Consider the following 57,470-nt stretch of genomic DNA (forward strand, 5'->3'; position numbering starts at 1 on the left):
AATGGCATTGAAGATTAAATGGTAAGTTCCGGAAAAGATGGCGGGCTGAAGCGGCCCGACCTACAAAACTACGCTGGCAAAAGCACGCTGGCGGAGGTCGGGCCGCTTCAGCCCGACATCTAGCGCTCCTGACCGGTCATTGTTTAATGCTGTCGGAACAGGTTCTATCGAGTGGCAAAAGGTAGAAAAACCGCACTTCGGGATAATTATGTTTCTACCTTTAAAGGAAAATGATTTTGGCTTTTTCATCATTGATGATGAAACTGGATTGGGATGGTTGGTAAACGTCCCGGTTGCTCGATGTTCCGAAACGGATCGGGAAATCTCGGTAGTATCGTATCTACAGCCTATGATGAATCGATCTTCCGATATGTGGGAGTTTTCCTTCGCCATACTCGTTGCATCGAACAACGGTTCCGAAGAGTCATTCGAAACTCAAGATCGAGACATCGTGAAACGCTATTTACCGGAAGCAGCAAGAAGTTCGGTATTGGAAATTGTGCGTCGATCCTGCGTGCTGCTGCTCGATCATCAAAAGCCAGCCATGGTCTATCGGGTGACGAAGGGGCGCTGGTTGACGGCGAAAGCGCTTGCCAAGCATCATCTGTTGACCGAAGCCTGTGAGGCCTGCGGGTATATGGTGGAGCAGCAAGGAATGGATCGGGCGAAGCGACTGTTCTGGCTGATGAGCAGAAAGACGGCTTGACCAGGGCGAAGCGCACGGTGATCATAGGTTCGGTGAAAAGGGGGCAGCCATGTTTGCCGCAAGGAAAGTGACTGGCAATATCGACACGACCGGGTACTTGAGCGAGAGAGTGTACGATGGAAAGCGCACTCTGGACGCAGGCGAGATTGCGCGTCGTAAGGATCGCATCAAGAATGCCGCCGATGCCGTCAAGCAGACGGGCGAAGCTGGAGACACGATCGAAAGTCCGTTGAAGCGCACCTTGTAAGCGCTGGTCCACGGGACCCTTCGCCACAATGCCGGTGCTCTGCTTGGCATAAAGAAGCGCCCATGTGACATGGAGCATCCAATCCGGCCTCTGTGTGGCGAATAATACCTTTGAGTTAGCCAATACGGTGCCATATCCTCCGGGCGCGGTTGCAAGACCGACTTCCGCCCGAGGAATCCATGACGCTCGTCCCGCCGCACCGCACCAAGCTCTTCATCAGCTACAGCCACCAGGACCAAGTTTGGCTGGACAGGCTGAAGCGTCACCTGAAGCCGTCGATCCGCAATGGAAACCTCGACGCCTGGGACGATACCCGTATACGGCCGGGCCAACAATGGAAGCAGGAAATCCGCGACGCCCTCGATGCTGCCCGCGTTGCAGTGCTCCTTATCAGCGTTGACTTCTTCGACTCGGATTTCATCGCCACGAACGAGTTGCCGCCGCTTCTGGCCGCTGCCAGGGAACAAGGCGTCGTCATACTGCCGCTCATCGTCACCGTGTCCCGGTTCACGCGGGAACCGGAGTTGTGCTGCTTTCAGGCGGTCAACTCGCCCGATCGCCCTTTAGACAAGATGGACGGCCCCGATCAGGAAACACTCTTGAACCGACTTGCCGAGCAAATCGAGACCTTATGCAGCCCTTGATAGCCTCTCCGCAATCATCCGGCACACCGCCGGAGAGGCTTTTATCTGTGCCCCGGTTACCTCCCGCACCGCGCCTGTTCGGCCGCGATGCTATGGTCGAGGATATCGTAAAGAGCCTGCTTGCTGACCCGCCGGCGCCTATCCCGATCCTGGGCGATCCCGGCATCGGCAAGACGACGGTCAGTCTTGCCGCATTCCATGATCCGCGCGTCGCCAACATGTTTGGCGCCCGCCGCTACTTCGTCCGCTGCGACCCGGCGACGACAGCCGAAGCGCTGACCGGCGAGATCGCGCGGACCATCAGTGTCGAACTCGTACCTAATCTGGAAGCCCGCGTATTCGCTTGGCTGACTGAAGTGCCTGCGGTCTTGATGCTCGACAATGCCGAAACCCCGTGGGAGGCCGATACCGAAGCGACCGAGCACCTGCTTACCGGCCTGTCTTGCATTCCCGGTGTTGCCCTGCTCGCCAGTATCCGGAGCGGCCAGCCGCCGCTCGGCCCGGCATGGCGGGAAACCGTCATGGTCGATCCGCTGAAGCTCGTCGATGCGAAGCTGGCTTTCCTCGCCATCGCCGGTGCCAAGCATTCAGCCGATAAGCTGCTCGACACTCTGGTCGGGGCGCTCGGTGGTTTACCCCTGGCGATAACGCTGATGGCCCACTTGGCGAGTTCCGAACCCGATCTCGCCGGCCTCTGGCATCTGTGGGAGCGGAAGCATACCGAATTGCTGCGCCGTCCCGGTATCGAGACGCGCCTGGGCGACATCGCCGTCTCGTTCGAATTGTCCATCGGCGGCCAGCGCATGACGCCCATGGCCCGGCGTTTGCTGTCGATCGCGGCCCTGCTGCCGGACGGCATCCTCCATGCCGACCTGGACACCCTCCTACCCGACGAAGCAATGGAAGCGGCGCGGGTCCTGCGGGCAGTCCGTCTTGCCTATGACGAGCACGGACGCCTGCGTCTGCTGGCGCCCGTCCGCGAATACGTCGCCGCGACCTATCTGCCGGAAGAGGCGGATCGGGAGCGGGCAGTGGAGCATTACATCAGGCTTGCCAGCACGCTGGGGCCTGTGGTCGGTGCGGAAGGTGGAGCGGAGGCGACCATACGATTGGCAGCCGATCTCGCCAGTATCGAGGCGATGATCCGTCTTGGCTTGGCGGCGACCGATCCTTCTTTCGCCATCGAAGCGGCAATTGATCTCACGGATTTCGTAAGATTTTCCGGTTTTGGGACGGAGAGTATTCTCCATGACGCAAGTAAGTACGCAAGAAATCAGGACAACTTGCAGCTTCGTGCCCATTGCATCCGGAGCCTGGGCGACATTGCGCTGCAACGGTCGGAACATGACGCGGCACGCTCACGGTACGAGGAGGCGCTGCCGCTCTACCGCCAGGTTGACAATGCGCTCGGCGAAGCGAACTGCATCAAAGGCTTGGGCGACATCGCATGGCGACGATTGGATTATGACGCGGCGCTTGCGCTGTACGAGGAAGCGCTGCCGCTCTACCGCCTGATCGACAACTTACTCGGCGAGGCGAACTGCATCTGTGGTATGGGCTACATCGCGCTGGAGCGGTCGGATCATGACGCAGCGCGTTTGCTGTACGAGGAAGCGATGCCGCTCTTCCGCCTAGTCGGCGGTTTGCTCGGCGAGGCGAACTGCATGCATGGACTGGGCGACATCGAGTTGCATCGATCGGATCATGACGCAGCGCGTTTGCTGTACGAGGAAGCGACGCCGCTCTTCCGCTTAGTCGGCGACGTGCTCGGCGAGGCGAACTGCATCCAGAGCCTGGGCGACATCGCGTTGAGGCGATCGGATCATGACGCGGCGCGAGGCCAATTCGAAACGGCGCTAAAGCTCTATGAACGCATCCGGGAGCCTTATTCGATCGGCGCAGCTCATCGAAGATTGGCGCGTATCGCCAGAAACGATAATGAATCCCGCAGCCACGTAGAAACAGCGCGTAAAGCGTGGATGTCGATCGGCCGTCCCGATCTCGTCAATGAACTCGACGCCGAATTCCCGCTTCCACCTCCTCCAAAACGCCGTCGCAAACCCGCCCTCGCCGCATCCTAAATCCCCCCGCTCCCCAGCCATTCCCCAGCCGCAATTGTGCCATGCGCTCCTTGGTATTAGTGTGCGACCACTTAGCTGAAGGGCACCATGAGCACACATCTCCCGCCTTTGCCGCGCGATATCGGCACCGTCAACTGGATCGGCCTGTGGACGCTGTACCAGCGTGAGGTGTACCGGTTCCTGAAGGTCTATACCCAGACCATCGCCGCCCCGGTCGTCACCACGCTGCTGTTCTATGCCGTCTTCGCGCTGGCGCTGGGCGGGGTCGTGCGGATGGCGGGGAGCGTGCCGTTCCTGGTGTTCCTCGGGCCGGGCCTGATCGTCATGGCGATGGCGCAGAACGCGTTTGCCAATACGTCGTCCTCCGTCGTCATCGCCAAGGTCCAGGGCAATATCGTGGACGTGCTGATGCCGCCGCTTTCTCCGCTGGAGATGGCGGTCGCCTATGTCGGCGGCGGGGTGACGCGCGGGATGTTCGTCGGCGTCGTGACCGGCATCGCGATCTGGGCCTTCGTACCGCTCGGCATCCATTCGCCCGCTTATATCCTGTTCCACGGCCTGATGGCGTCGATGATGCTGGCGCAGCTCGGCATGATCGGCGGCATCTGGTCGGAGAAGTTCGACCATATCGCGGCCTTCACCAACTTCGTCGTGACGCCGCTGACCTTCCTGTCCGGCACCTTCTATTCGGTGGACCGGCTGCCGCCGACCTTCTGGTGGCTGGCGCACTTCAACCCGTTCTTCTACATGATCGACGGCTTTCGCTACGGCTTCATCGGCCAGTCCGACGGCACGCTGGCGATCGGCGTCGCGGTCATGCTGGGGATCAATGCGGCGCTGGGCGTCCTGCTGCTCCGTATGCTGTCCTCGGGCTACAAGCTGAAGGCTTGAGGCCAACCATGACGCCGCGCGCGGTCGGGCGCGTCCTGTGGCTGGGCGCGTGGACGCTGTTCCTCCGCGAACTCCGGCGCTACTCCAAGGAAGCGCTGGAAACCGTCCTTGCCCCCGCCTTCCAGGCGCTGGTCTATTTCGTCATCCTGGTCTTCGCCCTCGGCCCTGAGCGCGGCACGGATGAGGGCGAAGCGCTGCTCTCCCACGCCGTTCCCGGCCTGATCCTGATGGCCGTCCTGTTCCGCTCGGCCGAGACGACCGCGTTCAGCCTGCTGCTGGACCGGATGGAAGGCATCATCAGCGATGTCCTGATGGCCCCGCTGGGCGCCGCCGAGATGACCGTCGCCTATGCCCTGGCCGGAGCGGTCAGCGGGCTGGCGACCGGGGTCGTCGTGCTGGCCGGCGCCATGCTGGTGTGGCCGCTGCCACCCACTCATTTCTGGGCGCTGCCGGTCTTCGCCGCCCTCTCCGCCCTGATGATGTCGCTGGCCGGCATGCTGATCGGGCTGTTCTGCGAGAAGTGGGACCATATGGCGGCGGCCTTCGTCTTCGTCCTGACGCCGCTGACGTTCCTGTCCGGCGTCTTCGCGCCGGTCGACACGCTCCCCGCCGCCGCTGCCTTCGCCGTCCGGTTCAACCCGATCTTCCACGCGATAGAAGGCTTCCGCTACGGCTTCCTCGGCTCCGGGACCGGTGCCGATCCCCTGGCTTCGCTGGCCGTCGTCGCGGGGACCGTCGTCTTCCTGCTGGCATGCAATGGTGTGGTGATCCACCGCGGATACAAGCTGAAGCCGTAATGCGGCCGTAAGTTCAGGACGTTGCGTCGATTCCGGCCCGCAATCGTTGACATTGCCGCCACGGCTTTGGATAGTCTGCGGTTTTCCGGAAGGCTATGTCTTTCGGAAAGCCGGTAGTGGTGGATCGCTGCCGGAACTGAACCCGTTGGGGGCTTACCCGTGATCCCAGTTGTCATGCCCACCTACGCCCGTGCGGATGTCGTTTTCGAACGGGGCGAAGGTCCTTATCTCTTCGATACCGACGGCAAGCGCTACCTGGATTTCGCCAGTGGCGTCGCCGTTACCGCCTTTGGCCATGCCCATCCCTACCTGATCAAGGCCCTGACCGATCAGGCCCATAAGGTGTGGCATACGTCCAATCTATTCCGAGTGGCGGGTCAGGAGAGTCTGGGGCGACGACTGGTCGACAACACCTTCGCCGATACGGTGTTCTTCACCAATTCCGGCGTCGAAGCCTGGGAATGCGCTGTTAAGGTCGTGCGGAAATACCAGTACGAGACGGGGCATCCCGAACGCTGGCGGATCATCACCGCCGGTGGCGCCTTCCATGGCCGCACGACCACGGCAATCGCCGCGACCAAGCAGGAGAAGATGGTCAAGGGCTTCGGCCCGATGCCCGACGGCTTCGATCAGGTCGCCTTCGGCAACATGAACGAGCTGCGCGCCGCCATCACCAACGAGACGGCCGGCATCTCGATCGAGCCGGTCCAGGGCGAGGGCGGCATCCGCGCCGGTTCGCTCGACTACCTGCGCGCCTTGCGTGCGGTCTGCGACGAATACGGCCTGCTGCTGATGTTCGACGAGATCCAGACCGGCATGGGCCGGACCGGCAAGCTGTTCGCCCATGAGTGGGCCGGCGTCACCCCCGATGTGATGGCGGCGGCCAAGGGCATCGGCGGCGGCTTCCCGCTGGGCGCCTGCCTCGCCACCGAAAAGGCGGCGGTCGGCATGACGGCCGGCACCCACGGCTCGACCTATGGCGGCAACCCGCTCGCCATGGCGGTCGGCAATGCCGTGCTCGACCTGATGCTGGAACCGGGCTTCCTGGAAGGCGTCGACCGCATTGCCCGCGTCTTCTGGGGCCGGCTGAACGAGCTGGCCGCCCGCCACCCCAAGGTGATCGCGGAAGTGCGCGGCGCCGGCCTGCTGCTCGGCCTTCGCATCCAGCCGGAAATCGTCAACGGCACCGTCGTCGACAAGCTGCGCGACGCCGGCATGCTGACGGTCGGGGCCGGCGACAACGTCGTCCGCCTGCTGCCGCCGCTAATCATCACCGAGGCCGAGATCGACGAAGCCATCGGCATCCTCGACAAGGTCCTGCCGGAGCTGGCGCCATGACCTCCGGTACCGGCGCCCGCCACTTCCTCGACCTCGACGATTTCGACACCGCGACGCTGCGCTCCATCCTGGAGCGCGGCAACGCCCTGAAGAAGGCGGGCAGGGCCGACAAGCCGCTGGCGGGCAAGACGCTCGCCATGATCTTCGAGAAGCCCTCCACCCGGACCCGCGTCTCCTTCGAAGTCGGCATGCGCCAGCTCGGTGGCGACGTTGTCATGCTCAGCTCCAAGGAGATGCAGCTTGGCCGGGGTGAGACGGTGGCCGACACCGCCAAGGTGCTGTCGCGCTTCGTCGACGTCATCATGCTGCGGACGGATTCGGAAGAAAAGCTGCTGGAACTGGCGGAGCACGCCACGGTCCCGGTCATCAACGGCCTGACCGACCGGTCGCATCCCTGCCAGATCATGGCCGATGTGCTGACGTTCGAGGAACACCGGGGACCGATCGCCGGCAAGGTCGTCGCCTGGAGCGGCGACGGCAACAACGTCGCGGCAAGCTGGATTCACGCTGCGGTCCGCTTCGGCTTCGAACTCCGGCTGGCCTGCCCGGAAGGGCTGAAGCCGCCGCCCGGCCTGATCGACTGGGCGGCGGGGCAGGGCGGCAAGGTCAGCGTGACCGGCGATCCTCAGGCCGCCGTCGCCGGCGCCGACTGCGTCGTGACCGACACCTGGGTCTCGATGAACCAGGAGGACGGGGAAACCCGCCATAACCTGCTCGCCCCCTACAGGGTCGATCGGCGCCTTATGGCAAATGCGAAATCAGACGCCATATTCATGCATTGTCTGCCCGCCCATCGCGGAGACGAGGTCACCGCCGAGGTGATCGACGGCCCCAATTCGGTCGTGTGGGACGAGGCGGAAAATCGCCTGCACGCCCAGAAGGGCATTTTAACCTGGTGTCTGGATTCATGAGTTTCCCCGGTTCATCCGTAAACCCGATCGAAAACCCCCGCAACGACGACATCGTACAACCCTTCCAGATCGACGCCTCCGACCTGCGCGGCCGGCTGGTCCGGGTCGGACCCGTCCTCGACGAGATCCTGTCGAAGCATGCCTACCCCGAGCCGGTCGCCCGCCTGCTGGGGGAGACCATCACGCTCGCCATCACCCTGGCCGGCGCCCTGAAGTACGAGGGCATCTTCACCCTCCAGACCAAGGGCGACGGTCCGATCTCCCTGATGGTCGCCGACGTCACCAGCACCGGCGACGTGCGCGGCTATGCCCAGTTCGACGCGGAGCGCCTGAGCGCCGCCGATACCGGCAGCGCCGCTCCGGTCCCGACCTTGCTCGGCACCGGCTATATCGCCTTCACCGTCGATCAGGGCGAGCATACGGAACGCTACCAGGGCATCGTCGAACTGTCCGGCGAGACCCTGTCCGACAGCATCCAGCATTACTTCCGCCAGTCCGAACAGCTCGACACCGGCATCAAGGTCGCGGTCGCCTTTACCGATGTCGGCTGGCGTGGCGGTGCCCTGATGCTCCAGCGCCTGCCGGAAGATCAGATCCAGCAGACGCTGGGCAGCGACGTGGCCGACGACTGGCGGCGCGCCATGGTGCTGATGGGCACCTGCACCGACCGGGAATTGCTGGACCCCAACCTGTCGGCCAACGACCTGCTGTTCCGCCTGTTCAACGAGGACGGCGTCCGCGTCTGGGCTCCTACAGACCTGAACGCAAGCTGCCGCTGCTCGCGCGAGCGGGTGGCGACCGTCCTGGCCTCCCTGCCGCGCGATGAGATCGCCGACCTGAAGGTCAACGGAAATGTCGAGGTCACGTGCGAGTTCTGTAACTCCACGTATACTTTTGATGATGCACAATTGGATCACATCTATAGCTGATCCATAGGGGCTCATCTTGGTTCGGGTTGTCGTTCGTATTCTCCGTGCGGGCGTGCTCGCAGCCTCGATGGCGGTCCTGATCCCCAATACCGCTTCCGCATACAGGGCCAGCCTGGTCCTGGATGCGGAAACCGGCGTCATCCTCCACGCCGATCAGCCCAACCTCCGCAGCTTTCCGGCATCGACCACCAAGATGATGACGGTCTATCTGGCGTTCGAGGCGCTGAAGTCCGGCAGGCTGAAGCTGGACGAGGACCTGCCGATCTCCGTCCGGGCAGCCAGCCAGACCGGCCAGTCGCTCCGCCTGCGGCAGGGCGCCACCATCAAGACCCGCGACGCCATCCTCGGCACGATCATCGAATCGGCCAACGACGCCGCCGTCGTCCTGGCGGAACGCCTGGGCGGCACCGAATCCGACTTTGCCGAGATGATGAGCCGCAAGGCGCGCTCGCTCGGCATGACCCGGTCGGAATTCCGCAATGCCAGCGGCCTGAACCATCCCGAACAGGTCGTGACGGCCCGCGACATGGCGCTGCTGGCGCTGGCGCTGCTCCGCAACTTTCCCGACCAGTACAGCTATTTCAGCACCCGCAGCTTCAGCCACCGGGGCAGCACCTTCAACAGCGTCAACGGCTTCCTCGCCAACTACAAGGGCGCCGACGGCATCAAGACGGGCTTCACCTGTGCGGCGGGCTACAACCTCGTGGCGTCGGCCGTGCGCGACGGACGGCGGATCGTCGCCGTCGTGCTGGGCGAAACCAGCCGGGGCGGGCGTGCCGAAACCATCGCGCGCCTGATGGACACCGCCTATGCGATGCCGGACCCGAAGGCTCATGTCACGATCCAAGACATCGATCCGGCCCGCACCAGCGATCCCGACCCGCCGGCCGTCGGCGTGATCTCCCCCACCTGCGGCAGCTTCGTCTCGGTGCCGGGATTGCCGAACGCTCCCACCGTTTCACGGGCGGATGCCTGGAGCATCGAGTTCGGGGGGACCTTCAACACCAAGGCGAAGGCGGTCGATGCCGCCCGCAAGCTGATGCGCAGCCACGCCGCAGTACTTGGCGGCGGCATGATGACGACGATCGAGCGCGGCCGGAAGTTCCGCCCGATCATCCTCAACATGAACGAGCGGCAGGCCACGGCGGCCTGCAAGCGGTTACGGCAGGCGAAGGCCTATTGCGTGGTGGTCACACCCAAGAATCTTCGCGCGACAATTGCGAAGGCGGCAGTCAAACAGCGGAAATCCAGATGACCGGATCGCGCCGCCCGTGGTATCGCAATGCGAGATCCAGCCATCCCCGTTGAACAGAAGCCCCTCATGATCCCGCGCCTCCTCCGTCCGGCCGCCCTCGCCATCGCCGCAACCCTGGCGCTCGGCGCCTGCACCTCGGCCCCGCCGCGCCCGCAGGCCCGCCAGATCAGCTTCGCCAACCTGGCGCCGATCTCGTTCGACGTGGCCCGGGTCGAGGTGGTCCAGCAGTACCAGCCGCCCCAGGTTCCGCCAAACGTGGACCACCTGACTCCCGTTCCGCCGTCGGACGCGATCCGCCGCTGGGCCAACGAGCGGGTGCGTGCGATGGGTGCCGGCGGTACGCTGCGCGTCATCATCAAGGACGCCAGCATCACCGAAACCGCCCTGGCACCCACGACCGGCGTCCGAGGCGCCTTCACGACCGACCAGTCCGAGCGTTACGACGGTCGCCTGTCCGTCGATCTCGTGGTCGAGGTGCCGTCCCGCCAGTTCCAGGGCTACACCGGCGCCACCGTCGCCCGCACCATCAGCGTCCCGGAAAACGTCTCCCTCCAAGGCCGAGAGGACGCGTGGCACAGCCTGGTCGAACGCATGATGGCCGACCTCAACGCCAAGCTGGAAGAAGGCATCGACGGCAACCTGTCCGCCGTGACCCTGCGCTAGCGGGGCCGGCAGGCCGCTTCTGCATCGTCGGCCGTCCGGTACCCCATCGCGTCGAGCGCCACCCGCGCCGGGTTCTCTCCGGCTCGTCTGAGGCGCTCGACGCCCTGGCTCCAGACGGCATCATGAAGCTGCGCCAGCAGCGGATCGCCGGCGCAGCGACGGGCCAGATAGTCGGCGTCGAACAGCCGCCGGCGGTCCTCCGCACTCCAGCGATAGGCGGAAACCCGGTTCAACTCCATCTGCCCGGACAGCCGCCGCAGCGTTTCGACCAGCCGGGCTTCCCGCTCTCCGGCCAACTCCGACAGCGCATCCCCCAGCCGCTCCGCCGCCTCCGGCGCCAGATCCCCGACCACCGCCAGCCGTAGGCATTCCGCCAGATCCAGCCGCTCTCGCAGACGCGGTCCCAGCGCCAGCACCATCACGGCGACCCGCGACCGCTCGTCCACCAGCATCAGCCCCTTGACCAGATCGGAAGCCGCCGGCCCCTCGGCCTTCGGCACCCGCCCGGCCCAGATCCAAAGACGATTCAGCATGGTTCATCCTCCCGGATGACCAACCCTAACGCCGCCCCGCATCATGGCCCACGAATATTTTATACGGGAGGCGCTGGAAGGTTTACCCGGCTTCCTGGGCAAGCCGGGTGGCACGCATCCGCGCCATCAGGCGGTCGGCCCGGCTTCTTTCCAAGGGGAGATCCCGGATAAGCGTCGGCCATATATCCAGGCACGATTGCGTAAACTGGCGCAAGTCTCGTTCCGTCGCATCGGTGTCCAGTTTCAAGTAGGTCGCCGCCCGGCGGAACTTGGAGAAGCCGAGGTCGATCGCGGAACGTACGCCGACAAACTTGATAGCCAGCGTATCGTCATGATCGTATAGCCAGGTCGGGACGATGTCGTAAGCCGGAGACAGCTGCGGGTCCGATCCGCTCGGGAAGTAGAACGACCAGTTCTTGAGGTGGTTGTCGCCATTGCCGATAAGAACATCCGCGACTATGCGGCGCATGGCTTCAAGGATGTCTGTGCGCCAGTCGGCACTGAACCGTGCGATGCATGCCAATATGGTTTCGCCGTTGCCGCGCGAGTATTTCTGGATCTCGCTTGCTCCCAGGACCTGCGCCATGTCTTCCATGTGAATGCGCGTCCCATCCGAAGCCCTGTCGAACCGCTCCACGACGAGGACGCAATCCCCATGGCGCAGGAACTCAGCCGGCACGCCATCGACCTGCGATGTCGGCTTCAAGTAGCAGTGAGCGGTGTTGATGCCGACGGCGCGGCATAGCGTCATGGCCGCGTACTCCGCTTCCGGAAGATGCGGATGTCTCTCCGACGGGACCTTGAGGATGAAGCGTCCGGCTCCTGATCGGGCCGGCGCCGACAACCGCTCCCCATGGGTTTCGGCCGTGAACTTCAACTGGACGCCGGCTAGGGAGAATTTGACGATGCCTTCGGGAACCGGGACCCTGAAGCCATGGAGGTTTTCCCACCTTACATCCCTGTCGGGTCCGATGCTGGTTTCCGGGACGATCATCACGGCGCCGGGCAGGTCGGCTCCCAGACGGGCCAGCACGTCGAACTGATCGTGATCGCCTTGTCCCATCTCGGCTTCCACCATCGACCGCAGCGCTCCCTCGGGCAGCAGGTTGGAGAACCAGGGCGGGACGAAGCCGTGCAAGGCGATCTTGTCGCTCCTGATCCCCAATCGGGTCTGCGTATCGGCATCGTCCACCGGGTTGAACCATGCCATGCTCAATATGGGCCGCACGCCGGGGGGCGTCCGCAGGTATGTCTCATCGACTACGAAAGCGGTGGAACCGTTGGCGCTGCGCGACAGCGTGCCGACACGGACAGGGTTGCCTTGGGCACCCATCAGGTGAACGCCCAATATGCCCGCCTTCATCGTCATCGTTTACTCTTCCTCATCGTCTTCGCCGAGATCCACGAAGAGCTCATCGTAGACCGACCGCGCAACCCCGGGAACGGCGGGAGCGTCGGCTGTTCCCCGTCCCAGCAGCCTGTCCACCTCGCCCGCGCGGGAACGAGGCACGAGCATCGGTATCAGGTCCAGCGCGTCGCACAGGTCAATGACAAGCGCCAGCCGGTCCCGATGGCTGCGCTCCTTCAGCAGGTCGGATTCCAGTTCAGCGATCCGCGTTGGTGATCGCTGAACCATCCTGGCAATTTCACGCTGGCTGAAGCCCTTGGCTTTGCGGCCCTCGACGAGGTGCGCTCCCAGTGACCGGGCGATGGGGTAGCGAACCGCCATAACGGAGCAAATCCTGTTGTGATCCGGATATCCGTAGCATAATGGTTCCGGGACGGATTTGCTTCAACGAAATATCAGAGGGGATTCCAATCGCGCTCCCCACCCTCCGGCGGCAGCGAGACGAAGCGGGCGGCCGGGACCGTCCGCCGCAGGTCTTCCAGTTTCATGCTGGTCACCAGCCGGACGAAGCGTCCGTCGCTGATCTGCATCCGCTCCCACAGCCACATGCCGGGTCCCATGCGGATCGTGCCGGGGTGGTTGAAATCGGTCCAGCCGGCGACTGGCAGCGCCGAGAGCTCGTACCAGCCCAGGTCCGGCAAGCGGGCCTCGCCGTCGCGTATCCAAGGCGATGCGAAGGGCCACAGCGTCTCGCCGTAGAGGCCGGAAGCATCGTTGCGCCATTCCTCCCGCCGCGCCTTTGATACGGCCAGCAGCCGGTGAGTCACGTCGCAGACCAGATGCACCCGCAGGCTGGAGCTTTCCACCAGCCGTTTCAGCATGGCGTCGGAGGCGGGGTCGAGCCGCGCTTCGATCAGGGGGAGCAGCTTCGCGGCCTGCTCCGGCGTCGGCTGGTGCGTTCCGGATTCCCAGCGCGAAACCGTCGCCTGGGTGACGCCGGCCAGTTCCGCCAGATGGCTCTGCTTCATGCCGGTCAGCCGGCGAAGCCGCCGCAGGGATCGCCCGAAGTCCAGCATTCCGCCGCCCCATTAGGACCATTCAGGGCCGTTTACGGCCGATACGATGTACGGGCGCCAGGATACTTGGGAAATCACGCGATTTCCACCGGTCTCCCCAGCGCCCGCACAGTCAAGTAACGGTCAGTCGTCTACCGTCGTCGTGCGCTCGGTCGTAACGGTATCCGAAGGAAGACTTTGGGATTTCGTGGTCGTCGTCCGCTCCGTCACCGTCTCGTCGGAGCCGCAGGCGGCGAGAAGCAGAGGAATACCAAGGCTCAACAGTGCGATCTGGAAAACACGCATGTCCGATACTCTCCGATGTTCATCCTGTTCTATCAACCGGGCAAGACTTCGAAGGTTGCGGTACACCGCTAAAGATAACGCTGGATTTGCCTCAAACCTTTATTTCCGCCAGAAGCCCGGCGTCAGCAGGATCAGCACCGTGAACAGCTCCAGCCGGCCCAGCAGCATCCCGGCGGACAGCACCCATTTCGCGGCGTCCGGCAAAGTCGCGAAGGTGCCGCTCGGTCCGATCACCGGTCCCAGTCCCGGCCCGACATTGCTGATGGCGGTGGCGGCCCCCGTCATGGCGGTCAGGTAGTCCAGTCCCAGGAACTGAAGCGTTATCGAGAGGACGGCGAAGCAGACGACATACATGAAAAAGAAGCTCATCACCGAAACCGATACCGATTCCGGAATCGGCTTGCCGTTATAATACGCGATGAAGACGCCGTGAGGCTGGATCAGCCGCCGCATCTGGGCGTCCGCCGTCGCGTACAGCACCTGGAAGCGGAAGATCTTGATGCCGCAGGTGGTCGAGCCGGCACATCCGCCGACGAACATCAGGAAGAACATCATCCCGCCGGCGAAGCTGCCCCAGGTCCCGAAGTCCGACGTGGCGTAGCCCGTGCCCGTGATGACGGAAACGACGTTGAACCCGGCCAGCCGCAACGCCACCAGCGGCGGATAGCCCTGGTCCCACCATAGATGGGCCGCCATCAGGCAGACCGCCACCGCCACGATGGTCAGGAACCAGTGGACCTGGGTGTCGTTCCTCAACGGCTTCGGATCGCCGCGCAAGGCCCTCAGATACAGCACGAAGGGCAGGGCGCCCATCAGCATGAAGACGATGGCCACCAGTTCCACCATCGGATCGTCGAAGTAACCCAGGGACGAGTCCGCGGTGGAGAAGCCGCCGGTCGCGATCGTCGTCATGGCGTGTGCGACGGCATCGAACCAGTCCATCCCCGCCACGTGATAGCCGATCGCGCACAGCATCGTGAAGCACAGGTAGATCAGGCCGATCCAGGTCGCCAACTGGGCCGCGCGCGGCAGCACCTTGTCGGACTTCTCCGACGATTCGGTCCGGAAAAGCTGCATGCCGCCGACCTGAAGCATCGGCAGGATCGACAGCGCCAGCACGATGATGCCGATGCCGCCCATCCATTGGATCAGCGCCCGCCACAGCAGGACGCCGGGCGGAGCGGTATCCAGGCCCACGATCACGGTCGCACCGGTCGTCGTGATGCCCGACATCGCCTCGAAGAAGGCGTCGGTGTAGCTGAGGTCGATCGCCGCCAGCATCAGGGGCACCGCGGCGAAGGCGGCGGTCACCATCCAGGACAGCGTCGTCAGCAGGAAAGCCTGCCGGATCGACAGCGTGAAGTCGGGCACGCGGTTGGTCAGCATCAGCGCCACGCCGACGAACAGGGTGAACGCCGCCGAGATCGCGAAGACCTCCCAGTCCTCGTGCCCGGCCGACAGGTCGGCCATCAGCGGGATCACCATGCTGGCGGCCAGGGTCGACAGCAGGATGCCGAGAACGAAAAAGACGGGACGAAAATCCAACGACGATATCCAACCGGTAATGTGCGGCAGGCCCGCATGTTCCCGGCCCGCACCTCGACTATTGGCAAGAACCGCCGTCTTGTAAATCATTCGCAGTGAAAGCAAAAGGGACGCCGCATCCGCGGCGTCCCTTTCCTTCGACCGGTCCCAGGCTGAATCCGGTTCAGCCGGCGCTGCCGCCACCGGTATTCCCGATCATCGCCAGGAACTCCCGGCGGGTCGAGGGATCGGTGCGGAACGCACCCAGCATCCGGCTGGTGACCATGCTGACGCCCGGCTTGTGGACGCCGCGCGTCGTCATGCACTGGTGTTCGCCCTCGATCACGACGGCGACACCCAGCGGCTGAAGCACTTCCTCGATCGTGTTGGCGATCTGGGACGTCATCTTCTCCTGGATCTGGAGCCGCTTGCCATAGGCTTCCACGACGCGGGCGAGCTTGCTGATGCCGACGACACGGTTCTTCGGCAGATAGGCCACATGGGCCCGGCCGATGATCGGCACCATGTGGTGCTCGCAGTAGCTCTCGAACCGGATGTTCTTCAGGACGACCATCTCGTCATAGCCGTCCGTTTCCTCGAAGGTCCGCTGGAGCAGCTCGACCGGATCGACGCCGTAGCCGGCGAAGAATTCCTCGTACGAGCGGACCACGCGGTCGGGAGTGCCCAGCAGGCCTTCGCGGTCGGGGTCGTCGCCCGCCCACAGCAACAGGGTCCGGACGGCTTCTTCGGCCTCGGCGCGGCTCGGACGCTTGATGCCGGGGGCACTGCGGAGATGATGGGTCGGGCCGCGAACCGGTCTGTCCGCAGCCAAGGGGTTGGATGCACTCACGATGGGTACCTTTCGATGGCCGGCTAGTCACCGGTTCCCTTCAGGTCGCGCTGTCGTCCCCCGACCGCAGCTCGATCCCGGCGGGAATCGGTTCCGCTTGAGCAGCAAGATGGCATGATCTTCCCGCGCTTCAAGACACGGGATTAGACATAAAAGCCGATGATTGTCAGTTCAGTTGAACAGTCTCGTGGGGGCTGTCCAAGGAAAAGGCCGGAATCGTAACGTCGAATTTCTCGCCGCGCGTATTCTCCATCTGATAGCTGCCAGACATGATGCCGGAAGGCGCCGTCAGCGGAGTTCCACTGGTGTATTCGAAGCTTTCACCCGGTTCCAGCACGGGCTGTTCGCCGACCACGCCGGCTCCCTGCACCTCCTGCACCCGGCCGAAGCTGTCCGTGATCCGCCAGTGGCGGTTGCGGAGCTGTACGGTCTCGCGCCCGGTGTTTTCGATCCGGACATGGTAGGCCCAGACGAAATGGTGCTCAGCCGGCGACGACTGATCCTCGAGGAACGTCGGCTTGACCGAGATCTTGATCGCGCGGGTCGTCTGGCTGTACATGGCGGGCTCGCATACCGTGCGGCTGTTATCTCAAATGGGCAACGGAATTAAAATTACTCCTTGCGGTCCTCCTTGTCCAGACGGGCGTCCGGGCATCGCGCCTGCCTGAGGTCGTTTCTACCTCTAATTACCTTTCTATCTTATTAAAATGCGTATCCGCATATGCGGCATCGCCCCATCCCAGCCGCCCTATCCCAGCTCGATGACCGGTCCGTCGGCTTCCGCCCCGTCCATCGGATCATGGGTCACCAGCAGAGTCGGAAGCCGCCGCTTGCGCGCATGGTCGAACACCCAGGCCCGGAACCTGGACCGCAGCGCCACGTCCAGCTTGGAGAACGGCTCGTCCAGCAGCAGCGCCGCCGGCTCCGCCAGCAGGGTCCTCATCAGCGCCACCCGCGCCCGCTGCCCGCCCGACAGCGTCGCAGGATCTCGCCCGCCCAGGCCGCCCAGGTCGGCGTCGTCGAGCGCCCGCTCCACCGCCTCCCGCCGTCCGGCTCCGCGCAAGGCGGCCGGCAGCCCGAAGGCAAGGTTCTCCGCCACCGACAGGTGGGGGAACAGCAGGTCGTCCTGGAACAGGATGCCGACCCTGCGCTGTTCGGGCGGCAGCCCGTCCAGGTCGACGCCCCGCAGCGTCACGCGGCCGACGGCGTCGAACACCGGATCCAGCGTTCCGCACAGATGGGCCAGCAGGCTAGACTTGCCGCTCCCGCTCGGTCCCATCAGCACGGCGACGCGCCCGCCGTCGATCGCCAGCGACAGCGGCGGCACCAGCACCCGCCCGTGCAGCGAAATCCCGACGCCGCTCAATTCCAGCCGGTGCGCCCTATTCCTCCCGCTTTCCGCTTCCTCCATCGCCTTCGCCCTCACCCTCATCTCCTCCACCGGCGGACCCGGTCGACCGCCGCCGGCAGCGCCAGCGCCAGGGCGAACACGATCAGCGGCAGCGCCGCCTGCGCGAAGCCGTAGACCCCGATCAGCCGGCGGTCCGAACCGGCGGCCAGCCCGATAGCCTCCGTCGTCAGCGTCGGCAACCGTCCCGCCCCGGCGAACTGGGTCGGCAGGTATTGCGCGACGCTGACCGAGAAGCCGATCGCCGCCGCTCCCAGCACCGGCCGAAGCAGCAGCGGCAGCCTGACCCGCCAGAACACCCGCCACGGCGTAGCGCCCAGGCACAGCGCCGACCGCGCATAGCGTTCGTCCAGCGCCCGCCATGGATCGGCCAGCGCCAGGAAGACATAGGGCAGCACGAACAGCAGATGGCTCCAGACCAGCGCGATCCACGTCCCATTCAGCCCGGCCGAGACCAGCAGCACCTGGGCCCCGAACAGGAAGCCGATCTGCGGCACCAGCAACGGCAGATAGAGCAGCCACAATCCCCGCGCCGACGGCCGCAGCCGCGCCCGCTGCTCGTTCTCCAGGCATCCCAGCACAAGGACCAGCGCCACGCCCGCCGATGCCACCCCGGCGCTCAGCGTCGTCCAGGCGGGACCCGCCAGGTGGGGCAGCGCCCGTGTCCAGGTCTCCCAGCTCCAGGCTGCCGGCAGCGCATCGGGAAAGCGCCAGCGCTCCGCCACCGACCACAAGCCAAGCCCGGCCGAAGCGCCCATCGCCACCAGCACGATGCCGGCCGCCAGCACGGCGCTGACCGATCTCGCCACCGCCCCGGTCCCGCCGCGCCGGCCCGACACTGCCCAGCGCCGGCCGATCCGTCCCGCGATCACCTCTCCCAGCCGCCACAGCGCTATCAGCGCGCCTGCCAGTACCAGTTGCAGGCAGGCGCCCGCCGCCGCTTGATAACGCATGGCGAGGTCGGGATCGCTGAACCAACGCAGCACCAGCACCGCCAGGGTAGGAGGAGTGCCCGGCCCCAGGATCAGGGCCATGTCCACGACCGAGGCCGAAAACGCGAGCACCGCGTAGACCGGCAGCCGCAACTGCGGATAGACCAGCGGCAGCACCGTCTTTCCCCACGCCGTGACCGGCCCGTAGCCCATGGTCCGCGCGACGGTCAGCGTCCGGTCCGCCCTGACCTGGTTGAGCGCCGCGAAGGTCATCAGCAGCAGGAACGGCACTTCCTTGACCACCAGGCCAAGCACCAGCGCCAGCCCCATCGGATCGTTGACGGTGCCGAGGTCGGGCGGCCAGGTCCATCCCGTCGCCCAGGGCGACAGCAGCCGCGCCAGCCATCCGCTGGGTGCGATCAGGAAAGCGAAACCGATCGCGAAGGCGGCGTGGGGCAGGGCCAGCAGCGGCGCCAGCAGCCGCCGCAAACCGGAAAAGACCCGCGTGCCATGCCACGCGGCGCAGAACCACAGCGCGATCCCGACCGACAGCAGCGTAGCGCCCAGGCCGGTGCCGGCCGACAGCAGGACGGCGGCCGCCAGCCCTGGAGCCTCCAGCAGCGCCCGCCATGGGCCGAGCGACGGTTCCGTCCCGCCCAGGGCAGGCAGGATGCCGAAGGCCGGAGCCCAGGTGCCGATCAGCCCGCCCGCGATCGGTCCCAGGAACAGCGCCAGCGTCAGCGGCGGCACCAGCCCGAGAGCGCTCCACCGCCGGCGCCGCCTGCCGGCAGCCGACGCCACTTGCCGTCCGACCGCTCCGCCGCTCGCGATTTCAGGGCTGACCGACTTCATGGTTTCACGATTTCTTGAGGATTCTCAGCTAAGAGGAAGGCGTCTGCTTCCAGCAACCTACTCCGCCGGGTGCTTGAAGTCAGGGATGTGGCGCAACGGTCACGATTGTTTGATCGCTTCGACGCATGGGTCCCCTGACGAAAAACACGCTTTTACCGGAAGGGGTGCGGTGTTATATGCAGCGTCCGTTGAAACTGTTCGGTCAACCGCCCCATGTCGCCCCAGCACGCCCTACGACGACGAAGGACAGTCCGCTTGCACTCCGCAAGCGTCGAAGTCCTCACGCCGCGTGCTGATGCCCATGGGATGACAGGCTGACCTGAACCTCTCCCTCCCGGCATCGGCGGCACGGCTCCAGCCTTTCTGCACACTATTTGCCGCCGGGATAACAAGCCTCGATGAACATCACGATTGAGCAGCCGCACCACGCCGCCGCCATCGACACCCTGCTCGACAATTCCTTCGGCCCCAACCGGGCCGGCAAGACCGTATACCGCCTGCGCGAAAACGTCGCTCCCGTGGCCGAGCTGTCGCTCGTCGCGGTCGAGGACGATGCCGTCGTCGGCACCATCCGCTACTGGCCGATCCTGATCGGCGGCATCACGCCGACGATCCTGCTCGGTCCGATCGCCGTGGACAGCAGCCTGCGGAGCGGCGGCCTCGGCGCCCAGCTCATCCGGCAGAGCCTCAACCGCGCCTCGGCCGCCGGCTGGCGCAGCGTCGTCCTGGTCGGCGACGCGCCGTATTACAGCCGTTTCGGCTTCACCCGCGACCTGACCCTGAACATGAGCCTCCCTGGCCCGGTCGATCTCGACCGTTTCCTGGGACTGGAACTGGTCGAAGGCTCGCTCAGCGGCGTCTCGGGAATGCTCGGCCGCTGGCCCGTCGAACCCAAGCCGACTGTCCAGGTCGAGCTTGCCGCCCGGCAGAACGCCGGGGCAGGCGCCGGCTTCGGCGCGGATCGCTGGTTGGTCAACGCGCCGGCTTGATCATCCCTTCCCGATGCCCTATAAACAGGGGCGTCGCGGGTGTAGCTCAATGGTAGAGCAGAAGCTTCCCAAGCTTACGACGAGGGTTCGATTCCCTTCACCCGCTCCAAACGACTCCCCTCATCAAAATCAGGCGCATAGAGCAAAGTGAACCGCGCCGGGATTGTCGGATGCCACTTACGCGATCGATCACCTGCTATCATTACTCGAATTGCTTTTGATCGGAAGATACGAATGGTGAAGCGTAGTCGAGTTGCTCTTTGCCCGTGTGGCAGCGGTCGAAAGCGTAAGAACTGTCATCGCCATATACCGTTCATGAGCAATGTGTCTGGGATGTATCGCATCCAGGACACGCGTAAGGTTGCCTATTTCACAAATGATATTTTAGTTAACTAGATCTACAGAAATTCGCCATCTATTGCTCGTTCATTCGACAATGTAGCAAGACGTACAATTGAGAAGATAAGCCCGGTCTATGGCTCGATAATGTTTATAATACTTTACTACCTTAATGGTGTTGGGAAAGGCGATATAGGGATAAGGTCGACTTGTGCTAGGTTATTTATAAATTCGTTTCAAAGCATCTCCGCAAGCATACAAGTAGCAAGATACGGATACTGGCGCGAATACGGTAATATTGCACGCTCTATTGTAGAAAATCTAGCTGTTATTGTTCATTTGGTTGGAAATGATAATGCCCTTGAGGAATTTCACAAGGAAAAGCTCCAGTCGTCAAAATCCATTACGTATGCTAGAAAGAGGTTTAGTGTTCTCGGTCCGTTGTACGGACTATTAAGTAATCAATTTGTGCATATTGGGCCGGAATGTGCTGAGTTAAGATTCACTGAATGCTATAATCAAGGAGATGATGACATCGATTTCATTGATAGCAATTTGCGTGCGGTTACGCTTCTGTCGTACATAGTTGCCGAACTTGTTTTTTTTGAGCAAGTGGACGTGCCAAAATACTGGGAATGCATTGGTGAAGGCGAGTACAAAACGAATCCAAGTGAAGAAGCACACAGATGGCAAGCCGACCTTCTTGGAGTCAGCCTGGAGGACATAGACGCTAATAACGATAGCACGGTTGGCTGAATATTTTGTAAGTTGCGTTAGCACCAAGTGCACATGGGCTGAGAGTGTCTGATTACAAGCAGCTTGTGTCAGTGTGTTGACAATCGTTACCTCCGCGATCGTATAACAGTGACCTTCGGCGACCTTTGGCAGCAACTCACCCCCCGCTCTCCGGCCCCCTGACGCCCACTCCGCCCATCACCTCCGCCTTTACGCGCGGGATCGTCACTTCGAAGATGCTCCCCCGGTCCGGGACCGACCTCACGGCGATCCGGTGGCCCAGCAGCGCGCTCAGCCGCTCGACCACCGCCAGCCCCAGGCCAAGCCCCAGGTGACGGTTGCGGGCCGGGTTGCTGAGCTGCATGAACTCCTCGAAGATCGCCTCGGTCATGTCGGGCGGGATGCCCCGGCCGGTATCGCAGACCAGGATGCGGATGGTGCCGCCGTTCCCGCCGGCTCCCCCCATCCGGCAGCCCAGCACGATCCGGCCGTGGTCGGTGAACTGGATCGCATTGGCGACCAGATTGTGCAGGATGCGGTACAGCAGGTTGCGGTCGCTGTGGACCTGGACGGCGGAGGGCTTGACCCGCAGCTTCAGGTCGCGGCGTGCCGCCGCCGGGGCGAACTCGACCTGCAACTGGTCCAGGACGCTCTGCACCGGGAATACCTGCCGTTCCGGCGCCACGATGCCGGCGTCGATGCGGGAGATGTCCAGCATCCCTTCCAGCAACCCCTGAAGCACTTCCAGGCTGCGGCCGAGCTGCTCGATCACTTCGGCCTGCCGAGGGTCCTGGTTGCGCCGGCTCAGCACCGAATGGAAGATCACGCCGGCTTGGAGCGGCTGGCGCAGGTCGTGGCTGGCGGCGGCCAGGAAACGGGTCTTGGCGTTGCTGGCGCGCTCGGCTTCGGCCCGCGCCTGCGCCAGTTCGCGCGTGCGCTCGGCGACGCGGCGCTCCAGCTCCAGCGCCCGGCTCCGCCGTTCCTCCAGCATCAGGCGGTCGATCAGCCGGCGCCGGATCTCGACCGCCATCTGGTGGCTGACATCGTCGAACGGCAGGCTCCGGCCCCGGACGATCTCGCTCCAGGCCTCGAACGAGGCGCGCGGGCTCAGGTCGTGCTTGTCCCGGCCATCGGCGACACCGGCCCAGACGACGGTCCGGACCCGTTCCCTCCGGCCTAGGACAAGGTAGTCTCCGCCGTCCGGCGACAGCGGCAGATGGACGGCGCCGACGAAATCGGCGCGGGCGGCGCCCGTTATATAGACGCCGACCGGGTCGGCGGCCGCGATCCACTGGTCGTCCAGGCGGACGGGGTCGGCCCCCCGCCGCGTGGGCAGCGCTGGCGGCGGGGTCGCGTCGGTGCCACAGCGGACGGGCTTGCCATGGATCCGGCCCAGCAGCGCCGTGCAGTCGAACCACGACAGCAGCATCTGCGCCCGCCGCTCGATCCCCGACACCAGGTCGGGCGATTCCGATAGGGCATCGGCCAGCATGTCGGCGCGGTTGCGGGCCTGGAGAAAGCCGGTCGCGCGGTGCTCCGCATCCCGTCGGAACAGGCGCGCCGCGACCACCTCGGCCAGTTCCTGGCACACCCCGCGCAGGGGGGCGGACACCGTCCGCGGCGTGGCGCTGTGGCAGACGATCATGCCCCAGAACCGGTTGCCGACCAGCAGCGACAGGGCCATCGTCGCCCGGACATCCATGTTGCGCAGGTACTGGAGGTGGATCGGCGAGACGCCGCGAAGCGACGCGTAGCTGAGGTCGAGCGGCTGGCCGCGCGCGGGGTCCAGGGGCGGGACCAGCGGTATCGCCGGGCCGTCCACGTCGGGGATCACGCGCAGCAACGTGCGGGTGTAAAGCTCCCGCGCCTGGGCGGGGATGTCGGATGCCGGGAAGTGGTGTCCCAGATACCGCTTCGGCAGGCCGCTGGTCTGTTCGGCGACCACTTCGCCGTGCCAGTCGGTATCGAACCGGTAGACCATGGTGCGGTCGAAGCCGGCCAGCCCGTGCATCTCGATCACGGCCGTTTCGCAGATGTCCCTTACATCGTCGCCGGAACGCGCGATGCGGCCGACGCCATAGGACAACTTGCGGTGCAGCTCTTCCGAACTCGCGTGAGCCGTGCCGGCGGCGGTGTCCTCGAACTCCAGGATGACGCGGTCGTCGTGGCGGTGCACTACGCAGCACAGCGGACGTTGCGGCGCCGTCGCGACGGCGACCGGAATAGCGTCGTGAAGATGTGGGAAGACCGGCGACAGGTCGCGGCACGCCAGCTCCGCCACCGCATCGGGGCCGAGCAGGTCGGCCAGGGGGCGGCCGCAGAGGTCTTCCGGCGCCATCGTCAGCAGGTCGGCCGAATTCGCGCTGGCCTGCGCTATGGACCAGTCGGCTGGATCGATCGACAGAAGGACGCCATGCGGCTGGATCGCGCCGGGAATGTGGATCGGCTCACGCTCGCAGGCGTTGCGGTCACCCGCCAGATCCGGGGCGTTCAATCCCATGACACAGGATATGGCAGGTTCATGGCCGTTGATCCGATCCTTCAACGCGGCCCCGACGCGGCCGCCTCCTCAAGCCGAGGACGCTTTCGAATCGAATCGAAGCGATTGCCGGGGCATGAGTCAAGTATTTGAAAGTGGGTTGGACCATAGGCGTAGTTCATAGCTTGGTTACGAATATGCCTACAGAATAAGGCACTCGCCTTTTGGTACTTGATTTTCGATCAACCTCATATTTTTGCGGAGCAGGCTTTGAGCCCGAGTGAAAGCTGGCTTAAGGGATCGGTAGTATACCAACTATATCCGCTTAGTTTTTCCGACGGCAATGCCGATGGTTACGGTGACCTGGAAGGAATATTTCAACGGCTCGATCATATCGCGTCACTCGGAATTGACGCCCTCTGGCTCTCGCCGTTCTACCCATCCCCGCTGAAGGACTTCGGGTACGACGTCAGCGACCACAGGGCGGTCGATTCGCGGATGGGCACGCTCGAGACGTTCGATCGCCTGCTCGCCGAAATCCACCGGCGCGGCCTGAAGCTGATCGTCGATCTCGTCTGCGGACATACCTCCGACAATCATCCCTGGTTCGCGGAAAGCCGGCGCTCCAAGCAGGCGGGTAGAGCCGACTGGTATGTCTGGGCCGATCCGGCATCCGACGGCACGGCACCCAACAACTGGCTGTCGGTGTTCGGCGGTCCCGCCTGGACCTGGGACCCGCGCCGGCGGCAGTACTACCTGCACCATTTCCTGTCCGCCCAGCCGGCGCTGAACCTGCGCAACCCCGCCGTCGTGGCGGAGCTGCTCGGCACCGCCCGCTTCTGGCTGGAGCGGGGCGTCGACGGCTTCAGGCTCGATGCCGTCGATTTCCTGATGCACGATCCCCAGCTGCGCGCCAACCCGCCGCTCGGGCCGGGTCCGTCCGGCTTTCCGGCCAAGCCGTTCGGTCTCCAGCAGCATATCCACGACATGGCGCATGCCGATACCGCCGGCCTGCTCGGCAAGCTGCGCGCCGTGACGGACGAATACGGCGGCCGGGTGCTGCTGGGCGAGCTGTCGAGCCAGCCGGGGGCCGGACGGCGGATCGACCGCTATACCGGGCAGGGTGGCCTGCACTCCGCCTATACGCTCGACCTGCCCAAGCAGCCGTTCGGAGCCCGCACCCTGTACAGTGCGCTGATGGCCGCCGGGACCGGTGCCGCCACCTGCTGGAGCTTCAGCAACCACGATGTCGAGCGGGCGGCGTCGCGCTGGAAGCCGCTCGGCGCCGATCCCCGGCGGTTCGCGGCTCTGCTGGCGCTGCTGTTCTGCTGCCTTCCCGGAACCCTGTGCCTGTACCAAGGGGAGGAGCTGGGACTGCCGCAGGCGGAGCTTGACCTCGACGACCTGCGCGATCCCTTCGGGATGGCGTTCTGGCCGGAGTTCCCCGGCCGCGACGGCTGCCGGACACCGATGCCCTGGATCGGCGGCGCACGGCACGGCGGCTTCACCGATGCCGAAAAGTCCTGGCTGCCCGTGCCGGACCTGCACCGGGCGCTGGCGGCGGACCGGCAGGAGATGGACCTCGGTTCGACGCTCAACGTCTGGCGGCGCTGTCTGGCGCTCCGCCGCCAGCTTCCCGACCTGAGGCAAGGCGGCCTGTCGGAAGTGGACGAGGAAGGCGAGGTGCTGGCCTTCGCGCGCGGCGGCCGGCTGGTCGCGGTTTTCAACCTGTCGAATGCTCCGGCGGATTATGTGCTGCCGCCGGGACGCTACACGCCGGTCGAAACGCCGCTGCCCGCCGGCACTGCCGAGATGGCGGCGGACGGAGGAGGCGTCACCCTCACCCTGCCGCCGCTCGGTGCCTTGCTGGCGACCCGCGAGAGCTGAAGCCGGCCGGCTACTCCGCCGCCATGGGAGTCGGCGCCGGCTGGCGGAAGGCCTCCAGCAGGGCCGCTTCCTTCGCCCGCGCATCGGCCAGATGGCGGTCCTTGACCGGACCGAAGCCCCGGATGGCATCCGGGATCGAGGCGATCTGGACGGCCAGACCATGGTTCTCATGGTTCAGGCCGGACAGAAGCTCGCCGAGCGTCTTCTCGTAGTCGGCGATGAGCTGGCGCTCCATCTTGCGCTCCGGCGTCCGGCCGAACGGATCGAAGCGCGTGCCGCGCAGCCGCTTCATCCGGGCAAGGCCCTGGAAGACCTTCAGCATCCACGGCCCATAGGCCTTCTTCCTCGGCTCGCCCGTCGCCGGGTCGGTTTCCGACAGCATGGGCGGCGCCAGATGGAATTCCAGCTTGTAGTCGCCCTCGAACTGCTCGCCGAGACGCTTCAGGAAAGCACCGTCGGTATACAGCCGCGCCACCTCGTATTCGTCCTTGTAGGCGAGCAGCTTGAAGTAGTTGCGGGCGACCGCTTCCGTTAGGCCGGTGAGGCCACGGGCGCGCTCGCCCTCGACCTGACGCACCCAGTCGATCTGACGCTTGTAGCGGGCCGCGTAGTCCGCATCCTGGTAGTCGGTCAGGAAGCCGACGCGGCGGGCGATCACCTCGTCCAGCGTCTCCGACAGCTTGACGCTCACGGCCGTTGCCGGTGCGGCGGTCGCCTTGACGGCGCCAGGGTCGACGACGGCGCGGCGGCCCCAGCGGAAGGCGTCCATGTTCATCTTGACCGCGACGGCGTTCAGCTCGATCGCCTGCTCGATGGCTTCCGCCGAGACCGGGACCAGGCCCTTCTGGTACGCCACACCCAGCATGAACAGGTTGGTCGCGATGCTGTCTCCCAGCAATGCCGTCGCGATGCCGGTGGCGTCGAGCGCGGTCACCGCCTCGGCGCCGCCGCAGGCCTTGGTGACTTCCGCCAGCAGGTCCTTCGACGGGATGCGGAAGTCGGCGTTGCGGGTGAAGTCGGCGGTGATGGTTTCATGGTCGTTGAGGACGGCGCTGGTATGGCCCGGCGCCATCTTGGACAGGCAGTCGCTGCTGGCGGTGACCACGACGTCGCAGCCGATCACCAGATGGGCGCCGCCGGCGGCGACCCGGACCGCATGGATCTCCTCGGGGTTGGCGGCGATGCGGATATGGCTGGTGACCGCTCCGCCCTTCTGCGCCAGACCGGCTTGGTCGAGCACCGAACAGCCCTTGCCCTCGATATGAGCCGCCATGCCCAGGATGGCGCCGATGGTCACGACGCCGGTACCGCCGATGCCGGTGACCAGCACGCCGTAGGGATGGTCGAGGCCGGGCCGGGAAGGTTCCGGCAACGCGATCTCCGCCCCGGCGGACTGGCTGCCCGCAGCCGCCGCCGGCTTGGGCTTCCGCAACTGGCCGCCATGGACGGTGACGAAGCTCGGGCAGAAGCCCTTGACGCAGGAGAAGTCCTTGTTGCAGGTGGACTGGTCGATCTGGCGCTTGCGGCCGAACTCTGTCTCGACCGGCACCACCGACAGGCAGTTGGACTTCTTGGAACAGTCGCCGCAGCCCTCGCAGACCTGCTCGTTGATCACGACCCGCTTGGGCGGATCGACCATGATCTTGCGCTTCCGGCGGCGGCGCTTCTCGGCGGCGCAGGTCTGGTCGTAGATCAGGATGCTGGTGCCCTTGACCTCGCGCAGCTCGCGCTGGACGCTGTCCAGCTCATCCCGGTGCTCGACGCGCACGCCGGCGGCAAGCCCAGTGGTGCCGGCATACTTCTCCGGCTCGTCGGTCACGACGACGATCCGCGTCGCCCCTTCCGCCGCCAGTTGCCGGCTGATCTGCGGCACCGACAGCGAGCCGTCATGGGCCTGTCCGCCGGTCATCGCGACCGCGTCGTTGTAGAGGATCTTGTAGGTGATGTTGACGCCGGACGCGATGGCGGCGCGGACCGCCAGCAGGCCGGAATGGAAGTAGGTGCCGTCGCCGAGATTGGCGAAGATGTGCTGCTCGTCGGTGAACGGCGCCTGACCGATCCACGGCACGCCCTCGCCGCCCATCTGGGTGAAGGTTTCTGTCCGCCGGTCCATCCACGTCGCCATGTAGTGGCAACCGATGCCGGCCACGGCGCGGCTGCCTTCCGGCACCACGGTAGACGTATTGTGCGGGCAGCCGGAACAGAAGAACGGCTTACGCTCGACCAGCGCCTTCCGCGTCTTGGCGTTCTCCTGCCGCTCCAGGAACTCGACGCGGCGGCGGATGCCCTCGTGGTCGAAGAACTTCAGCAGGCGGCGGCCGATCGTCACGGCGATGCGGGCCGGCGACAGCTCGTTATAGGCCGGCAGCATCTCGTGCGCGTCCTCGTCGAACTTGCCGACGACGCGCGGACGCACGTCCGGGTCCCAGTTGTAGAGCTGTTCCTTGAGCTGGTTCTCGATCAGCGCGCGCTTTTCCTCGACCACGACGATCTCTTCGAGGCCCTGGGCGAAGCGGCGCATGCCTTCGCGCTCCAGCGGCCACGTCATGGCGACCTTGTAGACGGTCAGCCCGATGTCGGATGCCATCTCCTCGGAGATTTCCAGGTCGTCCAGCGCCTGCCGGACGTCCAGATAGCTCTTGCCGGTCGTAACGACGCCCAGCCGGGGGCGCGGTGACGATATCACCGTCTTGTCCAGCCGGTTGGCACGGGCGAAGGCCAGGGCCGCGTAGAGCTTGTACTTCATCAGCCGCTCTTCCTGCTCGAGCGGCGGATCGGGCCAGCGGATGTTCAGCCCGCCGACCGGCATGTCGAACTCCGGCAGGACGTAGTCGACGCGCAGCGGGTCGATCGACACGGAAGCGGAACTCTCCACCGTCTCGGCGATCGTCTTGAAGGCGATCCAGCAGCCGGAAAAGCGCGACATCGCCCAGCCCATCATGCCGAGATCGAGGAATTCCTGGACGCTCGCTGGGTTCAGCACCGGGATCATGGCATGCACGAAGGCATGCTCGGACTGGTGCGGGAACGTGGAAGACTTGCAGCTATGGTCGTCGCCGGCCAGCACCAGGACGCCGCCGTTGCGGGACGTGCCCGCCGCATTGCCGTGCTTGAACACGTCGCCCGACCGGTCCACACCCGGACCCTTGCCGTACCACATGGAATAGACGCCGTCATAGCGAGCGCCGGGGAACATGCCGACCTGCTGGCTGCCCCAGACGGCGGTGGCGCCCAGTTCCTCGTTCACGCCCGGCTGAAACTGGATATGGTTGGTTGCCAGGAACTTCCGCGCCTTCCACAGCGCCTGGTCGAAGGCGCCGAGCGGCGATCCGCGATATCCTGAAATGAAACAGCCGGTATTCAGCCCCGCCGCGACATCCCGCTGCCGCTGCATCATCGGCAAGCGGACCAGCGCCTGCGTTCCGGTCAGAAACACCCGCCCGCTTTCGAGCGTGTACTTGTCGTCCAGTTTGACAGCCGGGAGCGTCATCTTACCGTTCCTCCTGATAGGGCGATCCTTGGAATCGTCTTCTTGTTCTTCTTGAGAAAAAGGTTATCCGTTACTGTCCTATCCTGCAATCGCTCCTAGAGCGTCGCTATAACTTCGCAACGAATCTCCGCGACTTCATGCCGCGGCGATAAAAAGTTATATGGGTTCGCCGAAACCGGATTTTTCCGGTCTGGCAGAAAAATGTTCGAGGGTCGTCGCAGCGGTTGACGGCAGCTGAATCCAACGACAGCGACTTGCCCTAGCCGAAATTTAGGATTAGAGATTCATGCGCTGATAGGCGCATGGAAGTGTCGCCGGGTTCCGTTGGTGGCTCAGGGCAATGTTTCGGTAACCAGGGGGAATGTGCATGACTGAGACAGTCTTGAAGACCGATGATCCTGCGCCTGAAGCAGGCGAAAGCTCATTGGAAGCAGGACACATGAGTCATGAAGAATGGCTCGACTTTGCCGTCCGCATGGAAGCTCGCAGACCAGTAGCGAAAAAATACGGAGGGATCGGGATAACGATAGAAGACTCGATAAGAGCACTGCGTATTGCATTTGAGCAAGATCTTCTAGGGGATCTTGACCAGGATCGTTCCTAGATAATTTTTCAGGGTCGTATTGTGCCACCAAAAATCAATGATCCAGTGAATATTACCAGTCTTTCTATATGGCTTCATCATTTGATCCGCCGATATTTATCTCAGAATCGGCTTATTGATGCTAATGTATCAACCGCCTTATTGTATGATGTAGCCCTACATTGGAAAAACGATATAATCAACATTGAGGCGTCGAAAACTGTTGATGTGCGGCCTGTTGAGCATGCAGGCTATCTCGCTTTCTGGATAAGGAAACTGAAACCTATCAGCCAAGCTTACTATGTCTCTGATTTGAAAGCGGCGGAAAAGATTGGAATGGCAGTCGATCCGACGAGCGAGATCATTGATATCAATGAACAGGCCGCTATCAGGCTGGCATTTGCTCATCTGGCGGGATGCTGCCAATACGGACAAATTGCCACTTATGATACGACCTCTCAAGAGCTGTTGATTTTGAAGTATGAGAGTGACAAATTTTCAGCATCTGTCCAAAAATACCTGGGTCAAAAATTCGAATTGGACGGCAGAACTGTTATGGAAAGTATAATATATGATATGCGCTACCGTACATTTGGCCCATATCATCTTGTTCACATTTTTGACCAGTTTATTTTTAGTCTTCAAACGCAGGCTTTAGCACGTTGATGGCTTAATCTCAGTAAAATTCTGTAGGCGTTTTAGAGGCCGTGGCAACAGCCCCATGAAACCATCCAAACCTGCCCCTATCGATCCGCCCACCCCCGACGAGATCGCGCGCCAGACGGCGCGGTTCCGCGCGCTGATCGCCAAGCCGACGCGGGAACGGCTGCGCACGCTGGTTTCCGCCTGCCACCGACAGCTCGATCAGACCATCGCCGCCAACCCGCCGCGCCAAGAAGTCGCTTGCCGCATGGGCTGCGCCCATTGCTGCCACCTCTACGTCTCCGCCACGGCGCCTGAACTGCTGGCCATCGCCGGACACGTCGCCTCGTGGCCGGAAGAACGCCGCACCGCACTGGCCGGCCGCCTCGCCCATGCGTCGCAGGTCACTTCCGGCCTGTCCCCGGCGGAGCGCGTTCGCCTCGGCCATCCTTGTCCCATGCTGGAAGACGGTCTCTGCGGCATCTATCCGGTCCGGCCGCTCGGATGCCGCGCCTACGCCTCGTTCGACGTCGGCGCCTGCGAGCGATCCACCCGGGAGCGCGACGCTGCCGCACCGATCCCCGTGCCGCGGATCAACATGCGGAGCCGCCGCTTCCTGTCCCACTGCCTGCGTGCGGCGCTAGGCGAACGCGGGCTGGACGGCAGTTCCTACGAATTGATCGACGGGCTCTCGGCGGTGCTGAGGATACCGGATGCCGACGCGCGCTGGGTCGCCGGGGAAGGCATTCTGAACGGTGTCCAGGCCGATCCCTGAAAGCGACGCCGCTCAGATCACCGGCAGTTCCAGCACCACCTGGGCGCCCTCGTTCTTCTTCCAAAGCTCGCCGTCCCAAGTCAGCTTGCCGCCGAGCTGAAGCGCCAGCACGTCCATGATCTGCAACCCGGTGCCCTTGCCCTTGACGGCGGTGCGGTCGAAACCGGGGCCGTCGTCGGTCAGGACCAGGCGGGCGCGGTCGGCGCCCTCCCGGGTCAACCGCACGTCTATCTCTCCCTGACCCTTCGGGAAGGCGTGCTGGATGCTGTTGACGAAGAATTCGTTGATCAGCAGCCCCAGCGGGACCGTGGTATCGACCCCCGCCATGGCGTCGTCGGCGCTGAACTTCAGCGTCACTTCCTCGGCCCGGACGCCGTGGAAGGCCAGAAGGCTTTCGCACAGCGAACTCAGGTAGCGGGGCAGGGGTATCTGGTCGATGTTCTCCGCCTGGAACAGGTTGTCGTGGACCACCCTCAAGGTTTCCACCCGGCTGCCGATGATGCGGAGCTGGCTTTCGACCTCTCCGGACCCGACGCGGCGGATCTGCATGTTCAGCAGGCTGGTGATGATCTGTAGGTTGTTCTTGACCCGATGCTGAAGTTCCCGAAGCAGGATCGCGCGCTCGTCGGCCAGCTTGGTCAAGGCGTCGTTCGTCTTGTTGCGGTCGATCGCCGCCGCCAGCACATTGGCATAGCTTTGCAGGAAATCGACATCCTCCTGGTTGAAGCTCCTTTGCTTGGTGCTGTCCACCTCGAGCACGCCGAAGGGCTCGCCCTTGCCCTGGATGATCACGTTGATCAGGCTCTTGATGCCGTGCTCGCGCAGGAAATCCGGGACGTCGAACCGCTTTTCGTGCTCGATGTCCTCGGCGATCACCGGCTTCCCGGTATAAAGCGTGAACCCTCCCGAGGACCGGCTGCCGGCGTCTACCACCAGGTTGCCGACCAATCCCGGCTTCCATCCCGTACCCGCCCGCATCAGGAGCTTGTCGCCGCCGGGCAGCGCTTCCATCACCTTGGCCCGGTCGATGTCCAGACCCTGGGCCGCCAGCACGACGGCTTCGTGCAGCAGGGCGTCCAGGTCGTCCACCATCAGCGCCTGGCGGCCGAATTCGGCCAGCGCGCTCTGCCGGCGGACCCATCTTTCGCGGTCGAAGGTGTCAGTGTCATCAGTCATGGAAAGGACAACACACGAAGCGCTCGATTGGTAACGAAGATAACCACGCGGATTTCATAGGTTCGAATCCCTACCGGCCCGAATAAAGGCTATCCAGAAGACCGCCATACCGTTTGCGGATCTCGTGCCGGCGAATTTTCAGCGTCGGCGTAAGCTGAGCGTTCTCGATGCCGAAGGGTTCCGCCGTCAGGGCGAACTTGCGGATACGTTCGATGCCGGAAATACTTCGGTTCACCCGCTCCACAGCCTCCCCGACATGCTTCCGGAAGTCGTCGTCCCCGGTCAGTTCGGCAAGGTCGGCCGGTTTGCCATGACGCTTCGCCCAATCCCTTGCCGCCTGGGCATCCGGGACGATCAGCGCCACCAGGAAGGGGCGTCCATCGCCCGCCACCATGACCTGCCCGATGACCGGTTCCAGCGCCAGCAGGTTTTCCAGCCGTTGCGGCGCCACGTTGTCGCCGCCGCTGGTGACGATCAGGTCCTTCTTCCTGTCGGTCAGGACCAGCGCGCCGTCGGGCGCCAGATGGCCGACATCGCCCGTATGCAGCCAACCGGATACCACCGTTCGCTCCGTCGCGTCGGCATCGCCCCAGTAACCCTTCATCACCGACGGTCCGCGCACCATTATTTCCCCATCCGGAATTTCGCCATCCGCACCGCCGCGGTCGATCCTGATCTCGACACCGGGGACGGGCGGACCGACGGTATCGTGCCTGACCCTGCTCGGCCGGTTGCAGGAGATCAGCGGCGCCGCTTCCGTCTGGCCGTAACCCTGGAGGATGCGGATGCCGAGCGACTGGAAGAACAGCGCCGTTTCCGGCGCCAGGGCGGCGCCCCCGGAAATGAAAGCCTTCAGCCGCCCGCCGAAACGCTCGCGGATGCGGGCACGGACCAGCCGGTCCAGCAACCGGTCTTCCAGGCCTTCCCACAGGCCCAGCCGTCCGCTCCGGTCGTAGCGCCGCTTGCCCAACTCCAGCGTCTTGTGGAACAGCCGCATCCGCCAGCCGCCCGGCCGTTCCGCCTCGCGCCGGATACGCTGCTCCAGCACCTCGTAGAGCCGGGGCACCGCGGTCATGATCGTCGGCTTGACCTCCCCCAGGTTGCCCGCGAGTTTCTCGACGGATTCCGCATAGGCGATCCGTGCCCCCAGACTCAGCGCGAACATCTGGCCGCAGGTGTGCTCGTAGGCATGGGCAAGGGGCAGGAAGGACAAGAACGTCTCATCCCCCAGCCCGACATCCAGGACCAGTTCAAGCGCACCCTTGCAGTTCGCCAGGATGTTGCCGTGGGTCAGCATGACGCCCTTGGGCGTCCCGCCCGTGCCTGATGTGTAGATCAGGCAGGCGACGTCGTCGCGCTCCAGCGCCTCCAGGGCCGGTTCGACAGGCAGCCCAGGACCGCCGCGCTCCAGCAGCGCGGTCCAGGAAAGATGTTCCGGTCCCGCTGACGTTTCCGGTCCCGCCGGCGGGGAGCCGCCGCCCGCATCCTCGTTGAAACCGACCACGGCCCGGATATCGGGAAGCTGGAGCGCCGCGGGAAGCACCTTCCGCATCAGGGCGGCGCTCGACACCAGCACCACGCGGGCGCCGCTGTCGCGCAGCGTATGCAGGTGGTCGGCCGTCGTGCTGGTGGTATAGGCCGGCACCGTGATGGCGCCCAGCAGCATGATCGCGAAATCGGCGATCAGCCATTCCGGGCGGTTCTCCGACACGATGGCGACGCGGTCGCCATGGCCCACGCCGAGGCTCCTCAGCCCGCCCGCCGCCCTGGCGACCGCGTCCGCCGCCTCGGCCCATGTCCGTCCGCTCCAGTCGCCGTCCTGCTTGGAAATCAGCAGCGAACGTCCGCCCAGGCGTTCCGCCTGATCGAAGAACATGGCGGGCAGCGTCCGCCACTCGTCGTAGCGGTTCTCGTCGAGCACCCCCGGCCGCGAGCCGGAAAGTGAGCCGGTCATCGAACCGGTCATCAAGGTAGGGCGGTTCATGGGGGACTGCGCGTTCATGCCTCTGGTCCGTTCTCGCGTGGGCCATATGGCCGGTGAGCCGATCGTAAATTGCCGGTATCGTGATATAGGGAACGGCGGAGCCGCTTGGATGGGCGCAGGACCCAGCCTATATCCCGTCCAGCGCAACAGGAGGACATCCATGAGTCAGACCGTGACCGCCGAGCCGCTCGATTCTTCCGATCCGGCGGCGCCCGATTTGGGCGCGCTGCCGGTCTGGGACCTGAACGACCTCTATCCGGGCCAGGACTCCGACGCGCTGAAGGCCGATCTGGACCGGATGGAAAAGGCGTCGAAGGATTTTTACCGAAGCTACAACGGCAAGCTGGCAAGCCTGGAAGGCGCCTCCCTGGGTAGCGCCATCGCGCAGTACGAGGAAATCGACGAAACCCTCTCGCGCATCATGAGCTATGCCCATCTCGTTTATGCCGGCGACATGAACGACCCCCTGGTCGGCAAGTTCTTCCAGGGAATCCAGGAACGGGTCAACGGCATTTCCACGCACCTGCTGTTCTTCACTCTGGAACTGAACCGGATCGAGGACGACGCCCTGGCGGCCAAGCTGAAGACGCCGGAACTGGCCCGCTATGCGCCATGGCTGCGCGATATCCGGGTCTTCCGCCCGCACCAGCTTTCGGACGAGCTGGAGCGCCTGCTGCACGAGAAATATGTCGTCGGCCGCGCCGCTTGGAACCGCCTGTTCGACGAGACGATAGCGGGTCTCCGCTTCACCCTGGGCGGCCACGAGGTCACCTGCACGGAGGCGCTGAACCGCCTGTCCGACCGCGACGCCGGCAAGCGGAAGGAAGCCGCGGTGGAGATCGGGCGCGTCCTGAGCGCCAATGTCCGCACCTTTTCGCTGATCACCAATACGCTGGCCAAGGACAAGGAGATCGAGGACAAGTGGCGCAACTATCCGCGCCCGACCTCGTCCCGCAACAAGTCCAACCACGTCGAGGACGAAGTCGTCGATGCGCTGGTCACCGCCGTCAAGGGTTCCTATCCCGACCTGTCGCACCGCTACTACAAGCTGAAGGCCAAGTGGTTCGGCGGCGATACCCTCGACTATTGGGATCGCAACGCGCCGCTGCCGGACGACGACGACCGGCTGATCCCGTGGGGACAGGCGCGCGGCATCGTACTGGACGCCTATGGCCGTTTCTCGCCAGAACTGGCCGCTGTCGGCGCCCGGTTCTTCGACAACGCCTGGATCGACGCGCCGGCGCGGCCGGGCAAGGCTCCCGGCGCCTTCGCCCATCCGACGGTGCCGAGCGTCCATCCGTACCTGCTGGTCAATTATCAGGGCAAGACCCGCGACGTGATGACGCTGGCCCACGAGCTTGGCCACGGCGTGCATCAGGTGCTTGCCGGCAAGCAGGGCCACCTGATGGCGGATACGCCGCTGACGCTGGCGGAAACGGCCTCCGTCTTCGGCGAGATGCTGACATTCCGCTCCCTTCTGGACAGCGAGACCGACCCTGGGCGGCGGAAGATCATGCTGGCCGCCAAGGTGGAGGACATGCTGAACACCGTGGTCCGTCAGATCGCCTTCTTCGACTTCGAGCAGCGTCTTCATACCGAACGGCGCGAGGGCGAACTGACGGCGGAGCGGATCGGTGAAATCTGGTTCGCCGTGCAGGCGGAAAGCCTGGGCCCCGCGATCCGCTTCGACGAGGGTTACCGGAATTACTGGGCCTATATCCCGCACTTCATCCACTCGCCCTTCTACGTCTATGCCTACGCTTTCGGCGACTGTCTGGTCAACTCGCTGTACGCGGTCTATCAGGACGCGGCCGACGGCTTCGCCGAACGGTATCTGAAGATGCTGTCGGCGGGGGGAACGTTGCGCCACCGCGAGCTTCTGGCGCCGTTTGGTCTGGATGCCTCCGACCCTGCCTTCTGGGACAGGGGCCTGGGCGTGATTCGCGGCTTCATCGACGATCTGGAGCGACAGGAAGGCTGATTCGGCACCTTGTCCGGGTGAGGCAATAAGACACGGGCGGGATTACCGGCGCGGGCATTCTTCAAGGCCCGCGCCGTTTCCTTTGCATATCATGCCCCGCGATGACAACATCAGCCACATATGGAAGTAAGATAGCATCCGAAGCGTCGAAAGGTATCACTGACACCGTCCCGCCATGATGGTAACTTCGAAGCATGTCCGGCGTTCGAGGTGTGCTGTCGTTTCCCTGATCAACCGCTTGTCGATATCCACCAAGATAGCCCTTCTTTGCGTGCTGGCGATCGGTATGATCGGCATGGTGAACCTCTTCGCGATGCGCACCCTGCTGAAGAGCGAGGCGGAGCGGCTTGGGGTCGAGCGTCAGGAAAGCAACATGCGCGTCGCCTGGGAAGTGCTTCGCGCCCCCGGTCCCCTCCACAGGGACGGCGACAAGCTGAAAGCCGGCAACACCGTTCTGGACGGCGACACGGATCTGGTCGACCGCATCACCGACCTGACCGGAGCCGGCGCCACCGTCTTCAGCGGCGGGTTGCGGGTCGCCAGCTCGGTCAAGACCTCCGACGGCAGGCGGACGATCGGTTCGCGCCTGCCTTCCGGTCCCGTGGTCGAGACCGTGCTGAAGCAGGGCAAGCCCTATCGCGGAGAAATGGATATCCAGGGACAGACCCATCTGGTGGCCTATGATCCGATCCTCGGACCCGACGGCAGCGCCATCGGCGCCATCTATGTCGGAGCGCCGAAATCCGGCTTCGTCAGCATGCTCGACGTGCTCGTCCGGGGCGGTCTGGCGCTTGGCGGACTCGCGGCCTTGATCGTGGCCGGCGCGTCGTTCATCGCCATGCGCCTGCTGCTGGCCCCGCTGACCCGGCTGAGCGCCGTGATGGCGCGGTTTGCCGCCGATCAGCTTGACGAGGATGTTCCCGGTCTCGACCGGGGTGACGAGGTCGGCGCCATGGCGGCCAGCGTCCAGGTCTTCCGCGACCATGCGCTCAAGGTCCGCGCCATGCGGGACGAGGAGGAGCGGCTGGAAGAGGTGCACCGCGGCGAGGTTCGCGCCGCGATCCGGGGCATGGCGGACAAGGTGGAAAACCAGACCCGCAAGGCGATCGAGACGGTGACAGGCCAGACCGGCGAGATGCGGACGGCTACGGCCGGCCTGCATTCCGCGGCGGGCAGTATGGAAGACAACGCCCGGCAGATGGCCGATACGTCGGGTTATGCCCTGGAGACCGTCAGGATAGCCGCCGATGCCACCGGACAGCTCACCGGCTCGATCGACCGGATCACGGCTCAGGTCGCCGATGCCGCCGACGCCGCGCGCCTGGCGGTCGGCAGCACCCATCACGCCGCCGAGGTGATCCGCACGCTCGCCGGCGTCGCGACCGAGATCGGCGGCATCGTCGGCATGATCCGCAGCGTGGCGTCGCAGACCAACCTTCTGGCGCTCAATGCCACGATCGAGGCGTCGCGCGCCGGAGCCGCCGGTAAGGGCTTCGCCGTGGTCGCGGCCGAAGTGAAGAGCCTGTCACGGGAAACCGAGCGCTCGACCGACTTGATCGGCGATCTGATCAGCCGCATCCAGGCGGCGGCCCGCGATGCCGACGCCGCCGTGGAGAAAGTGGGCGAGACCATTGCGGCGGTCGACGGCATCGCCGGCTCCATCGCCCTCGCCATGGCCGACCAGTCCAGCGCCACCGCGCAGATCGCCCTCAACATGGAGGAGACTGCCCGTGCCACCCGGCAGGTCGCCGGACATGTCGATGCCCTGACCAATGATTGCCGCCGCACCGATGAACTGGCGGAAAGCAGCAAATCGGCCGCCGCCGTCCTGAGCGACGGCATAGAATCGCTGGCGGAGGCACTGACCCAGATCGTCCGTACCTCCACCGAGGAGGCCAACCGCCGCGCCCACACCCGGCACCGGTGCAGCGTCTCGACCGGAGTAGCCGGTTCCTTCGGCGCGGCGGACGCGGAACTGCTGGACGTCTCGCGCGGTGGCGCCCTGATCCAGACCGACGTTCCGCTCGGTCCCGGCGACCGTCTGGTCCTTAACCTCCCGGAACGCGACACCCCCCAGCACGCCCAGGTCGTCGGCGTCAGCCGTCACGGCGTCCACGTCCAGTTCGCCCCGCCTCCCCTTGGCGACAACGATGTCGCGAAAGTGACCGAAAGCCGGGAATCCCGCCGCTCCGCCTGAGCGGGAGGAGAAACGTAGAAGCGGCTCCGAACTGTTTTCAGCGTCCGAAGCGGAACGATGCAAGTCGAGGTTTTCCGGCCCTGAAATTCTAAGTGACCGTTCGATAAATGCGCAAAAGCACATCATTTTGTATGTCATACCAACGGCATCGAAGATTGCCTGGTGAGTTCCGGCAAAGATGTCGGGCGGAAGAGGCCCGACCTACAGGAGCACTCTGGCGTAGGTCGGGCCTCTTCAGCCCGACATCTAACGCTCCAGACAAGTCAATCTTCAATGCGGTTGGTATAAGATAACACCGCCTCGTAAAATGCTTGCTTCATCGGTTCACCCGGCGCCCATCCATGTCGGATACCTGACATGATCCCGACAGACCACAGGCTCCGCGTAGTCAACATGACATCGAGAAGTTACACACTTCGGCATAACCGCTTGAAAATCATAGAAGTTTCAAGTCCGATCCAACTGGCCCCATTCTTGCTGACCTTCTCTCACAGAGCCTCCGGGACGTCTTTGGCTGTACGGGAAGGATTGGACCATGAATGTAATCTCGCTGGACAGTATCTTCGGCTTGGGAGAAATGAAGTCTCAGCCGGCGCCCGAAGCCTCGGGTTGTACTACATCCAGTTGCGGCTCTTCCGATGGCCCATCGGACATGGCTCCCGAGGTGTGGGAGAAGGTCAAGAACCATCCCTGCTACAGCGAAGAGGCTCACCACTACTACGCCCGCATGCATGTCGCGGTGGCCCCGGCCTGCAACATCCAGTGCAACTACTGTAACCGCAAGTACGACTGCGCCAACGAAAGCCGTCCCGGCGTCGTCAGCGAGAAGCTGACCGCCGAACAGGCCGTCCGCAAGGTCCTCGCGGTCGCCGCCGAGATCCCGCAGCTTTCCGTGGTCGGCATCGCCGGTCCCGGCGACAGTCTGGCTGCCGGCGCCAAGCAGACGATCCAGACCTTCGAGCAGCTATCCCAATTGGCTCCCGACATCAAGCTCTGCCTTTCGACCAACGGTCTGGCGCTGCCCGATTACGTCGATCGCCTGAAGGGCCTCAACATCGACCACGTCACGATCACCATCAACATGGTCGATCCGGAAGTCGGCCAGCACATCTACCCGTGGATCTTCCATGACCACAAGCGCTGGACCGGGATCGAGGCGTCGCGCATCCTGCACGAACGCCAGATGCTTGGCCTGGAAATGCTGCGCGACGCCGGCATCCTGGCGAAGATCAACTCGGTCATGATCCCCGGCATCAACGACGAGCACCTGCTCGACGTCAACCGCGAGGTCAAGGCGCGCGGCGCGTTCCTGCACAACATCATGCCGCTGATCTCCGACGCGGCGCATGGGACCCATTTCGGCCTGACCGGCCAGCGCGGACCGACCGCGAAGGAGTTGAAGGCGCTCCAGGACAAGTGCGAAGGCGACATGAAGCTGATGCGGCACTGCCGCCAGTGCCGCGCCGACGCCGTGGGCCTGCTGGGCGAGGACCGGGGGGACGAGTTCACCGCCGAGAAGGTCATGCAGATGGACGTGGACCTCGACGGCGGCGGCTTCACCAAGCGAGAGACCTACCGCGAGCATGTCGAGGCAGAACGGGCGCTGCGCCACGAGTCCAAGGCCGCCGCCATCGCCGAGGTCGCCCACATGGCCGGCGAGAAGCCGATCCTGATCGCCGTCGCCACCAAGGGCGGCGAGCGCATCAACGAACACTTCGGCCACGCCAAGGAATTCCAGATCTACGAAGTCAACGCCGAGGGCGCCAAGTTCGTCGGTCACCGGCGCGTCGATCTGTACTGCGAAGGCGGTTCGGGCGACGAGGACGGATTGGGCACCATCATCCAGGCGATCAACGACTGCGTCGCCGTATTCGTCGCCAAGATCGGCGGCTGCCCTAGCAAGTCGCTGGAGGAAGCCGGGATCGATCCGGTGGACCGCTTCGCCTTCGAATACATCGAGGAATCGGCCCTGGCCTATTACGCGGACTATTCGGCGCAACTGAGTTCCGGATCGATCGTCGAGAAGATCGGCGCCGACGCGGTGATCCGCCAAGGTGCCTATACCTCCAAGCGAGCCTGACACCAGCCTACAAACCCATACCACCATATGCTGCGGTAATTCACCACCTTGGCGAGACGCCACGGTGGGGCGAAAGTCACCTCAACACAACAAGCGAAGCCGGCTGCGAGGCCGGTACGAACAGGAGAAAAGCCATGGCTCTCAAGATCCTCAAGAACGACTGCACCGTTTGCGGCGCCTGCGAAGCGGAATGCCCCAACGAGGCGATCAGCTTCAAGAAGGGTACCTATGTCATCGATCCGGTCAAGTGCACCGAGTGCCAGGGTCAGTTCGACGCCCCGCAATGCGCCGCCGTTTGCCCTGCTGACTGCTGCGTCGCGGCCTGATCCGGCTGAAGCGGGAGTCTCCATTCACCTCCATACCATCCACCGCATACCATTTGCCGCCATGCCCTGACCGGATGAGGGCGTGGCGGGTGACACCGGGTGATCCCAGGCATTTCAGAGCGGGACGGGAGTCTTCGAGAGTGACGCTGCCCGATACGACGTCCACGGACCAGATGACGCTTGAACGGACTTCGTCCGGTCGCGCGCCTTCCCCTGGGCTCGCCCCGGCAGACTTTGACTCCGATATCGACGATGCCTGGCTGTCCCGGCGCTACTACGGCGGCGACTTGCCTGCCGAAGCCGAACGGCAGCTTCATCTGGCCGGCCGGCACTACTGCGACGATGCGCTGGCCGAAGCCCATCTGGCGAGAGCGGCCGAGATCGCGCCTGGACACCGGGCGGTCGATCTCGGCCACTACAAATACTTCCTCTACAAGGCGCGCCTGCCGCAGGCGCTGGTCTGCGCATACCGGATGCTGGAGCATGCCTCCGCCGGCCTTGGGCTGAACCACACAGATTGGAGGCAGGTGACACGCGGTCACGCCGATTTCGACTCGCTCGATCCGGCTCCGCGCTTCTTCCTCTTCACCGTCAAGGCGCTGGGCTACCTGCATGTGCGCCTGGGCCGCCACGCCGAAGGCCGCGTCATCCTTGAAAAGGTGCTCGAACTCGACACGGCGGACAGGATCGGCGTCCGGCCCCTGCTGGCGGTGCTCGACCGGCGGGAGCGGGACGGGGAGGATGACGAATCATGACGAATGCTGACATGGACGAGGCCCTGGACTGGCTCGGCCGGTTGGTCGACTGCAAGGCCTGCCGCTATGCCGACCGACTGGCCGACGGCAAATGCCAGCCCCTGAAGGCCTGCGTCCACGACCGCTATGCCAAGCGCATCCAGCGTTTCTTTCAGTGGAACGAGGATCTGGCGGTCGAAAACCTCGAACACCCCTATTTCGAAGTCCGCGCCATCGCGGTCCGTCACGCTCCGCTTTTCCACCTGCCGCGCCTGATGGACGACATCGACGAAACGGTCCGCAGCAGCGTCGCCCGCCGTCTGCCCCGACGGCTCCTGCTCAAGATGCGGAGCGACCATGACCGGGAAGTCCGGATCTCGGTCGCCTCCCGCCTGGAAGACGGCGACCTCGCTCCCATGATGCGGGATACCGATTACTCGGTCCGGCTGCGGGTCGCCCGCCGCGTGCCGGAAGGCATGCTGCCCGCCATGATGCGCGACGAGGACCCGGAGGTTCGGCTGGAGGTGGCGCGCCGGATCGGGCTCGACTGGCTCGCCAGCATGGCGTGGGACGACAGCCAGCGGGTCCGGCTCCATGTCGCGCAGCGGCTGTGCCCGGAAAAGCTGATCGCCATGGTCAACGACGGCGACTGGTGCGTCCGCTACGTCGTCGCCAGCCGGATCGCCTTGGAATACCTCGACCCCCTGACCGAGGACCCGGTGGACGAAGTGCGCGAGATCGCACTCGGCCGCCGCGCCGGGCTGCTCGTCCAGGACGACATGACGTGAACGCGACCTCTTCACCCATCCCCGGTTCCCCCTCATCCGTTTGCGGAGACGCGCGCCATGGCCAACCGTAATCCCCATGATTCGAACGAGCTGCTGGAACCGCCGGTCTACGAGGTCGGGCAGAAGGTCCGCAGCATCCAGAACGTCCGCAACGACGGGACATATCCGGGACCAGCGGTCGGCGAGGTGCTGATCCCGGAAGGCGCCGTCGGCTACGTCATCAGCATCGGCTCCTACCTTCAGATGTATCACATCTACAGCGTCGATTTCTTCGAGCAGCGCCGGGTGATCGGCATGCGCGCGAAGGAGCTGGAGATGGTCGATGCCTATGCCAACGCACCCCAGAACTCATCCCCCACCCAGCCCCGCGGAGCGCAGTCATGACCGATCAGAAGACCGCAGACATCGTCGTTCCGGACGTTTCAGTTCCGGGTGTTCCCGCTCCGGATGAGGCTTCGGAAATCGTCGTCGCGGGGTCGGCCGCGCCCGGCGGTTTCATCCCCCCGCGTGAGCCGAAATACGAGTGGGGCATCGCGGTCAGGTCCGTGACCGACCTGCTGAACGACGGCAGCCATCCGGAAAGCCCGGAAGGCAGCCTGCTGATCCTCAAGGACGCGATCGGCGAGATCGTCCGCGTCGGCTACGCCCCGGAAGCCAACAACCTGCCGGTCTATCTGGTCGAGTTTCCCGGCGGCAAGCTGGTCGGCTGCCTGGAGGAGGAGATCGCCCCGGTCCTGGGTGTCCGCAGCGCCGCTCCCGGCCGCATGTAGGCGGAAGCTTCCGGCGGTTCGGGGCCGGTGACGAGTGCCTGTATGCGTAATGACCGTGTGCGTAGTGACCTTGTTCGTAGTGACCGTCTGATGCGAGGTGCGCCATGATTTATCTGGACAACAACGCGACGACCCGGCCGGCTCCGGAGGTCGTGGCAGCCATGATCCCCTATCTGGCCGATCTCTACGCCAATCCGTCCAGCGCCCACGGCGCCGGGATGGCGGTCAAGCAGGCGCTCGGCCAGGCGCGCGGCAGCGTGGCCGGCTTGATCGGCGCCAAGCCTGCCGAGATCACCTTCACCGCCAGCGCCACTGAGGCAAACCACCTTGCCATCCTCGGCACGCTCCGGTCCCGGCCGGACCGGCGCCATGTCGTGACGACAGCCGTCGAACATCCGTCCACGCTGGCGCTTTTCCGGGAACTCGCATCCCAGGGCTATCACGTCACCGTCCTGCCGGTCGATGCCGACGGCCGGATCCGGCGCCGCGAACTGGCCTCGGTCGTTTCCAGCGACACGGCGCTGGTTTCCGTCATGTGGGCCAACAACGAGACCGGGGTGCTGATGCCGGTCCGGGAGGCGGCGGAAGTCGCCCGGTCGCGCGGCGCCGCCTTCCATACCGACGCCGTGCAGGCGGTTGGCCGGCTGGAAATCGACCTGCGCGACCTTCCCATCGACCTGCTGACCTTCTCCGGCCACAAGCTTCACGGCCCCAAGGGGATCGGCGTACTGTTCGCCCGCAAGGGCTTCGAGCTGACGCCGATGATCCTCGGCCATCAGGAGCGCCGGATGCGCGGCGGTACCGAAAACGTGCCCGCCATCGTCGGGCTCGGTGCCGCCGCCGTTCTGGCGCGGGATGGGCTGGCCTCCGGCTCCGGCGCCGCCGTCGCGGCCCTGCGTGACCGGCTGGAGGCCGGCGTCCTGGCCCGGCTGCCGGGCGCCCGCATCAACGGCGGCGGTGCCGCGCGCATCCCGAATACGTCCAACATCGGCTTCATCGACCGCGCCGGCTTTCCCATGGAAGGCGAGGCGCTGCTGATGAAGCTGGATCAGGCGGGCATCCAGGTCAGCATGGGGGCCGCCTGCGCCGCCGGCGGCATGGACCCCAGCCATGTGCTTCTCGCCCTTGGGCTGAGCGAGGCGCAAGCGGCGGCAAGCCTGCGCTTCTCGCTGAGCCGCTACAGCGATGTCCGCGATATCGATGCCGTTCTCGATGCCCTGCCGGGCATCGCGGCACGTCTGGCGGCATGACAATGCCGCCGGATAGTGACGCGGCACCGTGACGTTTAGTGACCTTTGATGACCTCTGGAGAGTTTCGATGAAAGTTATGCTTCGCAAGACCGACGGTAAGTACATGATCTACGTCGCCAAGAAGGACCTGGAGACGACGGTCGTGTCTTCCGAAAAGCCGGCATGCTGGGGTGGCAAGATCACCCTGGAAAACGGCTGGGTCCTTGAGATGCCGGACCTGCCGGAAGACACCCGGCTGCCGCTGACCGTCGAAGCCCGCAAGCTGGAGGGCTGAGGCATGGCCCTTTCCATCACCGGCATCGACAGCATCACCGCCGAGGCGACCGAGCTTTATGCGGCGGGGACCAAGCGGGATGCCGTCGTCAAGGCGCTCAAGCAGAAGTACCAGGGGTTGACCATCACCGGCTGCTCCGAGAACGACCTGACCGACGAGCCTTACCGCGAAGAGCCGGCCTATCTGCTCTATCTGGTCGACAGCAAGGACCATTGCTGGAAGATGACCCGCGAGCCGGCGAACGCCACCGGCATCGTGATCGCCGAGCGCGAGGAAGCGGCATGACCCATGCCGCCCCCGACGAGGTCGAGGATGCTGCCGGCGGCGATGCCGAAGGCGAGTTCGAGCAAGAGGACATCGCGCTGACCCAGCCTGACATCGGCAATGCCGAAGTCCGGGTGATCGAGCGTATCCTGAATACCGCCAGTCTCAACGACGGGCGGCTGACGGAGGCGTTCGAGGAAGCGTTCGCGGCCTATGTCGGGCGGCGGCATGCCATCGCCGTCACCAGCGGTACCCTGGCGATGGTGCTGGCGCTCCGGGCCTACGGTTTCGGACCCGGCACCGACATCCTGTGCTCGCCCTATGGCTGGCACCAGACCGTCCATGCCGTGGCGCTGGTCGGAGCCAATCCGGTCTTTTCCGACATCGACTACTGGTCGCATACGCTCAATCCGGTGAAGGCGGCGGAACGCATCACATCGGCGACGAAGGCCATCATCGCCGGCAACACCAACGGTCATCCGGCCCCCTGGGACGAGCTGCGGGCACTGGCTGACGAGCGCGGCCTTGTCCTGATCGAGGATTCGACCGAGGCCATCGGCTCGACTTACCACGGCCGCATCGTCGGCAGCTTCGGCGACTGCGCGATCTTCGACTTTTCCGAACCGGGTCCGCTTCTGTGCGGCGAAGGCGGCATGATCGTCACCGACGACGACGATCTGGCATCACGCCTGCGATACCTGCGCAAACGCGAGCCGGAACATCTGAAATCGGTCGTCATCAGCCACAATGTCCCGTGGCAGTGCAAGCTGAGCAACCTCAACGCCGCCCTCGGGCTGGTTCAGCTCAAGCGGATCGACGAGATCCTGGAAAAGCGCCGGGCAGTGGTCGGCTACTACGAAGCCGCCATGCAGAGCTTCGAGGGCATCAAGCCGCCCTACCACGCGCCGGGCGTCACCGTCGTCCAGTCCCATACCTACGCGGTCCATCTCGGCACCCGCTTCTCGGTCAGCCTGCGCAATGCAGTGATCGAGGACATGCTGACGCAGGGCGTCGATACCGCGTCGTTCGGCGTGCCCCTGCACATCCAGCAATTCTATGCCGAGCGCGGCGGCCGGCGCGGCGACTGCCCGGTCGCGGAGAAGACGGCCGACCGCGTCATCGTCGTGCCGTTCCACCACGCGATCGACCGGGACGAGGTCGAGTTCATCGTCCAGCGGCTCAAGGACGCCACGATCAATTCGGGCGCCGGCGCTGCGATTTATTGAATTTTTGAAGGGATCAAGACCATGACCAACCCCCAAACCGTGCTGGCCGAAATCGCGGGCGGCCTGAAGGCCCGGCAGGTGATCCCCTTCCTGGGCGCCGGCGTGCTCGACCTGATCGAAGGCGCCAGCCCGATCCCGCGTTCGCCGGAAGAGTTGGTCGCGACTATCACCGCCAAGGCGGCGGTCCCCGGCCGCATCCGGCGTCAGCTCACCGCGTCCGCCCAGTATATCGAGAGCCACAAGCACCGTCGGACGCTGGAAACTATCCTGACAGGTCTGTTCAAGGCTGGCGCCGAGCCGACTGTCCTGCACAAGTACCTGGCCGGCATCCCCGAACTGCCGCTGATCGTCGATACCTGGTACGACGACACGACCGCCCGCGCGCTGGCGGAATCCGGCCGCTCCTGGGGCCAGATCCAGGGCATGAGCCATCCGCAGTCGCTGGGGGAATGGGTCCGCTACTTCGGCTCCGACAACGAACCGTCCGATGCGGTCGCCGCTGAAAGCTGGAACACCGTGCTCTACAAGCCGATGGGCGCCGTCACGCCGGCGGGCAACTATCTGGTTTCCGACAGCGACTACGTCGAGGTCCTGACCGAGATCGACATCCAGTCGCCGATCCCGGCGGTCGTCCAGAACCTGCGGGCCGGCCGCAACTTCCTGTTCCTCGGCTGCCGCTTCGACGGCGAGATCGGCCGCACCTTCGCCCGCCAGATCATCAAGCGCTCATCCGACCGGCACTGGGCGGTGCTTCCCGGCGAGCTGACGAAGAACGAGCAGAAGTTCCTCGACACCTACAACATCACCCCGATCGACATCACCCTGGCGGAAGCCGTGGCGGCGCTGGCCGCGGCGTGAACCGCACCCGGCGCGCTCAGGCGCGCCGGGACAGCTCCTCGACGGTTCGTTCGACCGCGGCGGTCAGTTCGGCGATCAGCGCCGGGTCGATCGTCCCACCGTCTTCGCTCTTCGCGGCTTCCTCGACCACGGCTGCCAATGCGGAAATCCTGGCGGCTCCCAGGTTGCCCGCAAGTCCTCGAAGAGTGTGGGCGGCACCGGCCAGTACGGCCCTGTCGGGTCCGGCGCAGGCCTCCCTGAGGCGGACGAATTCCGCCTGTACGTCCCGGCAGAAGGCGACGAGCAGCTCGGACAGCATCTCCTCGCCGACCACTTCCCGTATCTCCCCAATCTGGCTCTCGTCGATCAGCCCGCTGTCGGACGGCGAGGCAGGGAAGGGGACGGCAGTGGAGTGCGGCGCCGGCGCCGCATGGACCCGCGTCCGGCTGACCATCGCCCGGAGCTTGGCCTGATCCAGCGGCTTCGTCAGGTATCCGTCCAGGCCGGCCGCCATATGCTGGTCCATCTGCTCGGACATGGCGTCGGCGCTGAGCCCGATGATCGGGATCAACGAGGCGGGACCGCCAAGCGCCCGGATCGCGCGGGTCGCTTCCGGTCCGTCGATCTCGGGCATGTGCATGTCCATCAGCACCAGGTCGTAGCCCATCGGGTTGTCCTCGGACCTCAAGCCCGTCTCGGCCACCTCCAGCAGGGCAAGGCGTCCGTCCGGAACCGAGACGATCTCGTGGCCATCCTGCTCCAGGATGCGCTCCACCAGCATGCGGTTGATCGCATTGTCTTCGGCGAGCAGGACACGCCGGGTTTCCCGCACCGCCGGTTCATCCGCCTCCGCCTCTTCGGCATAGGCGGGCGGCTGGCAAATGCTGGCGGGGATGCGGACCAGGAACACGGAGCCTTCGCCCGGCATGCTGGTGACCCGCACCGTTCCGCCCATGGCCTCGACCAGCCGCTTGCTTATCGCGAGCCCAAGCCCGGTGCCGCCGAAGCGCCGCGTCGTCGTCTCGTCGGCCTGGACGAAGGGCTGGAAGATCCGGCGCAGCTGTTCCGACGTCATGCCGATGCCGGAATCCATGACCGCGAACTCGATCGTGCCGTCCGGCCCCGGCGATACCCGGACGTCGATCCGGCCGTCCTCGGTGAACTTGCAGGCGTTGCCGATCAGGTTGGACAGCACCTGCCGGATCCGCGTTACGTCGCCTTCGATCCATTCCGGCACGTCGGGATCGCTGCTGACGAACAGCGAGGTTTCCCGGTCGCGCGCTGTCTTGGCGAACAGCATGACGATGTCGCGCGCCAGCGAGGCCGGGTTGTAGGGAGTGCGTTCCAGTGTCAGGAAGCCGGCGTCGATCTTGCTGAAGTCCAGGATGTCGTTGAGCACCCGCAGCAGGTCCTGGCCCGACCGCCGGATGATCTCGACATAGGCGATCTGCTGCTGGTCCAGCGTATAGCTCTTCAGCAGGTCGGCGAAGCCCAGGATGGCGTTCATCGGCGTCCGCAGCTCGTGGCTCATCGTCGCGAGGAAGCGCGACTTGGCCTCTCCGGCAGCCAGCGTCTCGGTGCGCTGCCGCTCCGCCTCCCGGCATGTTTCGGCCACTGCCTGCCGGGCCTCGTGAAGGTCGGTTACGTCGCTGACGGTGGCGACGACCAGCGCACCGGACGGAGCGGCGTTCAGCCGCAGCCAGCGCTCACCATCGGCGGCCTTATGAAGCGCTTCCGACGTACAGGCCACGCCTGTCCGGGCCACGCGCCGGCAATGGTCGCGCAGGATCGACCAAATCTCCGGCGGCAGTCCGTCCGCTGCCCGGTTCGATCGCACCGGATGAGGGGCGGTCGGCTCGAAAATGGCGATGGCGTCGGGGGACGTGTCGAAAACAGCATCCAGCAAGGTATCAGGACCGGTATTCAACTCGGTCATGCCGGTCCGATCCTCACATCTGGCGCCCGGTGCGGATGCTGGGGCGCGAACAGCGTCGGTGTCATACAACCATCGCCAGGGGGCATCATAGGAGCTTCAGCATCAAAGGCAACTACCGTCGCGAAACACGACGAACGACCCCTTGTCCATGATCGTCCAGTCCTCATCCCGTGTCAGCGGCCGTGTCGCCACCATGCTGACGACGTCGCGGGCCGTGGTCTCCTGGGCGAAATCGACGGTCAGATCCTCGTCCAGCAAGGTCGCGTTGCCGAACGGATAGCGCCGCGTCAGCCAGGCGAGGTTGGTGCTGCAAAAGCAGAACAGCGACTGTCCGTCGCAGAGCAGAAGATTGAACACGCCCCTGCCGTTCAACTCCTCCGCCAGTCTCCGGATCTCGCGGCACAGCGACTTATGGGCGGGCGGACGGTCCCAGCGCTCGCGCAGCCGGTCCAGCATCCAGCAGAAAGCGTGTTCGCTGTCTGTCGTGCCGACCGGCAGGTAGGCCGACAACGTCAGGTTCTTGACGCCCTTGAGCTGGCCGTTGTGGGCGAAGGTCCAGTAGCGGCCCCAAAGCTCCCGGATGAACGGGTGCGTGTTCTCCAGCGCCACCCGCCCCCGGTTGGCCCGGCGGATGTGGCAGATCACGTTGGTGCTCTTGATCGAGTAGCCGCGGACGAACCGCGCGATCTCGGACTCGGCGCTCGGGCGCGGGTCGTGGAAGCTGCGGCATCCCTTGCCGTCATAGAAGGTGATGCCCCAGCCGTCGGAATGAGGCCCGGTCTGGCCGCCCCGGCGCATCAGGCCGGCGAAGCTGAAGCAGATGTCGGTCGGAACGTTGGCGTTCATGCCCAGAAGCTCGCACATGCCAAGGCCTTACGAGAAACCGGACGTGCTGTCGAGGGGCTTACTGGCGCGGGCATCCTTCGATCGATCCTTCGACCGGCTCCGCCAGCCCGATCCAGGCCTCCACCAGCGCCGGTTCGAACCCGGTTTCCCGCCGCTCCCCCACCTGCATCAGCGGCCGGCGGATCAGCAGCGGTGTGGCGATCAGCGCCCTGAGTGCCGAAGCCTCGTCGAAGGAGCCGGGATCGATCTCCCCCGACTTGACCGACGGCGCGGCCTTGTTGAACCAGTCCGCCACGGGCCGGTCGCCGAAGAAGGGGCGCAGGCTTTGGGCGGTCCACGGCTCGCTCAGCAGGTCGCGCGGTTCCACCTCATGCCCGGCATCGGTCAGCAGGCGCTTCTGCCGGGCGTTGCCGGCGCAGCCGGGCTTTTCATAGAAGATAACCGTTGCCATGGTGCTGGAACTCCCCTGGATGGATTTTCTTGTCGAGTGGATTTTCTTATGAAGACCGCAAGGCGGGCGACAGGGCCAGAAGCAGGTCGGTCTGACGCTCGATCTCCTCCTTCACGTCCTTGTCCAGTTTCCGCAGCCACCGCGATGGGATGTCCTGCGCGCCATAGGTGGCGCCGGCCAGCATGCCGATGATGGCGCCCGTCGTATCGGCGTCGCCCCCCTGGTTGACGGTTTCGACGATGCAGGATTCGACGCTGTCGGTGCGGAAATAATAGTGGAACACGGTCTGGATCGTATCGACGATATAGGCGGTGGACAGTCCGGAATAGGGAGCGAAGCGGAACACGCGGTGCTGGGTCACGAGGTCGTTGGCTTCTTCCCGGCATTCCTTGATGCCACCGCCTAGAATAAGCCGCCTGACCATCCGGCCCAGGCACAGGACCGACGCATCCGACAGCGGGTTGTTGTGGGTGATATGCGACTGCTCCAGGCTGCGCCGGACGAAGGCGTCGTCGTCGCCCAAGGTGGACAGGACGACGGGCAGGTTGCGCATCGCGGCCCCGTTGCCGGCGCTGGTCTCCGACAGGGCCGCTTCGATCTCGCCCTTTATCATGTAGTTGCGAATGCCGCGCCGTGTCGTATCCCCGACATCCGCGGGAACGCCGCGCAGCCATTCCGCGTAGCAGTTGGCGACCAGCGTCAGGTCCCAGCCGCCTGACTTCAGGATTGCGCGGCCGAGCCAGACCGACATCTCGGTATCGTCGGTCACCTGACCCGGCGCCAGCCGCAGCCAGCCGCCGCCCTTGATGTGCCGGTGGATGCCGTATTCGCGGGCGATCTCGCTCTTCGTCATGAACTCGACCGTGGCGCCCAGGGCATCGCCGCAGGCCAAGCCCAGGTACGCGCCCAAGGCGCGGTCCTTGATCTTCGGATCGATCATCGGCCGTGACTGCTTTCCAATGAGAAATTCTAAAGGATGGAGGACGTGACCAGATAGTCGCCGCCTATGACAAGGTATTCGCCTTCACCCTGGAATGGATAGCGTGGCAGGAGGTCGCGGAAGAACACCAGCTTCACGCACGGTACCCTCGCTTCGAGGATATGGTCGCCGAACTGGCACGCGATATTCCGGTCATTCGTGAATGAAACCAGATTGTTGAGCCTCAGGATCACGGTCCGCCGCCCGGCCGCGCGGCTGTCGCACCGGCCGACGATATGGTGTTCCTCGAAATCGTTGACGCCCCGGTACAGCGTCAAATGGGCGCAACCGGCATCCGGCAGTCCGGCTCCCGGCCGCGCCAGCGACCACTGGCAGAACTCGAACAGCAGGTCGAGCTGTTCGTGGATCATGTTGTTTTGAAAACGGGTGGAGAGCTTCTGTTCCGCGTAGTTGGTCCACGCCTCGGACGCCAGCCGCTTCAGCGGTTCGGCGTGGTATGTCGGCAAAAGGCCGAACCGGCTTTCGGCCCAGCCCTTCAGCACCGCGCCCTCGGCCCGGTTGCTGCAGAACATCCACCCCTTGAGCAGACGCAGGTAGGAGGAGCGGAACCGCTGCCGGCCGTCGGCGCCGGGGGCGCCCCGGAAGTCGGGCGAGATCCCGAAGGTCTCCGCCATGTAGTCCTGGAACAGGGTCGCCGCGTCGTCGGCGGAGCGCGTCTCCTCCAGCCGCCCGAACAGTGCGGCATGCTGTTCCCGCGTGCCGCTTATATGGAGCGGCTCGGGCGACGCGTTGAACGCGGTCGAACCGAGGAAAGCGGGCGACACCCTGACCATGCCGGCTCGGTAGACCCGTTGCGCTACTGGAGCGGGTTCACCCGCCTTCTCGTTGTCGGTTTCGTCGGACATGCGCACACCTTTTTTGTGGACATAGAGTAGCGTGTCTCCGCTTCCTTGTAACCTCCCAGTCATCGAAACCCCCGGCGCCGGGGCAGGTGCGGCAATCGCGACAAAGGGGAAGGCCAGCGGTCCGAACGCCCCTTCCGGTGTGTCAGACACGACAATGTGTAGGGGTTTGTCAGGTATCACACAGCTTGGTCAGGCCCTGCGACAAACCGTCAAGCATGGAAAAACCATAGCATAGTCAATGACTTAAGAAAAATTCGGGAGTTGGCATGGCGAGTGCAATGAGGGTCCTGTGCAGCGGCCCTCTACCCGCCGCGACTGGACCACGAAACGGCTACTTCAGCCTGCCAAGGAGCGAAAACTGATGACCAAGAAGCTTCGCCAGATTGCTTTCTACGGTAAGGGCGGCATCGGCAAATCCACCACTTCCCAGAACACCCTCGCAGCTCTGGTCGAGCTGGATCAGAAAATCCTGATCGTCGGCTGCGACCCGAAGGCCGACAGCACCCGTCTGATCCTGCACGCAAAGGCCCAGGACACCGTCCTGCACCTGGCCGCCGAAGCCGGATCGGTCGAGGACCTGGAACTCGCCGACGTCCTGAAGATCGGCTACAAGAACATCAAGTGCGTCGAGTCCGGCGGTCCGGAGCCGGGGGTTGGCTGCGCCGGCCGTGGCGTCATCACCGCCATCAACTTCCTGGAAGAGAACGGCGCCTATGACGACGTGGACTATGTGTCCTACGACGTGCTCGGCGACGTGGTCTGCGGCGGCTTCGCTATGCCGATCCGTGAGAACAAGGCTCAGGAAATCTACGTCGTCATGTCCGGCGAGATGATGGCGCTGTATGCCGCCAACAACATCTCCAAGGGCATCCTGAAGTACGCCAACAGCGGCGGCGTCCGTCTCGGCGGCCTGATCTGCAACGAGCGCCAGACCGACCGCGAGTACGACCTGGCCGACGCCCTGGCCAAGCGCCTCGGCTCCAAGCTGATCCACTTCGTCCCGCGCGCCAACATCGTCCAGCACGCCGAACTGCGCCGCCAGACCGTGATCGAATACGCTCCGGACAGCGCGCAGGCCGACGAGTACCGTCAGCTCGCCAGCAAGATCCACAACAATTCCGGTAACGGCGTCATCCCGACCCCGATCACCATGGAAGAGCTGGAAGACATGCTGATGGACTTCGGCATCATGAAGACCGAAGAGCAGGCTCTGGCCGAGCTTCAGGCCAAGGAAGCAGCCGCCGCTGCCGCCGCGTCCGCCTGATAGCGACTTTCTACCGTTAAGACGACCCCGGGGGTCGTAGCCGCAAGGATTGCGGCCCCCGAAAAATTCCACGATGCGCTTCGACCGAAGCGCGATCGTTCACTGCGGCGCGGCTGACGCGCTGAAGACCACGCAAAGCGCGCGCGGCGCGCAACGGACGAGCAGCAGGAGGCCGGCATGAGCTTGGCGAACGAACAGACCAAAGAAGCGACCCAAGCCCTCATCGATGAGGTGCTTGAGGCTTATCCCGAGAAGTCGCGCAAGCGCCGCGCGAAGCATATCGGCATCCAGAAGGCGGAAGCCAAGGATTGCGACGTCAAGTCGAACGTCAAGTCGATCCCCGGCGTCATGACCATTCGCGGTTGCGCCTATGCCGGTTCCAAGGGCGTGGTGTGGGGTCCGATCAAGGACATGATCCACATCTCCCACGGCCCGGTCGGCTGCGGCTACTATTCATGGTCGGGCCGCCGCAACTATTACATCGGCGTTACCGGTGTGGATAGCTGGGGCACCATGCATTTCACGTCCGACTTCCAGGAGAAGGACATCGTTTTCGGCGGTGACAAGAAGCTCGCCAAGGTCATCGACGAGATCAACGACCTGTTCCCGCTGGTCAACGGCATCTCGATCCAGTCGGAATGTCCGATCGGCCTGATCGGTGACGACATCGAGGCCGTCGCCCGCAACAAGTCGGCCGAGATCGGCAAGCCGATCATCCCGGTCCGTTGCGAAGGCTTCCGCGGCGTTTCCCAGTCGCTGGGCCACCACATCGCCAACGATACCATCCGTGACTGGGTGTTCGAGAAGTCCGAGCCGCGCGCCGAACTCGAGACCACTCCGTACGACGTCACGATCATCGGCGACTACAACATCGGCGGCGACGCCTGGTCCTCGCGCATCCTGCTCGAAGAGATCGGTCTCCGCGTGATCGCCCAGTGGTCGGGCGACGGCACGCTGGCCGAGCTGGAGAACACTCCCAAGGCCAAGGTCAACCTGATCCACTGCTACCGGTCGATGAACTACATCGCCCGCCACATGGAAGAGAAGTTCAACATTCCTTGGATGGAATACAACTTCTTCGGCCCGTCGCAGATCGCCGAGAGCCTCCGCAAGATCGCGGCGCTGTTCGACGACAAGATCCAGGCCAATGCCGAAGCCGTGATCGCCAAGTACCAGCCGCTGATCGACGGCATCATCGCCAAGTACAAGCCCCGGCTGAACGGCAAGAAGGTCATGCTGTATGTCGGCGGCCTGCGCCCCCGGCACGTGGTCGACGCCTACCATGACCTGGGCATGGAAGTGACCGGCACCGGCTACGAATTCGCCCACAACGACGATTATCAGCGCACCACCCACTACACCAAGGAAGGCACGCTGATCTACGACGACGTCACGGCTTACGAGTTCGAGAAGTTCGTCGAGAAGCTGGACCCCGATCTGGTCGCCTCGGGCATCAAGGAAAAGTACGTCTTCCAGAAGATGGGCAAGCCCTTCCGCCAGATGCACTCCTGGGACTACTCCGGCCCGTACCACGGTTACGACGGGTTCGCCATCTTCGCCCGCGACATGGACATGGCGATCAACAACCCCGTGTGGAACCTGACCAAGGCTCCCTGGGCCTGACATCAATGAAGACGGCGGCGCCATCGCGGCGCCGTTCCTCAAGGACCCCGCCGCCGCCGTCGCCGTCCGGTAATCCCGGCCTGGAATTTTCTGGAGACCAACATGCCTCAGAATCCCGAAAAAGTTATTGATCACCTTCAGTTGTTCCGCGAGCCGGAATACAAGGAAATCTTCGCCAGCAAGCGTGCCAATTTCGAGTTCGGCCATCCTGACGAAGAGGTCGCCCGCGTCGCCGAGTGGACCAAGTCCGAGGAATACAAGGAGAAGAACTTCTCCCGCGAAGCGCTGACGATCAACCCGACCAAGGCCTGCCAGCCGCTCGGCGCCGTGTTCGCGGCCCAGGGCTTCGAAGGCACCCTGCCGTTCGTCCACGGTTCGCAGGGCTGCGTCGCCTACTACCGCTCGCACCTGACCCGTCACTTCAAGGAGCCGAATTCCGCGGTCTCCTCGTCGATGACCGAAGACGCGGCGGTTTTCGGCGGCCTGAACAACATGATCGACGGTCTGGCCAACACCTACAGCCTGTACCAGCCGAAGATGATCGCCGTCCTGACGACCTGCATGGCCGAAGTCATCGGCGACGATTTGCAGGGCTTCATCGTCAACGCGAAGAACAAGGACAGCATCCCCCAGGACTTCCCGGCTCCGCATGCCCACACCCCGGCCTTCGTCGGCAGCCACGTCACCGGCTACGACAACATGGTCAAGGGCATCCTGAACTACTTCTGGGATGCTCCGGACGCTGCTGCCCGCGTCGAAGACGACGGCATCAACATCATTCCGGGCTTCGACGGCTACGCGGTCGGCAACAACCGTGAACTGAAGCGCATCTTCGGCCTGTTCGGCATCAACGCCACGATCATTTCCGACGTGTCCGACGTGTTCGACACCCCGACCGACGGCAAGTTCCGCCTGTATGACGGCGGCACGACGATCGATCAGGTCAAGGCCGCGAAGAACGCCAAGGCGACGATCTCGTTGCAGGAATACTGCTCGCCGCAGACCCTGTCCTACATCAAGGACAAGGGCCAGGACGTCACCAAGCTCAACTACCCGGTCGGCGTCGCCGCCACCGACGAGTTCCTGGTGAAGCTGGCCGAGCTGACCGGCAAGCCGGTTCCGGCCGAACTGACCCTGGAGCGCGGCCGTCTGGTCGATGCCATCGCGGACAGCCACACCCACATCCACGGCAAGCGCTTCGCCATCTTCGGCGATCCCGACACCACCTATGGTCTGTCGCGCTTCCTGCTGGAAATGGGCGCCGAGCCCGTCCACATCCTCTCGACCTCCGGTTCCAAGAAGTGGGAGAAGCAGGTCCAGAAGCTGCTCGACAGCAGCCCGTTCGGCGCTTCGGGCAAGGCCTACGGCGGCAAGGACCTGTGGCACCTGCGCTCGCTGCTGTTCACGGACCCGGTCGATTACATGATCGGCAACAGCTACGGCAAGTATCTGGAGCGTGACACCAAGATCCCGCTCATCCGCCTGACCTATCCGATCTTCGACCGCCACCACCACCACCGCTATCCCACCTGGGGCTATCAGGGCGGTCTGAACGTGCTGGTCCGTATCCTCGACAAGATCCTCGACGACATGGACAACCACACGAACATCGCCGGCGAGACCGACTACTCGTTCGACCTGATCCGCTGACGACGCTTAACCCCGGCGGTCCCTTTATCGGGACCGCCGGGCACTACCCGGACTAAAGCATTTGAACTGACTGTCGCATTTAACAGCCGTGCGCCTCTGGGGCATCTGCGAATGTCCCAATCGACGCCGCTTCCGGACGGGGGATTGAGATGCTGGTCGACAAGGTGCAGGAAGTCTTCAACGAACCTGGCTGTGCCACGAACCAGGACAAGTCCGCCAAGGAACGCAAGAAGGGCTGTACCAAGTCCCTGAAGCCCGGCGCCGCCGCCGGGGGTTGCGCTTTCGACGGCGCCAAGATCGCATTGCAGCCGATCGCCGATGCCGCCCACCTCGTCCACGGTCCCATTGCCTGCGAGGGCAATTCCTGGGACAACCGCGGCTCCAAGTCCTCCCATTCCCAGCTTTACCGCACCGGCTTCACGACTGACCTCAGCGAGTTGGACGTCATTCACGGCGCCGAGAAGAAGCTGTTCAAGGCCATTAAAGAAATCGTCCTGAAATACGATCCGCCGGCGGTCTTCGTCTATCAGACCTGCGTCCCGGCCCTGATCGGCGACGATATCGAAGCGGTCTGCAAGTTCGCCGCCGACAAACTCGGCAAGCCGATCATCCCCGTCAATGCGCCCGGCTTCGTCGGCAGCAAGAATCTCGGCAACAAGCTGGGCGGCGAGACGCTGCTCGACCACGTGATCGGCACCCGCGAGCCCGAGTACACGACTCCCTACGACATCAACATCATCGGCGAATACAACCTTGCCGGCGAGTTCTGGCAAGTCAA

At 64.3% G+C, this 57,470-nt stretch carries 54 protein-coding genes and 1 tRNA gene (1 of these 55 cut by a window edge); 36 read left to right on the forward strand and 19 right to left on the reverse strand.

Annotation, left to right across the window (positions count from 1 at the left end):
* Positions 1–139 precede the first annotated feature (139 nt).
* From N826_RS43185 to N826_RS20250, 11 genes are all read left to right on the forward strand, one after another.
* Positions 140–706 (forward strand): hypothetical protein, encoded by a 567-nt coding sequence (locus tag N826_RS43185; protein ID WP_147040832.1) that lies wholly within the window; start codon positions 140–142, stop codon positions 704–706.
* Between the two features lie 49 nt (positions 707–755).
* Positions 756–953 carry a hypothetical protein gene (locus tag N826_RS20205; protein WP_044431817.1) on the forward strand — a complete coding sequence of 66 codons (198 nt, stop codon included), beginning with the start codon at positions 756–758 and terminating at the stop codon, positions 951–953.
* 179 nt (positions 954–1,132) lie between these two features.
* On the forward strand, positions 1,133–1,597 hold the full coding sequence (locus N826_RS20210; RefSeq protein WP_052831669.1) for a toll/interleukin-1 receptor domain-containing protein: 465 nt from the start codon (positions 1,133–1,135) through the stop codon (positions 1,595–1,597).
* Positions 1,598–1,644: 47 nt separating this feature from the next.
* On the forward strand, positions 1,645–3,678 hold the full coding sequence (locus N826_RS20215) for a tetratricopeptide repeat protein (RefSeq protein ID WP_169789386.1): 2,034 nt from the start codon (positions 1,645–1,647) through the stop codon (positions 3,676–3,678).
* An 87-nt stretch (positions 3,679–3,765) separates the two neighbouring features.
* Positions 3,766–4,569 carry an ABC transporter permease gene (locus N826_RS20220; protein WP_044431818.1) on the forward strand — a complete coding sequence of 268 codons (804 nt, stop codon included), beginning with the start codon at positions 3,766–3,768 and terminating at the stop codon, positions 4,567–4,569.
* An 8-nt stretch (positions 4,570–4,577) separates the two neighbouring features.
* Positions 4,578–5,366, forward strand: coding sequence for an ABC transporter permease (locus N826_RS20225; protein WP_044431819.1), 789 nt, complete (start codon positions 4,578–4,580; stop codon positions 5,364–5,366).
* 174 nt (positions 5,367–5,540) lie between these two features.
* A complete protein-coding gene (locus N826_RS20230) occupies positions 5,541–6,704 on the forward strand; it encodes an aspartate aminotransferase family protein (RefSeq protein ID WP_052831673.1) in 1,164 nt (387 codons plus the stop codon).
* Positions 6,701–7,615: an ornithine carbamoyltransferase gene (gene argF, locus N826_RS20235; protein ID WP_044431824.1), complete on the forward strand. Its 915-nt coding sequence runs from the start codon at positions 6,701–6,703 to the stop codon at positions 7,613–7,615. The genes N826_RS20230 and argF overlap by 4 nt, the downstream gene beginning before the upstream one ends.
* The gene (locus N826_RS20240) at positions 7,612–8,544 is read left to right on the forward strand and encodes an Hsp33 family molecular chaperone (protein WP_044431826.1); all 933 of its coding nucleotides are present in this window, start codon (positions 7,612–7,614) and stop codon (positions 8,542–8,544) included. Before argF ends, N826_RS20240 begins: the two co-directional genes overlap by 4 nt.
* Positions 8,545–8,560: 16 nt before the next feature.
* Positions 8,561–9,799: a D-alanyl-D-alanine carboxypeptidase family protein gene (locus tag N826_RS20245; protein ID WP_147040836.1), complete on the forward strand. Its 1,239-nt coding sequence runs from the start codon at positions 8,561–8,563 to the stop codon at positions 9,797–9,799.
* Between the two features lie 66 nt (positions 9,800–9,865).
* On the forward strand, positions 9,866–10,462 hold the full coding sequence (locus N826_RS20250; RefSeq protein WP_044431829.1) for a hypothetical protein: 597 nt from the start codon (positions 9,866–9,868) through the stop codon (positions 10,460–10,462).
* Here the strand turns inward: N826_RS20250 and N826_RS20255 are convergent.
* The 10 genes from N826_RS20255 to N826_RS20295 all read right to left on the reverse strand — a co-directional run bounded on the left by N826_RS20255 (position 10,459) and on the right by N826_RS20295 (position 19,270).
* Positions 10,459–10,995, reverse strand: a complete 537-nt coding sequence (locus N826_RS20255) for a hypothetical protein (RefSeq protein ID WP_044431832.1) — start codon at positions 10,993–10,995, stop codon at positions 10,459–10,461. The two genes, N826_RS20250 and N826_RS20255, sit on opposite strands and share 4 nt — an antisense overlap.
* Positions 10,996–11,077: 82 nt before the next feature.
* Positions 11,078–12,364: a type II toxin-antitoxin system HipA family toxin gene (locus tag N826_RS20260; protein WP_044431833.1), complete on the reverse strand. Its 1,287-nt coding sequence runs from the start codon at positions 12,362–12,364 to the stop codon at positions 11,078–11,080.
* A 3-nt stretch (positions 12,365–12,367) separates the two neighbouring features.
* The gene (locus N826_RS20265) at positions 12,368–12,724 is read right to left on the reverse strand and encodes a helix-turn-helix domain-containing protein (protein WP_044431835.1); all 357 of its coding nucleotides are present in this window, start codon (positions 12,722–12,724) and stop codon (positions 12,368–12,370) included.
* A 74-nt stretch (positions 12,725–12,798) separates the two neighbouring features.
* Positions 12,799–13,419 carry a helix-turn-helix transcriptional regulator gene (locus N826_RS20270; RefSeq protein WP_063772283.1) on the reverse strand — a complete coding sequence of 207 codons (621 nt, stop codon included), beginning with the start codon at positions 13,417–13,419 and terminating at the stop codon, positions 12,799–12,801.
* A gap of 123 nt (positions 13,420–13,542) precedes the next feature.
* Complete coding sequence (locus tag N826_RS43190; RefSeq protein WP_157599355.1) at positions 13,543–13,704, reverse strand: hypothetical protein; 162 nt, start codon at positions 13,702–13,704, stop codon at positions 13,543–13,545.
* A gap of 99 nt (positions 13,705–13,803) precedes the next feature.
* Entirely contained in the window at positions 13,804–15,249 is a 1,446-nt protein-coding gene (locus N826_RS20275) for a TrkH family potassium uptake protein (protein ID WP_308518279.1), read from the reverse strand.
* Between the two features lie 163 nt (positions 15,250–15,412).
* Positions 15,413–16,060, reverse strand: a complete 648-nt coding sequence (gene folE / locus N826_RS20280; protein ID WP_247870469.1) for a GTP cyclohydrolase I FolE — start codon at positions 16,058–16,060, stop codon at positions 15,413–15,415.
* Positions 16,061–16,244: 184 nt separating this feature from the next.
* The gene (apaG, locus tag N826_RS20285) at positions 16,245–16,637 is read right to left on the reverse strand and encodes a Co2+/Mg2+ efflux protein ApaG (protein WP_044431836.1); all 393 of its coding nucleotides are present in this window, start codon (positions 16,635–16,637) and stop codon (positions 16,245–16,247) included.
* A gap of 189 nt (positions 16,638–16,826) precedes the next feature.
* Positions 16,827–17,504, reverse strand: a complete 678-nt coding sequence (locus tag N826_RS20290; protein ID WP_244619636.1) for an ATP-binding cassette domain-containing protein — start codon at positions 17,502–17,504, stop codon at positions 16,827–16,829.
* A 2-nt stretch (positions 17,505–17,506) separates the two neighbouring features.
* The gene (locus tag N826_RS20295; protein ID WP_084720941.1) at positions 17,507–19,270 is read right to left on the reverse strand and encodes an ABC transporter permease; all 1,764 of its coding nucleotides are present in this window, start codon (positions 19,268–19,270) and stop codon (positions 17,507–17,509) included.
* 398 nt (positions 19,271–19,668) lie between these two features.
* Here N826_RS20295 and N826_RS20300 point away from each other — a divergent pair, with 398 nt between their 5' ends.
* From N826_RS20300 to N826_RS43195, 4 genes are all read left to right on the forward strand, one after another.
* Complete coding sequence (locus N826_RS20300) at positions 19,669–20,259, forward strand: GNAT family N-acetyltransferase (RefSeq protein ID WP_063772284.1); 591 nt, start codon at positions 19,669–19,671, stop codon at positions 20,257–20,259.
* A gap of 35 nt (positions 20,260–20,294) precedes the next feature.
* Positions 20,295–20,368, forward strand: a tRNA-Gly gene (locus N826_RS20305).
* 125 nt (positions 20,369–20,493) lie between these two features.
* The gene (locus N826_RS45975; RefSeq protein ID WP_084720943.1) at positions 20,494–20,655 is read left to right on the forward strand and encodes an SEC-C metal-binding domain-containing protein; all 162 of its coding nucleotides are present in this window, start codon (positions 20,494–20,496) and stop codon (positions 20,653–20,655) included.
* A gap of 90 nt (positions 20,656–20,745) precedes the next feature.
* Positions 20,746–21,354 (forward strand): hypothetical protein, encoded by a 609-nt coding sequence (locus N826_RS43195; protein ID WP_147040838.1) that lies wholly within the window; start codon positions 20,746–20,748, stop codon positions 21,352–21,354.
* 136 nt (positions 21,355–21,490) lie between these two features.
* Here the strand turns inward: N826_RS43195 and N826_RS20315 are convergent, their stop codons facing one another.
* Positions 21,491–23,833, reverse strand: coding sequence for an ATP-binding protein (locus tag N826_RS20315; RefSeq protein WP_044431838.1), 2,343 nt, complete (start codon positions 23,831–23,833; stop codon positions 21,491–21,493).
* 249 nt (positions 23,834–24,082) lie between these two features.
* Between N826_RS20315 and N826_RS20320 the strand changes: the two genes are divergently transcribed.
* Entirely contained in the window at positions 24,083–25,699 is a 1,617-nt protein-coding gene (locus tag N826_RS20320; protein ID WP_044431839.1) for an alpha-amylase family glycosyl hydrolase, read from the forward strand.
* 10 nt (positions 25,700–25,709) lie between these two features.
* Here the strand turns inward: N826_RS20320 and N826_RS20325 are convergent, their stop codons facing one another.
* Entirely contained in the window at positions 25,710–29,207 is a 3,498-nt protein-coding gene (locus N826_RS20325) for an indolepyruvate ferredoxin oxidoreductase family protein (protein WP_280178480.1), read from the reverse strand.
* Positions 29,208–29,556: 349 nt separating this feature from the next.
* On the opposite strand from N826_RS20325, the gene N826_RS43200 reads away from it, so the two are divergent.
* Genes N826_RS43200 through N826_RS40335 form a run of 3 tightly spaced genes read left to right on the forward strand, consistent with a single transcriptional unit; the run spans position 29,557 to position 31,189 of the window.
* Positions 29,557–29,793 (forward strand): hypothetical protein, encoded by a 237-nt coding sequence (locus N826_RS43200; RefSeq protein ID WP_147040840.1) that lies wholly within the window; start codon positions 29,557–29,559, stop codon positions 29,791–29,793.
* A 21-nt stretch (positions 29,794–29,814) separates the two neighbouring features.
* Positions 29,815–30,438 carry a hypothetical protein gene (locus N826_RS43205; RefSeq protein WP_147040842.1) on the forward strand — a complete coding sequence of 208 codons (624 nt, stop codon included), beginning with the start codon at positions 29,815–29,817 and terminating at the stop codon, positions 30,436–30,438.
* Positions 30,439–30,493: 55 nt separating this feature from the next.
* Positions 30,494–31,189 (forward strand): YkgJ family cysteine cluster protein, encoded by a 696-nt coding sequence (locus tag N826_RS40335; protein WP_052831677.1) that lies wholly within the window; start codon positions 30,494–30,496, stop codon positions 31,187–31,189.
* Between the two features lie 12 nt (positions 31,190–31,201).
* Here the strand turns inward: N826_RS40335 and N826_RS20340 are convergent, their stop codons facing one another.
* Both N826_RS20340 and N826_RS20345 read right to left on the reverse strand, forming a co-directional pair.
* Entirely contained in the window at positions 31,202–32,365 is a 1,164-nt protein-coding gene (locus N826_RS20340) for a sensor histidine kinase (RefSeq protein WP_044431844.1), read from the reverse strand.
* Between the two features lie 70 nt (positions 32,366–32,435).
* Positions 32,436–34,349, reverse strand: coding sequence for an AMP-dependent synthetase/ligase (locus N826_RS20345; RefSeq protein ID WP_247870470.1), 1,914 nt, complete (start codon positions 34,347–34,349; stop codon positions 32,436–32,438).
* Between the two features lie 160 nt (positions 34,350–34,509).
* On the opposite strand from N826_RS20345, the gene N826_RS20350 reads away from it, so the two are divergent.
* From N826_RS20350 to N826_RS20410, 13 genes are all read left to right on the forward strand, one after another.
* Positions 34,510–36,330, forward strand: coding sequence for a M3 family oligoendopeptidase (locus N826_RS20350; protein ID WP_044431846.1), 1,821 nt, complete (start codon positions 34,510–34,512; stop codon positions 36,328–36,330).
* 238 nt (positions 36,331–36,568) lie between these two features.
* The gene (locus N826_RS20355; RefSeq protein ID WP_169789388.1) at positions 36,569–38,527 is read left to right on the forward strand and encodes a cache domain-containing protein; all 1,959 of its coding nucleotides are present in this window, start codon (positions 36,569–36,571) and stop codon (positions 38,525–38,527) included.
* Positions 38,528–39,062: 535 nt separating this feature from the next.
* Positions 39,063–40,607, forward strand: coding sequence for a nitrogenase cofactor biosynthesis protein NifB (nifB, locus tag N826_RS20360; protein ID WP_044431848.1), 1,545 nt, complete (start codon positions 39,063–39,065; stop codon positions 40,605–40,607).
* Between the two features lie 134 nt (positions 40,608–40,741).
* Positions 40,742–40,933, forward strand: a complete 192-nt coding sequence (locus N826_RS20365) for a 4Fe-4S dicluster domain-containing protein (protein ID WP_044431850.1) — start codon at positions 40,742–40,744, stop codon at positions 40,931–40,933.
* Positions 40,934–41,073: 140 nt separating this feature from the next.
* Positions 41,074–41,688, forward strand: a complete 615-nt coding sequence (locus tag N826_RS20370; protein ID WP_244619638.1) for a hypothetical protein — start codon at positions 41,074–41,076, stop codon at positions 41,686–41,688.
* On the forward strand, positions 41,685–42,455 hold the full coding sequence (locus N826_RS20375; protein WP_044431851.1) for a 4Fe4S-binding leucine-rich repeat protein: 771 nt from the start codon (positions 41,685–41,687) through the stop codon (positions 42,453–42,455). The genes N826_RS20370 and N826_RS20375 overlap by 4 nt, the downstream gene beginning before the upstream one ends.
* Before the next feature lie 57 nt (positions 42,456–42,512).
* Entirely contained in the window at positions 42,513–42,839 is a 327-nt protein-coding gene (locus N826_RS20380) for a nitrogen fixation protein NifZ (protein WP_044431853.1), read from the forward strand.
* On the forward strand, positions 42,836–43,225 hold the full coding sequence (locus N826_RS20385; protein WP_084720945.1) for a nitrogen fixation protein NifZ: 390 nt from the start codon (positions 42,836–42,838) through the stop codon (positions 43,223–43,225). The genes N826_RS20380 and N826_RS20385 overlap by 4 nt, the downstream gene beginning before the upstream one ends.
* A 104-nt stretch (positions 43,226–43,329) precedes the next feature.
* Positions 43,330–44,475 (forward strand): cysteine desulfurase family protein, encoded by a 1,146-nt coding sequence (locus N826_RS20390; protein ID WP_044431855.1) that lies wholly within the window; start codon positions 43,330–43,332, stop codon positions 44,473–44,475.
* 68 nt (positions 44,476–44,543) lie between these two features.
* Complete coding sequence (nifT, locus tag N826_RS20395) at positions 44,544–44,750, forward strand: putative nitrogen fixation protein NifT (RefSeq protein ID WP_044431856.1); 207 nt, start codon at positions 44,544–44,546, stop codon at positions 44,748–44,750.
* 3 nt (positions 44,751–44,753) lie between these two features.
* Entirely contained in the window at positions 44,754–45,035 is a 282-nt protein-coding gene (locus N826_RS20400) for a hypothetical protein (protein WP_044431857.1), read from the forward strand.
* A complete protein-coding gene (locus N826_RS20405; RefSeq protein WP_044431858.1) occupies positions 45,032–46,240 on the forward strand; it encodes a DegT/DnrJ/EryC1/StrS family aminotransferase in 1,209 nt (402 codons plus the stop codon). The genes N826_RS20400 and N826_RS20405 overlap by 4 nt, the downstream gene beginning before the upstream one ends.
* Before the next feature lie 21 nt (positions 46,241–46,261).
* A complete protein-coding gene (locus N826_RS20410; RefSeq protein WP_044431860.1) occupies positions 46,262–47,098 on the forward strand; it encodes an SIR2 family NAD-dependent protein deacylase in 837 nt (278 codons plus the stop codon).
* A gap of 16 nt (positions 47,099–47,114) precedes the next feature.
* On the opposite strand, the gene N826_RS20415 is transcribed toward N826_RS20410, so the two are convergent.
* The 5 genes from N826_RS20415 to N826_RS20435 all read right to left on the reverse strand — a co-directional run bounded on the left by N826_RS20415 (position 47,115) and on the right by N826_RS20435 (position 52,155).
* Positions 47,115–49,013, reverse strand: coding sequence for an ATP-binding protein (locus N826_RS20415; RefSeq protein WP_052831679.1), 1,899 nt, complete (start codon positions 49,011–49,013; stop codon positions 47,115–47,117).
* A 102-nt stretch (positions 49,014–49,115) separates the two neighbouring features.
* Positions 49,116–49,877, reverse strand: a complete 762-nt coding sequence (locus N826_RS20420; protein WP_044431861.1) for a class II glutamine amidotransferase — start codon at positions 49,875–49,877, stop codon at positions 49,116–49,118.
* Between the two features lie 40 nt (positions 49,878–49,917).
* The gene (locus N826_RS20425) at positions 49,918–50,310 is read right to left on the reverse strand and encodes an ArsC/Spx/MgsR family protein (RefSeq protein ID WP_044431862.1); all 393 of its coding nucleotides are present in this window, start codon (positions 50,308–50,310) and stop codon (positions 49,918–49,920) included.
* A gap of 46 nt (positions 50,311–50,356) precedes the next feature.
* Positions 50,357–51,250 (reverse strand): ADP-ribosyl-[dinitrogen reductase] hydrolase, encoded by an 894-nt coding sequence (gene draG / locus N826_RS20430; protein ID WP_044431863.1) that lies wholly within the window; start codon positions 51,248–51,250, stop codon positions 50,357–50,359.
* 29 nt (positions 51,251–51,279) lie between these two features.
* Positions 51,280–52,155: an NAD(+)--dinitrogen-reductase ADP-D-ribosyltransferase gene (locus tag N826_RS20435; protein WP_044431864.1), complete on the reverse strand. Its 876-nt coding sequence runs from the start codon at positions 52,153–52,155 to the stop codon at positions 51,280–51,282.
* A gap of 361 nt (positions 52,156–52,516) precedes the next feature.
* Here N826_RS20435 and nifH point away from each other — a divergent pair, with 361 nt between their 5' ends.
* The 4 genes from nifH to nifE form a co-directional block, all read left to right on the forward strand.
* A complete protein-coding gene (nifH, locus tag N826_RS20440; protein ID WP_044431865.1) occupies positions 52,517–53,419 on the forward strand; it encodes a nitrogenase iron protein in 903 nt (300 codons plus the stop codon).
* A 177-nt stretch (positions 53,420–53,596) separates the two neighbouring features.
* Positions 53,597–55,042, forward strand: a complete 1,446-nt coding sequence (gene nifD / locus N826_RS20445; RefSeq protein WP_044431867.1) for a nitrogenase molybdenum-iron protein alpha chain — start codon at positions 53,597–53,599, stop codon at positions 55,040–55,042.
* A 102-nt stretch (positions 55,043–55,144) separates the two neighbouring features.
* Positions 55,145–56,692 (forward strand): nitrogenase molybdenum-iron protein subunit beta, encoded by a 1,548-nt coding sequence (nifK, locus tag N826_RS20450; RefSeq protein WP_044431869.1) that lies wholly within the window; start codon positions 55,145–55,147, stop codon positions 56,690–56,692.
* A 149-nt stretch (positions 56,693–56,841) separates the two neighbouring features.
* Positions 56,842–57,470, forward strand: partial view of a nitrogenase iron-molybdenum cofactor biosynthesis protein NifE gene (gene nifE, locus N826_RS20455; protein ID WP_044431871.1) — the 5' end (the start) only. The gene runs 781 nt beyond the window's last position; the window shows 629 of its 1,410 coding nt (coding positions 1–629); it begins with the start codon at positions 56,842–56,844; the stop codon falls past the right edge of the window.

The organism is Skermanella aerolata KACC 11604, from assembly GCF_000936425.1.
In the GTDB taxonomy this organism is placed as follows: domain Bacteria; phylum Pseudomonadota; class Alphaproteobacteria; order Azospirillales; family Azospirillaceae; genus Skermanella; species Skermanella aerolata.

Excerpts from the sequence above, each read along its gene's own strand:
- N826_RS20205 (WP_044431817.1), top strand. The coding sequence starts at position 756 with ATGTTTGCCGCAAGGAAAGTGACTGGCAATATCGACACGACCGGGTAC.
- N826_RS20210 (WP_052831669.1), top strand. The coding sequence starts at position 1,133 with ATGACGCTCGTCCCGCCGCACCGCACCAAGCTCTTCATCAGCTACAGC.
- N826_RS20220 (WP_044431818.1), top strand. The coding sequence starts at position 3,766 with ATGAGCACACATCTCCCGCCTTTGCCGCGCGATATCGGCACCGTCAAC.
- N826_RS20225 (WP_044431819.1), top strand. The coding sequence starts at position 4,578 with ATGACGCCGCGCGCGGTCGGGCGCGTCCTGTGGCTGGGCGCGTGGACG.
- N826_RS20230 (WP_052831673.1), top strand. The coding sequence starts at position 5,541 with ATGCCCACCTACGCCCGTGCGGATGTCGTTTTCGAACGGGGCGAAGGT.
- argF (WP_044431824.1), top strand. The coding sequence starts at position 6,701 with ATGACCTCCGGTACCGGCGCCCGCCACTTCCTCGACCTCGACGATTTC.
- N826_RS20240 (WP_044431826.1), top strand. The coding sequence starts at position 7,612 with ATGAGTTTCCCCGGTTCATCCGTAAACCCGATCGAAAACCCCCGCAAC.
- N826_RS20250 (WP_044431829.1), top strand. The coding sequence starts at position 9,866 with ATGATCCCGCGCCTCCTCCGTCCGGCCGCCCTCGCCATCGCCGCAACC.
- N826_RS20255 (WP_044431832.1), bottom strand. The coding sequence starts at position 10,995 with ATGCTGAATCGTCTTTGGATCTGGGCCGGGCGGGTGCCGAAGGCCGAG.
- N826_RS20260 (WP_044431833.1), bottom strand. The coding sequence starts at position 12,364 with ATGACGATGAAGGCGGGCATATTGGGCGTTCACCTGATGGGTGCCCAA.
- N826_RS20265 (WP_044431835.1), bottom strand. The coding sequence starts at position 12,724 with ATGGCGGTTCGCTACCCCATCGCCCGGTCACTGGGAGCGCACCTCGTC.
- N826_RS20270 (WP_063772283.1), bottom strand. The coding sequence starts at position 13,419 with ATGCTGGACTTCGGGCGATCCCTGCGGCGGCTTCGCCGGCTGACCGGC.
- N826_RS43190 (WP_157599355.1), bottom strand. The coding sequence starts at position 13,704 with ATGCGTGTTTTCCAGATCGCACTGTTGAGCCTTGGTATTCCTCTGCTT.
- apaG (WP_044431836.1), bottom strand. The coding sequence starts at position 16,637 with ATGTACAGCCAGACGACCCGCGCGATCAAGATCTCGGTCAAGCCGACG.
- N826_RS20295 (WP_084720941.1), bottom strand. The coding sequence starts at position 19,270 with ATGAAGTCGGTCAGCCCTGAAATCGCGAGCGGCGGAGCGGTCGGACGG.
- N826_RS20300 (WP_063772284.1), top strand. The coding sequence starts at position 19,669 with ATGAACATCACGATTGAGCAGCCGCACCACGCCGCCGCCATCGACACC.
- N826_RS45975 (WP_084720943.1), top strand. The coding sequence starts at position 20,494 with ATGGTGAAGCGTAGTCGAGTTGCTCTTTGCCCGTGTGGCAGCGGTCGA.
- N826_RS43195 (WP_147040838.1), top strand. The coding sequence starts at position 20,746 with ATGTTTATAATACTTTACTACCTTAATGGTGTTGGGAAAGGCGATATA.
- N826_RS20315 (WP_044431838.1), bottom strand. The coding sequence starts at position 23,833 with ATGGGATTGAACGCCCCGGATCTGGCGGGTGACCGCAACGCCTGCGAG.
- N826_RS43200 (WP_147040840.1), top strand. The coding sequence starts at position 29,557 with ATGACTGAGACAGTCTTGAAGACCGATGATCCTGCGCCTGAAGCAGGC.
- N826_RS40335 (WP_052831677.1), top strand. The coding sequence starts at position 30,494 with ATGAAACCATCCAAACCTGCCCCTATCGATCCGCCCACCCCCGACGAG.
- N826_RS20340 (WP_044431844.1), bottom strand. The coding sequence starts at position 32,365 with ATGACTGATGACACTGACACCTTCGACCGCGAAAGATGGGTCCGCCGG.
- N826_RS20345 (WP_247870470.1), bottom strand. The coding sequence starts at position 34,349 with ATGAACCGCCCTACCTTGATGACCGGTTCGATGACCGGCTCACTTTCC.
- N826_RS20350 (WP_044431846.1), top strand. The coding sequence starts at position 34,510 with ATGAGTCAGACCGTGACCGCCGAGCCGCTCGATTCTTCCGATCCGGCG.
- nifB (WP_044431848.1), top strand. The coding sequence starts at position 39,063 with ATGAATGTAATCTCGCTGGACAGTATCTTCGGCTTGGGAGAAATGAAG.
- N826_RS20365 (WP_044431850.1), top strand. The coding sequence starts at position 40,742 with ATGGCTCTCAAGATCCTCAAGAACGACTGCACCGTTTGCGGCGCCTGC.
- N826_RS20375 (WP_044431851.1), top strand. The coding sequence starts at position 41,685 with ATGACGAATGCTGACATGGACGAGGCCCTGGACTGGCTCGGCCGGTTG.
- N826_RS20380 (WP_044431853.1), top strand. The coding sequence starts at position 42,513 with ATGGCCAACCGTAATCCCCATGATTCGAACGAGCTGCTGGAACCGCCG.
- N826_RS20385 (WP_084720945.1), top strand. The coding sequence starts at position 42,836 with ATGACCGATCAGAAGACCGCAGACATCGTCGTTCCGGACGTTTCAGTT.
- N826_RS20390 (WP_044431855.1), top strand. The coding sequence starts at position 43,330 with ATGATTTATCTGGACAACAACGCGACGACCCGGCCGGCTCCGGAGGTC.
- nifT (WP_044431856.1), top strand. The coding sequence starts at position 44,544 with ATGAAAGTTATGCTTCGCAAGACCGACGGTAAGTACATGATCTACGTC.
- N826_RS20400 (WP_044431857.1), top strand. The coding sequence starts at position 44,754 with ATGGCCCTTTCCATCACCGGCATCGACAGCATCACCGCCGAGGCGACC.
- N826_RS20405 (WP_044431858.1), top strand. The coding sequence starts at position 45,032 with ATGACCCATGCCGCCCCCGACGAGGTCGAGGATGCTGCCGGCGGCGAT.
- N826_RS20410 (WP_044431860.1), top strand. The coding sequence starts at position 46,262 with ATGACCAACCCCCAAACCGTGCTGGCCGAAATCGCGGGCGGCCTGAAG.
- N826_RS20415 (WP_052831679.1), bottom strand. The coding sequence starts at position 49,013 with ATGACCGAGTTGAATACCGGTCCTGATACCTTGCTGGATGCTGTTTTC.
- N826_RS20420 (WP_044431861.1), bottom strand. The coding sequence starts at position 49,877 with ATGTGCGAGCTTCTGGGCATGAACGCCAACGTTCCGACCGACATCTGC.
- N826_RS20425 (WP_044431862.1), bottom strand. The coding sequence starts at position 50,310 with ATGGCAACGGTTATCTTCTATGAAAAGCCCGGCTGCGCCGGCAACGCC.
- draG (WP_044431863.1), bottom strand. The coding sequence starts at position 51,250 with ATGATCGATCCGAAGATCAAGGACCGCGCCTTGGGCGCGTACCTGGGC.
- N826_RS20435 (WP_044431864.1), bottom strand. The coding sequence starts at position 52,155 with ATGTCCGACGAAACCGACAACGAGAAGGCGGGTGAACCCGCTCCAGTA.
- nifH (WP_044431865.1), top strand. The coding sequence starts at position 52,517 with ATGACCAAGAAGCTTCGCCAGATTGCTTTCTACGGTAAGGGCGGCATC.
- nifD (WP_044431867.1), top strand. The coding sequence starts at position 53,597 with ATGAGCTTGGCGAACGAACAGACCAAAGAAGCGACCCAAGCCCTCATC.
- nifK (WP_044431869.1), top strand. The coding sequence starts at position 55,145 with ATGCCTCAGAATCCCGAAAAAGTTATTGATCACCTTCAGTTGTTCCGC.